Here is a 54,584-nt window from a genome sequence, read left to right on the forward strand (position 1 = left end):
CTCCTCTAAAGCTGGCGCGAGAATATCCTTGCAATTTTGCGGCGCAAAGCGGCAACATTTCAAAACGTATTGCAATTCTGCAAGGGGTGGGCATGGATCTCGACTGGGACGATCTTCGCATCTTTCTGGCGGTGGCGCGCGGGGAAAGTCTGTCAGCGGCGGGCAGGGTGCTGAAACGCGACCCGGCCACCGTCGGACGGCGCGTTTCGCGGCTGGAGGAGGTGGTGGGCGCACCGCTTTTCGCCCGGTCGCCGCAGGGCTACGGCCTGACCGACGCCGGGCAGCGCCTGCTCGCCCATGCCGAAGAGGCCGAACAGGCCGTCACGCGCGGGGCCGAGGCGCTGGCGGGCACCACCGGGGGGCTGTCGGGGCAGGTGCGGATCGGCGCGCCGGATGGGTGCGCGAACTTCCTTCTGCCGCAGGTCTGCGCCCAGATCGCCGCCGAGCATCCCGAGATCGAATTGCAGATCGTCGCGCTGCCCCGCGTCATCAACCTGTCGAAACGGGAGGCCGATCTGGCCATCGCGGTTTCGCCCCCCGCCACGGGCCGACTGACGGTGCAGAAGATCACCGACTATCACCTGCACCTCGTTGCCGCGCGGCTGTATCTCAAGGAACACGGGCCGGTCGAAACGCTGGCCGACCTCGAAGGGCGGCCCATTGTCGGCTATATCCCCGACATGATCTTCGACAAGGAACTCGACTACCTGTCCGAGATCGGGGCCGACCGGGTGACGCTCGGTTCCAATTCGGTCTCGGTTCAGCTTGGAATGCTGCGCGAAGGCGGCGGGCTGGGCATCGCGCACGATTTCGCACTGCCGTTCGCCCGTAACCTGCGCAAGGTTCTGACCGACGAGGTGTCGTTGACCCGCAGCTTCTATCTCGTGCGTCACGCCGGGGACGCGCGGATCGAACGGATGAGCCGCGTGGCCGACATGCTCATGAGCGGTCTCAAGGCGGAAGTGGCGCGGCTCGAAGGTCTGACTTGACAAGCTGACGTGGCGGTAGGACCCTGAAATCAGGGAGTTAGCGCCAACACCGCAGCACGGAGGAAATCATGCTCGTCAGCCAGATTCTCAAGGACAAGGCCAATCAGGGTGTTCTGACGGTGACCAAGGATACGTCCGTTGCGGATGCGTCCGCGATCCTGTCGCGGGAAAAGGTGGGTGCGGTGATCGTGTCCGAGGATGGCGTGCATCCGCAGGGCATCGTCTCGGAACGTGACATCGTGCGGGAACTCGGTGCGCGGGGCACCGGCTGCCTGACCGATCCCGTGTCGGCGATCATGACCGAGAAACTCATCGGTTGCGTGCCGGGCGACCGGGCCATCGCGGTGCTTCAGAAGATGACCGAGGGGCGCTTTCGCCACATGCCGGTGATGGATGGCGACGAAATGGTCGGCCTCGTGTCAATCGGTGACGTGGTCAAGGCCCGACTCGAGGAATTGGGCCAGCAGGCCGAAAGCCTCAAATCGATGATTATGGGCTACTGACCGGGCGATTTCCGGGGCAGGACCGGCGTTTCGGCGGCGCGTTTGAAAAGGATCGGGTCGCTTCGCGGCGACCCGCGCCGGATTGTCCCGCTTCCGGCTTGCATTCCCCAGCGCAATATTGTTGCGTGCCACCGGGACAGGGAGGCCGATCATGCGTGTTGCACTTTACCCCGGGACGTTCGACCCGATCACCATCGGGCATATCGACATCATCAAGCGGGCCTGCGCGCTCGTCGACCGTCTGGTGATCGGCGTCGCGATCAACCGCGACAAGGGGCCTATGTTCACGCTGGAAGAGCGGGTCGAGATGGTCGAGGCCGAATGCGCGGCCCTGTCCGAGCAGACCGGGACCGAGATCGTGGCCCACCCGTTCGAGAACCTGCTCATCAACTGCGCCTATGACGTCGGCGCTTCGATCATCGTGCGCGGCCTGCGCGCCGTGACCGATTTCGAATACGAATACCAGATGGTCGGCATGAACCGCGCGCTCGACGCCAGCATCGAGACCGTGTTCCTGATGGCCGACCTCAAGCATCAGGCGATCGCCTCGAAGCTGGTCAAGGAAATCGCCCGGCTCGACGGCGACGTGTCGAAATTCGTCACGCCGGACGTGAAGCAGCGGCTTTACCAGAAGCTCGGCCGGAGCTGATCAGCCGTAAACCGCACGCCGTGCGATGCTTTTGGCGTCGTAGGGGTTCAGCCCGAGATCTTCGATGGCGAGTTCCGGCGGCAGCGCGGCGATGGCGCGGCGCGTGCGGCGGTAGTTGGCGTGCTGGCTGAGGGCGGTCTTGAGTTTGGTATAGGCGGTCATCGGTGCCTCCTGTTCGCGTGTTTCGTTCACCCGAAAGATAGGCATGCCGCGCTGCGGCACAAATGACGGTTAGCGATAACCGCCATGATCCACGTGCAACCCGGATCAGATCGCGCGATCGACCGCCCGGATCGTCTCGACCGTCCTGTCCACCTGCGTGAGCGGCAGCATATGGCCCGCGCCCTCAATCAGGTCGAGGTGGAAATGCGGATAGCGGTCCGCCATTTCCACACCCTGCTTGCGATAGTCGAGGATGCGGTCCTCGGTGCCATAAAGCACGCGCACGGGGCAGGTGATCTCGTCATACCGTTTCCACTGTTTGACGATGACCTCGCCCACGGCGCAATAGTCGCGCGACGTGTTGATGAAGCTCTTGGGTCTCAGCGACAGCAGGCCGCCCCCCTTGACGGTGTAGCCGTCGGGAACCGGGTCGGGGCCGAAAATCTCGGTCCGGGTCAGGTCGGCGTTCTTGGCGCTCGTCGGCACCGCGACCGTATGCGCCACGAAGCGCCGCATCCTTGGATTGGTGATCCCCAAGGCCGCGAAGCTTTTCGCCTGCATTTCGGACGGGCGCAGCAGCGGCGCGATCAGGGCCAGCCCGCCGATCTTGTCGGGCGCGCGAAGCGCCGTGGCGCAGGAAATCGCGCCGCCCAGCGAATGACCCATGAGGATCGGCTTCTCCAGCCCCAGCGCGTCGATCAGTTCCTCGACATAGCCCGCCTGATCGTCGATCCGGGCCGAGGCGCTTTCGGGCCTGTCGGAATAGCCCATGCCGGGGCGATCCAGCGCGATCACCCGGAAGTCGTGTGAAAGCGGTTCGGCAAGCGTCATGGTCAGCGAGCGCAACTGCCCGCCCAGACCATGTATCAGGATCACGGGGCGCCCGTCTCCTCCGGTGTCGGTATAGTGCAGCCGCCCGGTCGAGATAGTCAGGAATTTCCCCACGGGCGGAACCGCCGCCTCGGCCTGTGCCGCAAGCACGCGGGTGCGTTTCATCTGGCCCAGAAGCCACAGGCCGATGGCGGCCCCGATGATCGCGAGGATGATGACGACGACTTGAACCATGGCGGGCCTCCCTCAGGCCAGCCTAGCGGGCGGTGCCGTTCTGCGGAACGCCGTTTCGCGGGTGTGACGCCACGTCGCCTAGAACGCATCGATGACGCCGATCCCGACCAGACCGTTCAGCACCGCGTCCACGGCAACGGCCGCAAGGATCATGCCCATGACACGGCTGATGACGGCGGCGCCGGTCTGGCCGATCACGCGCATGATCGGACCGGCGGCCAGAAGGATCACCAGCGTCACCGCGAGCACCAGCGCCATGAGCGCGGAGGTCATGACCTGATGGGCGACCGAAAAGCGGTCGTTGTCGGTCAGGATCACCACCGCCAGCATCGCGCCCGGCGACGCGATGGAGGGCATGGCGACCGGAAACACGGCCACGTTGCGCGCCAGATCGGCCTCTTCCATTTCCGCTTCCGGCTTGCCGGGGCCGAAAATCATGGTCAGCGCGAACAGGAACAGCACGATGCCGCCCGCGATCTGGAACGATTGCAGGTCCAGCCCCAGCCCTTCGAGCACCAGTTGTCCGACGATGATGAAGGCGAGCAGGACGACGAACGCCACTAGCACCGCGCGCAGCGCCACGCCGCGCCGTTTTGCCGCCGGAATGGCGGCGGTCGCCGCAATGAACACGGGCAGGGTGCCGATGGGGTCGATGACGACCCACAACGTGATGAATTCCTGAAGGATGACGGAAAAGTCGGGCAAGGTCGGTCCTGATGTTCGCGGGTTTCCGACCGGATAGCAGGTTCGGCCCGGACGTCCAGCACCCGAGCCGAAACTTCGTGTGAATTACAGCCGTTTGCCGATTTCCGCGGCGGTGTCGAGCATCCGGTTCGAGAACCCCCACTCGTTGTCGTACCAGGTCAGGATGCGGATGAAGTTGCCGTCCATCACCTTGGTCTGATCCAGCGCGTAGGTGGAGCTGTTGGGGTTGTGGTTGAAATCGACCGACACCAGCGGCTTGTCGGTGTAACCCAGCACGCCCTTCAGCGGGCCGTCCGCCGCCGCCATGATCGCGGCGTTGATGTCGTCCACGCTCACGTCGCGGTCCAGTTCCGCCGTCAGATCGACGCAGGAGACGTTCGGGGTCGGAACCCGGATCGCCACGCCGTCGAGCTTGCCGTTGAGTTCGGGCAGGACGAGCCCCACCGCCTTGGCCGCACCCGTGGAGGTCGGGATCATGCTCATCGCGGCGGCGCGGGCGCGGTAGAGATCCTTGTGCATCGTGTCCAGCGTCGGCTGGTCGCCGGTGTAGCTGTGGATCGTGGTCATGAACGCGCGCTTGATGCCGAAACTGTCGTTCAGCACCTTGGCCACCGGGGCGAGGCAGTTCGTCGTGCAGGACGCGTTCGAGACATGCAGGTCGTCCTTGGTCAGCGTGTCATGGTTCACGCCATAGACGATGGTCTTGTCGGCACCCGACGAGGGGGCCGAGACCAGCACACGCGAAGCGCCGTTTTCCAGATGCACCTTGGCCTTGTCCCCGGTGAAGATGCCCGTGCATTCCAGCACCACGTCCACGTCGCCCCACGGAAGCTCCTTCGGGTCGCGGATCGCGGTCACCTCGATCGGGCCGGCGCCTGCGTCGATGGTGTTGCCCGCGACCTTGACCTCGTTCGGGAACTTGCCGTGCACGCTGTCGAACTGAAGCAGGTGTGCGTTGGTTTCGACCGGGCCGAGGTCGTTGATCGCGACGCATTCGATATCGGTGCGGCCCTGTTCGTAGAGCGCGCGCAGGACATTGCGGCCGATGCGGCCGAAACCGTTGATGGCGACTTTGACGGTCATGGAATTCTCCCGATTTTGGCGGTCCGAAACGAGGGACTCAGGGGTCAGGCACAGTGACGCGAACGCTATCGCGCCGTTACCGCTAACATCAACATCTGAATCCAAAGGTCAAGGGTGGGGCAGGCGACCTGCCTGAAAATTCACCGCCAGAAGGCGATCCAGTCGAGAAATTCGAACATTTCCTTGCCGAGGAACAGGGTCGCGTCACCGTCGTTCAGCGTGAAATCCGCGACGATGCAGCCGACGATCAGCAGGAACAGGATCAGGGCAAGGCGGTTCGTCATCGCTGTGGTTGTTGCCGAAAGGGCGTTGCGCGGCAAGAAAAAACCGACGTCGGTCAGCCGAGCGGCGATAGGTACAGCACCGCGAGGGCGACGAGCGCGACCGGGAGCACGGGGAACCAGATCCGGTTGCGCCACGGTGTCGGGGAAAAGCAGTACGAACAGGTCGACGTGCCATAGCGCAATGCGTGGTTGCACTTGCACCGGAACAATCGCAGCTTTTTCTTCGCCATCTCGGCCCCCGATCCCTCTGGGTTCCCGCCCCCCGGAATGCGCGGTCTATCGCAGCATTATCGACGAGACCATCGGATTTTCCAAGAGCAGGCGAGATGAGAGGTGGGCGAGCGTCCCACTTGAGGTCGGACAACGAAAAAGCCCCGGCGCAGGACCGGGGCTTCTTCGTCAGGCGTAGAGGCGTCGGATCAGAGCTGGCCCATCGTCGCGGCCACGTCGGCCATACGCGCCGAGAAGCCCCATTCGTTGTCGTACCATGCCAGAACGCGGACCGTGCGGCCCACCACGCGGGTCTGGTCGGGTGCGAAGATCGAGCTGAACTCGGTGTGGTTGAAATCGACCGACACCTTCGGCTCGGGATCGTAGGCCAGAACCTTTTTCATGTTGCCTTCGGCTGCGGCGCGCACGACCTCGTTCACGTCTTCGACGGTCACGTCCTTTCCGGCCTCGAAGGTCAGGTCGATGCAGGAGACGTTGGGCGTCGGAACCCGCAGCGCGGTCCCGTCCAGTTTGCCGGCGAGTTCGGGGAGGACTTCGCCAAGCGCCTTGGCGGCACCCGTGGTGGTCGGGATCATCGCCATCGCCGCCGCGCGGGCGCGATAGAGGTCGGAATGGCGGCGGTCCAGCGTCGGCTGGTCGCCGGTATAGCTGTGGATCGTGGTCATCACGCCGCGTTCGATACCGATCGCGTCGTTCAGCACCTTGGCGAGCGGGGCGAGACCGTTGGTGGTGCACGACCCGTTCGAAATCATGTAGTCGCTCGATGCCAGCGTTTCGTCGTTCACGCCGAAGACGATGGTTTTCTGCACGTTCTTGGCTGGGGCGGAGATCAGGACCTTCTTCGCGCCGCGTTCGATGTGCTTCTTGGCCTTCTCGCCGTCGTTGAAGTTGCCGGTGCACTCCAGCACGACGTCGCAGCCGGACCAGTCGAGTTCGTCCATGTCGTAGGTCGACATCATTTCCATCGGGCCACGGCCGATGTCCATCGTCGTGCCGTTCATGCGGATCTCGTCCGGGTAACGTCCATGGACGCTGTCGTATTTCAGAAGATGCGCGGCGGTCTCGAGCGGGCCGGTCGCGTTGACCTTCACCACCTGAATGTCGTTGCGGCCCGACTGGGCGATGTGAGAGAGCGTGCAGCGCCCGATGCGCCCGAAGCCGTTGATGCCGACGGTGACGGTCATGTCTGATCCCCTTTGCACTCGATCCTGATCCTTCGCGCCCGAAGGGGCCCGTTGCCTGCGGTTGATATAGGCGAGGGGGGCGGTTCCGGCCACCTAAATTCGTGTTATCCGCCAGCGTGTTAGCGAAAACATATGTCTCAGATAGGGCGTTAGCGGAACCGTTAACGCAAACGCGGCATGCAATTGTATGCGGATCGGTCGGGAACCCGGAGGGGGATTCGCGACTTGCGGTTTCGGGTCCGGGCGCTACGTTTTCCGGGCAATGACAACGGGCGAGGCGGTATGAGCGGACTTCTGGCACTCTTGGACGACGTCGCGGGGATCGCGAAGATCGCGGCCTCGTCGGTGGACGATGTGGCATCGCAGGCCTTCAAGGCGGGGTCCAAGGCCGCGGGCGCGGTGATCGACGATGCCGCGGTGACGCCCAAGTATCTGACCGGCTTCGACGCGAGCCGCGAATTGCCCATCGTCGGGAAGATCGCGTTGGGGTCGATCCGCAACAAGCTCCTGATCCTTCTGCCCGTGGGGCTACTGCTCGCGAACTTCGCTCCGTGGGCGATCCCGCCGCTTCTGATGCTGGGCGGGGCCTATCTGTGTTTCGAGGGGGCCGAGAAGATCTGGCACGCGCTTTTTCCCGGCGAACACATCGTCCACGACCCGAAACAGCACGAAAACCCGGACCCGGCGCATCTGGAACAGCAAAAGGTGCAAGGCGCGATCAAGACCGACTTCATCCTGTCGGCCGAGATCATGACCATCGCACTCTCTGCGCTGCCCGAGTCGAACGTGTGGATGGAGGCCGCCGCGCTTGCCGTGGTCGCCATCGGGATCACCGTGGCGGTCTATGGCTCGGTCGCGCTGATCGTGAAGGCCGACGACCTTGGCCTGACCATGGCGTCCAACGGCCGTCTGGGGCTGACCCGTGCGCTGGGGCGCGGGCTGGTCAAGGGGATGCCCAAGTTCATGAAGGCACTGACCATTGTCGGCACCGCCGCGATGCTTTGGGTCGGGGGCAACATCATCGTCCACGGGCTGCACGAGATGGGCTGGCACGTGCCCTACGACTTCGTTCATCACAATGCGGTGGCGGTGGGCGCGATGGTGTCGGAGGGCTGGCGCGGCGCGGTCGAATGGATCGCCACGGCAGCGCAGGACGGGGTGATCGGGTTCCTTCTCGGTCTGATCCTGATCCCGGTCGCCACGCGCATCGTCGGCCCGCTGATCGGGGCCGTGACGGGCAACAAGGCCGAAGCGCACTAAAGCATCACGTCACTAGTAGTGCCGCTTCAGCTCTTCGGCGAAGAATTCGTCGAACGCGGTCGGTGTGATCCATCCGACGGGCGCATCGTCGAGGTCCTGGCCCAGAAACAGCTTCACCGCCGCCACTGCGTGCCAGTTCTGGCCGCCCGCCGCGTGGTAGGGGCGCATCGGAACGCGGGTGCCGTCCTTGAGGATCAGGTTGGGCCGCGCGGTGCCCGTGTCGGTCCCCTGCGCGCCGACGGTGCTGATCTGCGCCGTCTCGACGTCGCTGAGGGGCCAATGCCAGTTTTTCGTCCCGGTGCGGTCCGTGACCACCAGATCGACGCAGTCGGCCTCCCGGTCCAGCGTGAAGGTCGAGGTCATACGCGTACGCCGCCAGTAGAGGTAGGCCGCGACGATAAGCGCGGCGACGACCCCCAGCGGCTCCCAGAACCCCTCCCACGCCATGACCAGCGCGCCGCCAGCAAGCACGACACTCGCCGCGATCAGCCCGACCTTCTTGTCGCGCTGATCGTCATAGAGGACGAGCTTCGTCTCGGTCTTGTCGGCAATGCGCATTGTGGTCCCCGCTGCGGTGTCTCTCGCCGAGCATAGCACAGGATGGGGCCTTGCGCGGGGGCAGGGCAAAAAGCCGTGAACAGAGCGAAAAACGCGCGCGGACGGGTGGACAGGCACGGACTCAGGCGAAAGGAAGGGGCATGTCGTTCGCCCGCCATATCGCATTGATGCTCATGGTCGTGCTCGTCCTTCCATGGGGGGCGGCGCTGCGGCTGGCCGAGGCGCGTGGGGCGGGCGAGGTCGCGACCGTTCAAGCGGTCGCGGTCAGTCACCAGCAAAGCACCGTCGCCCGCGCGAGCGGGGTGACCCACAAATGCCGGACGGCGACCCTGCCGGGTGCGCCCTGTTTTCACGCTACGCTGCCTGACGAGACCGACATTTCCACGCCCGAAGGCCAGCGGGGCCTGATCCGTCCCGACTCAGCGCGCATCGCCGCCCGGCCCACGGATGCCCCCGACACCGGCCCCCCACGCTTCGTCTGATTGCCGAGCCGACGTGCGCCTGCACGTCTTCTGACCCAATCTTACGGAGTTATTTTCATGCTGACCCGACGCATGTTCCTTACGGGGAGCGCGGCGCTTGGCCTTGCCGCCTGCGCGCGACCCGAAACCGTCCTCGAGGCACCCGAGCCCACCATCCCGCCCTTGCCGGACTTCTACGGTCCGATCACCGACGAACCCTATCCGATCCCAGCCGTCGAGGAGGGCGTCGTTCACCCGTCGCTCTGGCGGCAGGAGGTCGCGAATCCGTGGCCCAACCGCCCGCGCGGGACCATCGTGGTCGACCCGAACGAGGCGCGGCTCTACTTCGTCGACACGCCGGAGACCGCCACGCGCTATGGCGTCAGTGTCGGCGCGGCGGGCTTCGCGTGGGCGGGCATCGCACGGCTTCAGTTCTGGCGCGACTGGCCGCGCTGGAAGGTGCCGGACGCAATGATCGAGCGGAAACCGGAGCTTGCCCAATATTCATGGCGAAAGGGCGGTATGGAGCCGGGGCCGGGCAACCCGATGGGCGCACGGGCGCTTTACCTGTTCGATGACGGGGTCGATACGCTCTACCGCATCCACGGCGACGCCTCGGCGCGCGAGTTGGGGCAGGCGGTGTCGTCCGGCTGCATCCGAATGCTCGATCAGGACGTGATCCATTTGCAGGAAAAGGCCGTTCACGGCGCGGATGTCGAGGTTCTGCCATCGCGTGAGCCTGCGGGCGTGCGCGTGCTGTGAACGAAAACGCCCCCGCAGCGGACTGCGGGGGCGTTGGATCGTCTCGGAAACGGGGCCGGATCAGGCGATGAGCGCCTTGACCTTCTCGACCACGTTCTCGGCGGTGATGCCCATTTCCGAGTAGATCGTGGGGGCGGGGGCGGAAGCGCCGAAGCCCTCCATCCCGACGAAGGCCTGACGGTTTTCACGCCCGCGCTCGCCCAGGAGCCAGCGGTCCCAACCACAGTCGCGCAGCGCAGCTTCGATGCCCACGCGAACGGGACCGGCAGGCAGCACCTTGCGACGATAGCTTTCGTCCTGCGCTGCGAAGAGTTCCATGCAAGGCACTGAAACCACACGGGTTCCGATCCCGGCCTCTTGCAGCAGATCCCGCGCTTTCATCGCGATCTCGACTTCCGAACCCGTGGCCATCAGGATCGCCTGACGCTTGCCCTCGGCCTCGGCCAGCACATAGGCGCCCTTGGCGGTGAGGTTGGAGTTCTTGTGCTCGGTGCGCAGCGTCGGCAGGCCCTGACGCGAAAGCGCCATGCAGGACGGCGTGTTCTGCGAGGTCAGCGCCAGTTCCCAGGCCTCGGCGGTCTCGACCGTGTCGCAGGGCCGGAAGGTCCAGGTGTTCGGCGTCGCACGCCAGATCGCCAGATGTTCGACCGGCTGGTGGGTCGGACCGTCTTCGCCCAGACCGATCGAGTCGTGGGTCATGACGTAGGTCACCGGAATGCCCATCAGCGACGACAGGCGGATCGCACCGCGCGCGTAATCGGTGAAGGCCATGAAGGTGCCGCCATAGGGGCGGATGCCGCCGTGCAGGACCAGACCGTTCATCGCGGCGGCCATGCCGTGTTCACGGATGCCGTAATGCACGTAGCGGCCCTTGCGGTTCTTCTCGTCGAAGATGCCGAGGTCGGCGGTGAGCGTGTTGTTCGAGCCCGTCAGGTCCGCCGAGCCGCCGATGTTCTCCGGCATGATCGGGTTCACGACCTCGAGCACCATTTCAGACGACTTGCGGGTCGCGACCTTCGGCGCTTCCTCGGAAATCTGCTTTTTCAGCGCCTTGATGCGGGCCGAAAGCTTCTTCGGGGCTTCGAGCGCGAAGACGCGGGCGATTTCCTTTTGCCGCTGCTCGGACAGTTCGGCCACCCGGCCTTCCCAGTCGCGCCGATCCGCTGCGCCGCGCTCGCCGATGGCTTTCCACTGGTCGGCCACGTCGTTCGGGATGACGAAGGCGGCATGCGGCCAGCCGTAGGTGTCGCGCAGCTTCGCGATTTCTTCATCCCCCAGCGGCGAGCCATGCGCCTTGGCGCTGTCCTGCTTGGACGAGCCGAAACCGATGTGGGTCTTGCAGTCGATCAGCGTGGGCTTCTTCGACTTCTTCGCTTCGGTCAGCGCGCGGTCGATGTCTTCGGGATCGTGGCCGTCGCAGGCGAGAACCTGCCAGCCCGACGCCTTGAAGCGGCCCTTCTGGTCGGTGATGTCCGACATCGAAATCTCGCCGTCGATCGAGATGTTGTTGTTGTCCCAAAGAACGATCAGCTTCGACAGCTTCTGACGGCCCGCAAGCCCGATGGCTTCCTGGCTGATGCCTTCCATGAGGCAGCCGTCACCGGCGATGACGTAGGTGTAGTGATCCTGCACCTTGCGGCCGAAGCGCGCGCGCAGCATTTCTTCGGCCATCGCCATGCCCACGGCGGTCGAAAGACCCTGACCCAGCGGGCCGGTCGTCGTCTCGATGCCCTTGGCGTGACCGTATTCCGGGTGGCCGGCGGTCTTGGCGCCCCACTGGCGGAAATTCTTGATCTCGTCGATCGTCATGTCGGCGTAGCCGGTCAGGTGCAAAAGACCGTAGATCAGCATCGAGCCGTGGCCTGCCGAGAGGACGAACCGGTCACGGTCGGGCCAGTCGGGGCGCGAGGGATCGAATTTCAGGTGCTTTTCGAACAGCACGGTCGCCACGTCGGCCATGCCCATCGGCATGCCGGGGTGACCGGAGTTCGCCGCCTGGACGGCATCCACGGCAAGCATCCGCAGGGCGGCGGCTTTCATCCAGTGGTCAGGGTGTTTTTCGCGAAGGGCGGGAATGTCCACGTCGGCCATCCTTTGCTGGTCGTTAGCGCTGTCCGGCTCTCTTAGCAGCCCTCGGGGCAAGATCAAGCGCGCATCCCAAGTGGTTGACGCCAAAGGGGGCGCAATCGGCCAATCGTTGCGATAGGATCGAGGCGAGGCTGGGCCATACGCGATTCGCGGCACGGTTGCGTGACAGGACGCGGGCAGGCAAAGTCTCCAACAGGACAAACAAGGACAGGCGGAGCATGAGCGATATTTCCGAGCTTCAATCCCGCATCGCCAATGCGCTCGACCGGATCGGGTCGGGGCTCGACTATCTCGGGCAGGCGGCGCCGGAAAGCGAAGGGGACACGGCCGAGGTGTTGGCCCTGCGCGCGCAGCTGGACGAGGAACGCACGGCGAATGCGCAACTCGAAGACCGCGTGCGGTCGATCCGGGAGAAACAGGATTCGACGGTCGAGACGCTGGCGGGCGAGGTGGAGCGCCTGACGCGCCTTCTCGCCACGCAGGAAGAGACGGTCGCGCGGCTGGCGCGGGTCAATGCCGAACTCAGGTCGAACAACGCGGCCCTGCGCGAGGCGATTTCAGCGGGCGTGGCGGAGCCGCATCTGGTGAACAAGTCGATGATGGCGGAACTCGACGCGCTGCGGGCCGCGCAGTCGGCGGATCGGGCAGAACTCGACTCGGTTCTGGGCGAGCTGGACGCGATGATCGACGCAGCCGAGACGGGAGGGGCCTGAGATGCCTGACGTGAACATCACCGTGGGCGGTCGCGAATTCGAAGTGGCCTGTGCCGAGGGCGAAGAGCACTTCCTGAAGTCCGCCGCCGCCATGCTGGACAACGAAGCGCAGGTCATGGTGAGCCAGATCCGCCACCTGACCGAAAGCCGGATGCTTCTGATGGCCGGGCTTCTGCTCGCCGACAAGACCGCCGGGTTCGAGGACAATCTGCGGCTGGCGGAAAAGAAGATCGCGGCGCTCGAGGCGGAACTCATCGAAGCGCGGGCGGCCGCGGGCGAGGGCCCGGCCTCGGTGCGCGACACGCTGGCCGAACTCGCCGCGCGGGCCGAGGCCATCGCGGCGCAGGTCGACGAAAAGATCGGCTGAACACGGTTACCCGATCGGATGAAGCAAGCTGTGCGCGGGCTGGCCCGCGCGCAGGTCTTGCGCGTCTCCGCCTGCGGCAGAAACACGCGGCGGGCGCTCTTGCCCCCCGCGTTCTGCGTGCGGATGTGTCGTGGATTTTGCTGGGGAAGCGCTTGAGGAGCAGATCTGCCCCTCAAGGCGCGATGTCGAGTGTGGTGCGAGTCGCCGCCGCGTCAAGGACAAGCCGCGCCGGGGCGCGGTGCCTGCGGCATCCTTGACCCGTCATCGACTCACGGGTCTCGCGTTCGGTCAGCCGTTCGCTTCGCGGATCTTTTCGGCGGCTTTTTTCGAGTAGGTGATGCCTTCGTCGTCGAAAAGCTTGTCCAACTCGCCCGACAGCGTCATCTCGGTGATGATGTCGCAGCCGCCGACGAATTCGCCCTTCACGTAGAGCTGCGGGATCGTCGGCCAGTCCGAGTAATCCTTGATGCCCTGACGGATCTGGTCGTCGGCCAGCACGTTGACGTCGGTGAATTCGACGCCCATGAAGTTAAGCACCCCGGCCACGCGGGACGAGAACCCGCATTGCGGCATTTCCTTGGTGCCCTTCATGTAGAGCACCACGTCGTTCGAGGTGACGGTGGATTTGATGGTGTCTTCTGCGGTCATGTTGTCTGTCCTTGTCGCGCGTCTCAGGCGGGAGCCTTGGTGGTGAGCGCAAGCGCGTGGAGGTCGCCGTTCGGCCCGTCCATCTTGCCCTTGAGCGAGGCATAGACGGCCCGCTGCTGTTGCACCCGGTTCATGCCCTTGAAGCTTTCGTCGATCACTTCCGCCGCCCAGTGATTGCCGTCGCCGGCAAGGTCGGTGATCGTGATCTTTGCGTTCGGAAAGGTCTCACGGATGAGCGCCTCGATTTCCGATCCTTCCATGGCCATGAAGTTCTGTCTCCCAGCGGTGTTTCTCATCCATGATGTAGATTGCGTGCGCGGGCGCTGCAAGGGTGGAGGTCCGGCGGGGGCTGTGCGCTGGCGCTCAGACGAAGTCGCGAAGCCTTGGCAGGAAGGCCTTGAGCCGGGCGGGCGCCTCCGAGGCCGCGAAGGCCGAGAGCTGTTCTTCGGTCCAGCCCTCGTCCGGGGCGTAGAGGTCGAGCAAGGCCTCGCGCTCGGCCTCGTAGCTGTCGGGCAGGTCGAGCCGTTCCGCGACCAGCAAAAGCTCGATCCCGTCATGGATCTGGCGCATCGTGGCGAAGGCCGCGAGCATCGGTTGCGTGATGTCCGGCGTTCTGGCCCACGTGTCGCCCTTGAACACCTCCTGAGTCACCCGTTGGCCGGCACCACGGCATTCATAGGCGACGCAGCCGGGAAAGCCCGCGTCTTCGAGGTGGTTGTAGAGCGAACAGCCCAGTTTCCCGTTGAGGTTGGGGCAGGGCAGACCCGCCGGTTTGTCGATCGCGAAATCCTCGCCCGCGTCGAAGGCAAGGGCGATGCAGCACAGCGCCGAACAATTGGCGCAGTCGGAGGTCATATCGGGGATCAGGGCCATGGGCGATATGTGACGCGGGCCGCACGCCCGTGCAAGGGGTGTTGACCCTCACGCAGGGTGAGGCCCCATGAAAGCGCCATGACTGAGCGAATCGACGAGATGACGGTGGGCGAACTGGCTAGGGTCGCGGGTGTGACGGTGCGGCTTCTGCACCATTACGACCAGATCGGCCTGCTGCGTCCGGCCCATGTGGCCGCCAACGGATACCGCTACTACGGGCGGGCCGAGGCCGAGCGGTTGCAGGAAATCCTCGCCCTGAAGGCGGGCGGCGTGCCGCTGGACGAGATCGGCGCGATGCTGGACGGTCAAGACCGGCTGGCGCGGCTGATCGCGCACCGGGCGCGATTGGAGGCCGAGGCGGCGCGGGTCACCGGCATGATCGAGACGCTCGATGCGACGATCGAAACCGAGAGGAAAGGACGCAGAATGGCGCTCGAAAACTTATACTGGCCGCCCGCGCCGGAAGAGCAGGCCGACCACGAGGCATGGCTGGTCGAAACTTACGGCGACTGGGTGGCCGAGGCGATCGCGGCGTCGAAGGCGCATCTGGCCCACGCGCCGATGGGGATGGACGGCAAGATGGACGCCTTGCGCGCGATCGAGGGGGCGCTGGTCGCGGATTATGAGGGCGGGGTGCCCCCCGGCCGCGCCGATGTGGCCGCGCACCGCGACTGGGTCGCTGGCATGTGGGGTAGGCCCTGTTCCCCCGAGGCCCATGCCGGGCTGGCCGAGATGTATCTGTCGCACCCGGACTTCATCGCCCGATACGAGGCGCTGTCGCCCGGGTTCAGCCAGTGGTTGCCTGCCGCGATCAAGGCCGCAGCAGCGCGGTGATCCCGGTCAGGGACGGCGTGCCCTCCAATGCCTCGGGGTCCGGGTCATAGGCGAGGATCTGCACCTCGGTCAGATCCTGTTCGAGGGGGCGGGCGTAGATCCAGATCAGCCCGGCATCCGGACCGTCCACCGTGAAATAGCTCGCCCGCCACGGGCTGTGGGTCTGAACCCGCTGGGCATCCGGGCCGGGCAGGCCCTGCACCTCGCGGCGCGGGTCGTGCCTGTGGGCGTCGTTCAGGTCTTGGGCGAGGCGGGTATAGGCCGCGTCGGGCAGGACCATCATGACGCGGACAAGGGGCCTGTCCTCGCGGATGAGGATCACGCGGGTTTGGGTCGGATCGCCGGCCAGCGTCACGCCGAGGAACGCTTCGGTCGCGGCGATGGCGGCCTCGGGCGCCGAAGTCTCGGGATTTTCCGGCGTGAGCGCGACATATCCAGCGCCACAGAGCACGAGCAATGCGACCGTGGCCGCCACGGCGCGGGGTCCGAGACGCCGGATCAGGTGGCTTTCTCGGCGAAGCTGGAGCGGTAGAGTGCGGCGAGGTCCGCAAGCGGGGCTTCCGAGCCGCCGAACTTGACCGTGTCGCCCACGAATTTGCCGACGGACGAGATCGTGACGCCCGCTTTGCCCGCTTCGGTCATCAGTGCCTCGGCCTGATCGAAGTTGCAGGCGACGAGGTAGCGCGCCTGATCCTCACCGAAAAGTGCCGGGGTCTCGTCTGTATCGATCTGCACGCCCACGCCGGCCGCCTCCGCCATTTCGAAGGCCGCAAGCGCGAGGCCGCCGTCGGAGATGTCGGTGCAGGCGCGGATATAGGCGCGGTTGGCACGGATGAAGTCGCCGTTCTTCTTCTCGGCGGTGAGGTCCACATGCGGCGCGTCGCCGTCTTCGCGGTTGAACACTTCGTAAAGCAGCGCGGACTGACCCAGATGCGTGCCGGTCTCGCCCACGAGCAGCAGCACGTGACCCTCGCGGGCTTCGCCGCCGATCAGGTCTTCGTCGAGGTTTTTCAGAAGACCCACGGCGCCGATGGTCGGGGTGGGCAGGATGCCGGTGCCGTCGGTTTCGTTATAAAGCGACACGTTGCCCGACACGATGGGCATGTCCAGCGCCTTGACCGCTTCGCCGATGCCTTGGATGGCACCCACGAATTGCCCCATGATCTCGGGCTTTTCCGGGTTGCCGAAATTCATGTTGTCGGTGGTGGCCAGCGGCGTGGCACCCACGGCGGTCAGGTTGCGGTAGGCTTCGGCCACCGCCTGCTTGCCGCCCTCGACCGGGTTCGCCTTCACGTAGCGCGGCGTGACGTCCGAGGTGAAAGCCACGGCCTTTTCAGTGCCGTGGACACGCACGATGCCCGCGCCCAGACCGGGGCGGCGCACGGTGTCGGCCATGACCATGTGGTCATATTGCTCATAGACCCATTGCTTTGCGCCATAGTTGGGGGATGAGATCAGGCCCTTCAGCCCGTCGATCGGGTCGATCTGCGGCACGTCTGCCAGCGGCGCGGCCTCCGGCGTTTCCACCCACGGGCGGTCGTATTCCGGCGCGTTGCCGGAGAGAGCGCGCAGCGGCAGGTCGGCACGGCATTCGCCCTGATGCATGATGAGGAAGCGGTCTTCGGGGATCGTCTCGCCCACGATGGCGAAGTCGAGATCCCATTTCTCGAACACCGCGCGCGCCTCGGCCTCTTTGTCCGGGTTCAGGACCATAAGCATCCGTTCCTGAGATTCGGACAGCATCATCTCATAGGCGGTCATGTTCTCTTCGCGCTGCGGCACGTCGTCGAGGTTGAGCTTGATGCCGAGCTCGCCCTTGTCGCCCATCTCGACGGCGGAGCAGGTGAGGCCCGCGGCCCCCATGTCCTGAATCGAGATCACGGCGCCCGTGGCCATGAGTTCCAGCGTGGCCTCCATCAGGCGCTTTTCGGTGAACGGGTCGCCCACCTGCACCGTGGGGCGCTTTTCTTCGATGGTGTCGTCGAATTCGGCGGACGCCATGGTGGCCCCGCCTACGCCGTCACGGCCCGTTTTGGCACCCAAATAGACGACAGGCATCCCGACGCCGGATGCGGCCGAGTAGAAAATCTTGTCGGTGTCGGCGAGGCCAGCGGCGAACGCGTTCACAAGGCAGTTGCCGTTATAGGCCGGGTGGAAGCGCACCTCGCCGCCCACGGTCGGCACACCGAAACAGTTGCCGTAGCCCCCGATGCCCTCGACCACGCCATGCACGAGGCGCTTGGTCTTGGGATGCGTGACTTCGCCGAAGGACAGCGAGTTCATCGCCGCGATGGGCCGCGCGCCCATGGTGAAGACGTCGCGCAGAATGCCGCCCACGCCGGTCGCGGCACCCTGATAGGGTTCGATGTAGGACGGGTGGTTGTGGCTTTCCATCTTGAAGACGATGCACTGACCGTCGCCGATATCGACGATGCCTGCGTTCTCGCCGGGGCCGCAGATGACCTGCGGGCCTTCGGTGGGCAGGGTGCGCAGCCATTTCTTCGACGACTTGTAGGAGCAATGCTCGTTCCACATGGCCGAGAAGATGCCGAGTTCGGTAAAATTCGGATCGCGATTCAGAATGCGCAGAATGTTCGCGTATTCGTCCGGTTTGATCCCGTGCGCTGCAATGATCTCTTCGGTGATCTCAGGCTCGGTGGTCATGCGCGGGTCCCCTTCAAGGCAATTGCCTGCCTCATAAGGGAAGGCGCGGGCGGGGGGAAGGGAGGGAGCGGGCTACGGCGGACAAAAAAAGACCGGGCACGAGGCCCGGCCTAAGTCCAACAGGGAGGTGAAACTGGCCAGAGAAGTCTCGATGACCAGCTTCGAGGGGGGATTTATGGGCGCAGCGCCCATTGAGCAAGCAGAGTGTGAACAATGCTGCTATGCGTTTTGTGCATAGCTTGTTCAGGCTTCCCGCATCTGGCGTTTGACATGGGCATGGCGCAGGCGTGCGGGCCAGAGGCTGTGGCGCGATTGCGCCTCGGCGAACATCTGCGCCATCGCCTCCAGCATCGCGATCTCATCCGGGTTCAGCCAGTCCTCAGGTTCGACCGACATCGGCGCAGCTATGGCGGTCTCGCGTTCGCGCTCCAGCGCCTCGGCCAGATAGGGCGTGCCGCCGAACCATGTCGCGTCGAAACGGGCGGCGTCTTTCGCATAGACCTCGGCCATGCGGTCGGCGAGGGCGCGGTGCATCCGCAGCTTCGGTCCCCCATCGGCGCCACCGCGTGCCACGACATCGGCCAGCGGCCAGGCGATCTGGTTCGAGCCGTCGAACCCGATGGCCTTGAATTTCCGGTGCCAGACCTTGAGCCGCATGAGGTCGCGAACGCCCAAGGGCGCGTTCTTGCGGTCCGACGCGCCGCCGTCGACCTGTGCATCCTGACCCGGAAACACCGTCGCGGCGAAATCCGTGACGGTCGAGCCGCCGATCAGGGCGGACGGGACGAACGGGCGCAGCGTGACCTTCACCGACGGCGACAGGTTCTTTTTCCAGCCCGTGTATTTGCGCATGTAGATGAACTGCCGATGCGCGTCGGCGGCGAAGGCATCGAAGGTCGATTGCGTGCTGCCCTGTTTGATCAACTCCACGAACAGCGACGTCAGCGCGCCGAGATGCGGGCGGATATAGACCACGATCTCGCAGGTTCCGAACGTGCGGCGCGCGCGATCCACCGCCTTGGCCAGCACGTCGGGGGGCAGGTTCGCGAAGTGCTCGGCCGACAGGATGACCGTCTCGGCGCGGGTGAGTGAGAGCAGGTTGGACAGGGCGTCGATGACCCAGCGGTCCCGCCGTTTCCCCTCGCGGTAGGCGCGGCGCAGGATCGGGTCGAGCGAGACGTGATCCAGAAATCCGGGCAGGCGGGGATAGGCCCATGTATGGCCGGGCACGACGAGGTCGCCCCGCGCCAGCGCCGTCTGGATCGAGGTGCTGCCGGTCTTGATCTGGCCGGCATGGATGACGAGGCGCCGGGATTGTCTGGTCGTTCGGGTCGGGGGCATTGCGGGGATATGGTCGCGGCAGGCTATGCCGTCAAACGTTCCCGCTTTCGAGGGCCTGCTTGCGGTGTTCGAAAATCTCTTCCGTCACGAAATCGCGGAAGGCCGCGATGCGCTTAGAATGCCGCAGCTCTTCGGGATAGGCGAGGAACACCGGAATCTCGCGGCTTTCCTCTTCGGGAAGCACACGCTCGATCTCGGGAAAGTCCTGAAGGATGTAATCGGGCAGAATGCCGATGCCCAGCCCGTTCAGGACCGCCTGAAGCACGCCGAAATAATTGTTCACGGTGAGCAGCGAATCCACGTTATGCGTCAGGATTTCCTGCGTGAACGTGGCCCCCGCGCTGACCTGCGCCGAGTTGGTGTTCTGACAGATGATCCGGTGCTTCGACAGATCCTCCATCCGCTCCGGTCGCCCATGGGCATCGAGATAGGCATGGGTGGCATAGAGCCGCATGTTCACGCCCATCAGCTTCTTGCGGATGAGATCGGCTTGCGACGGCTCCTTGAGCCGGATCGCCACGTCCGCCTCGCGCATGGGAAGGTCGAGAACACGCTCTTCGAGCATAAGGTCGATCTTGAGGTCGGGGTATTGCTCGTAGAGTTTCGCAAGACGTGGGGCGAGCCAAAGCGACCCGAAGCCCGTGGTCGTCGTCACCCGCAGTTCTCCGAACACCTCTTCCTTGGAATCGCGGATGCGCGCCACGGCGGCGTCGAGCCGCTGGACCATCGCGCGGGTCGCGTCGAACAGAAGCTCGCCCTGTTCGGTGAGAATCAGGCCGCGGGCATGACGGTGGAAAAGCGTCGCGTTCAGGCTCTCTTCGAGCCCGCGAATCTGGCGCGATACCGCCGATTGCGACAGGTTGAGCGCATCGCCCGCATGGGTGAGGCTTCCGGCGTCGGCAACCGCGTGAAATATTCTTAGCTTGTCCCAGTCCATCGGTGTCGCTTGTTGCTCTACAAACCTGAATTTTGTGGGCTTCTTATCATCATCAAACCGTGAAATGCCAAGGCCCTGATAAACAACATAAGACTTTTACAGGTCAAAACAATTGACCTAGCCTGACCTTGCCCAAGAGCTAGCCGGAGGAGCGCGCCAATGCGGCAAGATGTATCACTTCACGACCGTTTCGACCTGGAAAAAAGCCCGGTCCTGTTGAACGGCACGCAGGCCATGGTGCGCCTGATGCTGATTCAGGCCGCGCGCGACAAGGCGGCGGGTCTGAACACCGCCGGTCTCGTCACCGGCTACCGCGGCTCGCCTCTGGGCGGCGTCGATAGCTGGATGATGAAGGCGGGGCGCGATCTGGCCGATGCGGGCGTGGTGTTCCAGCCGGGGCTGAACGAGGATCTCGCGGCCACCGCGCTGTGGGGTTCGCAACAGGCCGAACTGCGCGGCGAGGGCACCCACGACGGCGTGTTCGGCCTTTGGTACGGCAAAGGGCCCGGCGTCGATCGCACCGGCGACGTGATGCGCCATGCCAATATGGCCGGATCGTCGCGCCACGGCGGCGTTCTGATGGCGATGGGCGACGACCACACCGGCGAAAGCTCGACGGTTCTGCACCAGTCCGACTGGGCGATGGTCGATGCCTATATGCCCGTGCTGTCGCCTGCCGGTGTTCAGGAAATTCTGGATCTCGGCGTCTATGGCTATGCACTCAGCCGGTTTTCGGGGCTGTGGGCCGGGCTGAAGCTGATGAAGGACACGGTTGAGGCGACGTCGGTCGTGGACGGTCGCCCGGACCGGATGAACCTTGTCACCCCCGAGAACTTCGTGATGCCTGACGGCGGTCTGAACATCCGGCTCGTCGATGACCGGATCGTGCAGGAAGCGCGGATGATCGACTACAAGCGTTTCGCCGCCGAGGCGTTCGCCCGCGCGAACCGCATCGACAGCCGCGTCTGGGGCCATCCCGGCGCCAAGATCGGTTTCGTCGCCGCCGGCAAGAACTGGCTCGACCTCGTGCACGCGCTGTCGCTTCTGGGGATCGGCGAGGCCGAGGCGGAGCGGCTGGGCATCACCACCTACAAGGTCGCGCAGACCTGGCCGCTCGATATGGACAGCTTCCACGAATTCGCCGAAGGGCTCGATCTGATCGTCGTCGTCGAGGAAAAGCGCAAGCTGATCGAAGTGCAGATCAAGGAAGCGATCTTCGACGACCGGCGCGGGCGCCGCGTCTATGGCTGGCACAAGGGCGACACGTGGGAGCATGGGCGTCGGCTGGAGCTGTTCCCCACCCGCTACGCGCTCGACCCGGTGATGATCGCGGAAAAGCTGGGCGACATCCTGATCGAAGAGGGGCGCGAGACCGAATACATCAAGGCGGGCCTCGCGAAGATCGCCGAGGCGCGCAAGGCGGACAATGCCGAGCAGATCGCGGCGCGCCTGCCGTATTATTGCGCGGGCTGCCCGCACAACACCTCGACCAAGGTGCCCGAAGGCTCGCGCGCCTATGCGGGGATCGGCTGTCACTACATGGTGCAGTGGATGGACCGTTCGACGCTGGGTTTCACGCATATGGGCGGCGAAGGCGCGAACTGGATCGGGGAAGCGCCGTTCTCGACCCGCGAGCATGTGTTTCAGAACCTTGGCGACGGCACCTATAACCATTCAGGCATCCAAGCGGTGCGCGCGGCCATCGCGGCGGGCACGAACATCACCTACAAGATCCTCTACAACGACGCGGTCGCCATGACCGGCGGGCAGGCGAACGAGGGCGGGCTGGACCCCTACCGGATCGCCGCCGAAATGACCGCAGCGGGTGTGAAACGGCTGGTCGTCGTGCATGACCCGAAGGAAGAGGTCGATCCGGCGCGCTTCCCCAAGGGTGTCGAGGTGCGCGAGCGCGATCAGCTTGAGAACACGGAAAAGGAACTGCGCGAAATCAAAGGCGTAACCGTCCTTCTTTATGTGCAGACCTGCGCGGCGGAAAAACGGCGGCGGCGCAAGAAGGGCAAGTTTCCCGACCCGGACAAGCGCATCCTCATCAACACCGACATTTGCGAGGGCTGCGGCGATTGCGGGGTGCAGTCGAACTGCGTCGCCATCGTGCCGGAGGAAACCGAACTGGGGCGCAAACGCGCCATCGACCAGTCGGCCTGCAACAAGGATTTCTCCTGCCTCAAAGGGTTCTGCCCCAGCTTCATCGAGGTCGAAGGCGGCACGCCGCGCAAAAAGGCTGCGCCGAACATCACCATGCCCGACATGCCCGATCCGGTCTTGCCGACCATTGACGGGACGTGGAACATGGTGGTCACCGGCGTCGGCGGCACGGGTGTCGTCACCATCGGGGCCGTTCTGGCGCAGGCCGCGCATATCGACGGCAAGGGCGCGGGCATGATGGAGATGGCGGGCCTTGCGCAAAAGGGTGGCGCGGTTGCCGTGCACCTGCGTGTCGGCGAAACGCCCGAGGCCATTTCGGCCATCCGCATCGCGACGGGTGAACTGGACGCGCTCATCGGGGGCGAACTCGTGGTGTCCGCGGATGCCAAGACGCTGGGGCTGATGTCCACGGGGCGCACCGGGGGTGTGGTCGACAGCCACGAAACCGTCACGGGTGATTTCACCCGCGACACCGATTTCCGTATTCCGGGCGACCGTTTGGCGCTGTCTCTTGAAGCGCGACTGAAGGACCGGGTGACCCTGTTCGACGCCACCGAACTGGCCGAAGGGCTGATGGGCGACACGATCTATTCCAACATGATGGTCATGGGCGCCTCGTGGCAGGCGGGCCTTATCCCGATCGGGTATGAGGCGATCATGACCGCGATCGAGCTGAACGGTCAGGCGGTCGAGCGCAACAAACGCGCCTTCGAGGCCGGGCGCTGGGTCATCGTGGACCGCGAGGCCGCCGAGCGCGCGGCGGGTTCAAGAGTGGTTCAGAAGCCATTGACCTTGGATGAGAAAATCGCGTTCCGAGAGCGTCACCTGACCGCCTATCAGAACGCGCGTCTTGCCAAGAAATACCGCAAACTGGTGGATCGTGCGCCGGATGATGCGATGCGCGAGGCGCTGGCTTTGGGCTATCACAAACTCCTGTCCTACAAGGACGAGTATGAGGTCGCGCGGCTCTTGCGTGACACCCGCGCCAAAGCCGAGGCGGCGTTCGAGGGGGATCTGTCCCTGAAGGTGCACCTCGCTCCGCCCGTGATGAACGGCACGGCGCCGGACGGGCGACCCAAGAAGCGCGCCTTCGGCGAAGGCTTCGTGAACGCGCTCGGCCTGCTCCCCCGGTTCAAGGTGCTGCGCGGCACCCCGCTCGACCCGTTCGGGCGGTCCGAGGAGCGGCGCATGGAGCGTGCCTTGATCGCGGAGTACGAGCGCGACATGGACATGGTGCTGAACGGCTACGAGGGCGGCGAAAAGGCCGCGGCGCAGGCCCTGGCGCGCCTGCCGCTCGACATCCGTGGGTTCGGCCCGGTGAAGGAGTCGAACGCCGAAAAGGCCGCCAAACGGCGCGAGGAATTGCTGGCGGCGTTCCGGGACGGTCCTCAGGCGCAGGCGAAGGCGGCGGAGTAGCGTTTCCACACGGAGCGGGCTTGCGCCCGCACAGGTCTTGCGCCGCCCCGCCTGAGGCGGGGCGTCGCGGTCTGGGGGTGCTGCCCCCGGCTGCATTTGCAGGCAAATGCATCCTCCCCCGAGGTATTTTGCGACCGGAGAAGTCGCGGATGGGCGCGCCTTCATCAAATCTTCATGCTGTTGTGGCATCGAGGCGGGAACGGCAGAGCAGGCAAGGTGATGCAGGGCGCGGCGCGCGATATTTCCTATGCGGCCACCATCGAAGGGCGGCTGGCGCGGTTTGCCGTGCGTGTGATCGAGGATGCGACCGGGCGGCGGCGGCTCATGCGCCGCGCGATGGGATATGAGGCCGAGCTTGCGGGCGGGGCCGAGTTCTGGTCGCTGATGGCGGCCCGCTACGGGCTGGATCCGGTGCTGGGCGGCGCTGGCCTGTCCGCGATCCCTGTCACGGGGCCGGTCGTTCTGGTGGCGAACCATCCGTTCGGGGTTCTGGATGGGCTTTTGATGGGCGTGATCCTGCAACGGGCGCGGGGTGCGGGGTTCCGCATTCTGGCGCATGAGGTGTTCTCGCGGGCGGCCGAACTGCGCGACGTGATCCTTCCCGTCGATTTCGCGGGCACGCCGGAGGCTGCGCGGCGCACGATCCAGATGCGACGGGATGCGCAGGATTTCCTGTCGGCGGGCGGGGCGATCGGGGTGTTTCCCGGCGGCACCGCGTCGACTGCCGCCACGCCCTTTGGCCGCGCGATGGACCCGGAGTGGCGGCGTTTCACCGCCAAGTTGGTGGCGCGATCCGGGGCGACGGTGGTGCCGATCTATTTCGACGGCCAGAACTCCCGCCTGTTTCAACTGGCGAGCCATCTGTCGGTGCCCTTGCGCATGGGGCTGCTCATGCATGAGTTCCGCGCGCGGGTGGATCGCCCGGTGCAGGCGATCATCGGCGATCCCATCGCCCCGGACACGCTTGCGCAATTTCGCGCGGACCCGAAATCCATGATGGATTTCCTCAGGGAACGGACCTATGCCTTGTCGCCAACGCCGGTGGATTGGCGCGCCACCGGGTATGAATTCGAGGAACGGCGCCGGGCATAAGGCGTGGGGCGATGGCAGTAGGGATTTTCGATTCGGGGCTTGGCGGGCTGACGGTGCTGGATGCCGTGACCAAACGCCTGCCGGAAGTGCCCTTCGTCTACTTCGGCGACAACGCCCACACGCCCTATGGCGTGCGCGACGCCGACGATATCTACAACCTCACGACCAAGGCCGTGTCGCGGCTGTGGGACGAGGGCTGCGATCTTGTGATCCTGGCCTGTAACACAGCTTCGGCCGCCGCGCTGCGCCGGATGCAGGAAAGCTGGATTCCCCCTGACAAGCGCGTGCTGGGCGTTTTCGTCCCGTTGATCGAGGCGTTGACCGAGCGCAAATGGGGCGACAACAGCCCGCCGCGCGAGGTGGCCGTGAAACACGTGGCACTGTTCGCGACGCCCGCGACCGTGGCGAGCCGCGCCTTTCAACGCGAGCTGGCGTTCCGCGCCATCGGTGTGGACGTCGAGGCACAGGCCTGCGGCGGTGTGGTCGATGCGATCGAAGAGGGCGACATGATCCTTGCCGATGCGCTGGTGCGCTCTCACGTCGATGCGCTCAAGCGCAAGATGCCCAATCCCGAGGCCGCGATCCTCGGCTGCACGCATTATCCGATCATGGAGGACGTCTTTCAGGAGGCGCTGGGGCCGGAGGTGACCGTCTATTCTCAGGCGAGCCTCGTGGCGGCTTCATTGGCCGACTACCTCGAACGGCACCCGAAGATGATCGGGTCGGGCACGGAATCGAAATTCCTGACCACCGGCAAACCCGAAAAGGTGTCGGCGGGCGCGACCCGGTTCCTGCGACGCAAGATCGCGTTCGAACAGGCCTGAATTGCACGGGGGCGCGAAAAGCCCTAAATCCCATACGACTATTCGGAGGGGACCATGACCCACAAGATCGCCATCCTCGGTGCGTCCGGCTACACCGGCGCGGAACTCGTTCGGCTGATCGCGACCCATCCGTCGATGGAGATCGTCGCGCTGTCGGCGGACCGAAAGGCCGGGATGGAGATGGCCGAGGTCTATCCGCAACTGCGCCACCTCAAGCTGCCCAAGCTGGTGACGATGGACGAGATCGACTTTGCTCAGGTCGATCTGTGTTTCGCGGCGCTGCCCCACGGGCTGTCTCAGGCGCTGGTCCGCGATCTGCCGGACAGCGTGAAGGTGGTCGATCTTGGGGCGGATTTCCGGCTGCGCAACCCGGAGGACTACACCAAGTGGTACGGCAACGACCATGTGGCGAAGGACTTGCAGCCGTCCGCCGTCTATGGCCTGACCGAGTTCTATCGCGACGACATCAAATCGGCGCGTCTGGTTGCGGGCACGGGGTGCAATGCCGCCACGGTGCAATTCGCACTGCGCCCTCTGATCGAGGAACGCCTGATCGACCTCGACCGGATCATCTGCGACCTCAAGAACGGGATTTCGGGGGCGGGCCGGTCGCTTAAGGAAAACATGCTGTTCGCCGAGCGGTCGACCGATGTGACGGGCTATTCCCAAGGCGGCAAGCACCGGCATCTGGGCGAATTCGATCAGGAATTCAGCGCCATCGCGGGCCGCAAGGTCGAGATCATGTTCACGCCCCATCTGGTGCCGGTGAATCGGGGTATCCTTGCCGACTGTTATGTCGAGGGCGACCCCAAGGCGATCCACAACGCGCTGGTCGCGCGGTATGAGGCCGAGCCGTTCATCGAAGTGCTCCCCTTCGGGCAAGCACCGGGGATGGGGCATGTCATGGGCTCGAACTTCTGCCACATCGGCGTGATCGGGGACCGGGTGCCGGGCCGGGCGCTTGTCGTCGCAACGCTGGACAACCTGTGCAAAGGGTCGAGCGGGCAGGCGATGCAGAACGCGAACCTGATGCTGGGCGAGGATGAGACAACCGGGCTGATGCTGGCCCCCGTGTTCCCTTGATCGTGATCAACGAAATCCCGGCGTGTCGCGCTATAACGAGGCGCCTTGAAGTGGAGGACACCCTATGGCGGGCATGAAAGGCCTGAAAAAGAAAAGGCGGGTGCAGATCATCGTCGTTGCCTTCGTGGCGCTCGCGCTGGCCACGGGTCTGATCGGCTATGCGTTTCGCGACGGGATCAATTATTTCCGTTCGCCCACGCAGGTGGCCGAAGAACCGCCCGCGCCGAACGAGATTTTCCGCATCGGCGGGCTGGTCGAAGAAGGCTCCATCGTGCGTGGTCAGGGCGAAACCGTGCGCTTTTCCGTGACCGACGGGGCCAACACGGTGCCGGTGGAATACACCGGGGTATTGCCGGACCTGTTTGGCGAGAATCAGGGCATGGTGGGCACCGGAAGCTACATCGACGGCGTCTTTCAAGCCTCTGAAATTCTTGCGAAACACGACGAGGAATACATGCCGAAAGAGGTGCTGGACGCGCTGAAGGAACAGGGCACCTACGTCGATCCGAACTCCTGATTTCGGGCGCATTAACCATTTGAGACCAGCCTTGGTCCCGCAATTCATGTGCGGAGGCCAAGGCAGATGCAGAGCGTTCAGGACATCGCAGCCGCGATCGTCGCCCGCGAGGGCGGCTATGTGAACGACCCGGACGATCCGGGCGGTGCGACGAATTTCGGCGTCACGATCGGGACCATGCGGCGGCTGGGGCTCGACCTCGACGGCGACGGGCGCGTGACGGCCGAAGACGTGAAGCGGTTGAGCCGGGGGCAGGCGACCGAGATTTTCATCAAGCACTATTTCGAGGGGCCGGGCATCGCATCGCTGCCCGAGGCGCTGCAACCGTCGGTCTTCGATATGTACGTGAACGCGGGCGGGAATGCCGTGCGTATCCTGCAACGGATGCTGACCCGGATGGGCTTTCCCTGTGCCGTGGACGGGGCCATCGGGCCGCAGACGGCAGGCGCGGCCAAGGCGGCGGCGGCCAAGGCGCCTGATCACATCGCCGACGCCTATGGCATCGAGCGGCGCAACTATTACTACCGGCTTGCCGACCGCAGACCCGCGAGCCGCAAATATGCGCGGCGGCGTGACGGCGGCAAGGGCGGCTGGATCGTGCGCGCGGAAGAGTTCATTTCGCCCAAATATCACCTGTCGGAGGCCGAGCATCGCGCTCGGGTCGCGCAATGGGGTTGATCGACGGGGCCATGAACCTCGTCTTCGGCGGCGGGCGCAACATCGTGCGCGAAACGGCGGGCGTCTTCATGGAGAACGCTGAACAGCGCGCGGTACGCGAAGCGATGCTGCAATCCTCGGCGCTGGAGCAGTTTTCCAGCGAATTCGCGCTGCCGAAAAAGGGCTTCTTCGACCGCTTCATCGACGGCATCAACCGCGTGCCGCGCCCGGCGCTTGCCCTCGGGACCATCGGACTGTTCGTTTCGGCGATGGTCGACCCGACCTGGTTCGCGGCCCGGATGAACGGGCTTGCGCTGGTGCCGGAGCCGCTCTGGTGGCTCATGGGCGCGATCGTCAGCTTCTATTTCGGCGCGCGCCATCAGGTGAAATCGCAGGAATTCCAGCGGTCGGTCGCGACCACCATCGCCTCGACGGGCGCGGTGGTTCAAAACCTTGAAACCCTCGACAGCCTCGAGGCGGGAAGCCGGTCGCAGGGCGACCCGAACCCGGCGCTCGACGCGTGGAGGCGGGATGGCCAGTGAGGTTTTGCTTCAGATCCTCACGGATCACGGGCCTTGGGTTCTGCTCGTTTTTTACCTGCTCTGGCGCGACGTGCAGAAGGATCAGGCGACGCGCGCCGTGCTCGACAAGAACTCGGCGATCCTGATCGAGATCACCACCATCATCCGAGAGCGGCTTCCAAGCCGGGGCAGGGATCTGTGACCCGACATTGGCGCAGAATCGGACACACGCTCAGAGCCTTTCTGGCGGGGCGAGAATTCAACCGTGCGTTGGAGCGGCACCAACGGGCGGCACGAGAACTGGACCATGCCGTGCGAGAGGTCCTTGGGCATGAAACAGGCGATTTTCCTCATCTTTCTGACCGTCCTCGCGCTTGAGGCGGGGTTTCTGCTGCTGGGCTACGTGCCGGTCGCGAACATCGTTTATGGGGCCATCGCGCTCATGGCCGTGATGATCGCGGCCACGTTCCTGTGGCTTTGGTTCGAACGGACGACGCCGCTCGCCATCGGGATGGTGGTCAGCTGGTTCGGCATGGCGTGCCTTGCGGGATGGTGGTGGGTCTACAACCTCACGGGGTCACCCGACTGGGCGCACCAGAACCCGGGCATGTTCGGCGTGCTTGCGCTGCCGATCGTCGGATCGGTTCTGCACTTCGCCGTCATCCAGAGGAGTTTCGGGTATCACGGGATGCACTTCCTATGGCCGCTCGCGGGAGCGGTCGGGCTGTCCATCGCCGTATACGTCGTGGTGGTGTGAGGCCCCCGAGGGGGCCTCATCACAAAGCTCAGAAGCTGTAGCCGACGCCGAGTTTGAAGTCGGTGCGCGGACGGGCAAGACCAGCACCCATCACGCGGACGACTTCGCCGCGCACAAGGTACTTGCCGCCGAGCGCGTATTCCGCACCGGCACCGAAGTCGTAGATGAAGCCCGCGCCGGACATGAAGCCGGCACCGCCCTTGGCGTAGATCATGAAGTCGCTCGCGGTGGCATAGCCCGCACGCGCGTTCACGAGGCCGGTGAAGGCCGAACCCGCCGGAACCTGGCTCGTGGCCCAGTCGTACTGCACTTCAGCTTCCGCACCGAGGATGAACCCGTTTCCGAAACCGTAGTTGTAACCGGCCCAAGCGCCGACGGCACCGTCAAGACCCGCCGCCTTGGCGAAATCGTTCTGAATGAATGCACCCAGGTAGAACCCGTCGAATGCGGATTGTGCCTGAGCGGCGCCGCCCGCAAGCGACGCAACGGCAACCGAAGCTGCCATGGCAAATTTCTTGATCGTACTGCCCATTTTTATCTCCTGTGATTCAAGCGCAGTTGTCCCACGCATGTCACCGCCAGTATGCTGCGTTACGGCGAAACCCGCAAAGGGAATAGGTCTATTTCTTGTCAAATACGTGTCGAAGGGTGGTTAAAAGGCTACAATTTCATCACGACGCCTGCCCAAACGTATCCCTCGATACCGAATTCGAGGTCACCGTCAGGAGTCTCTTTCACGTATGGGTTGTGCGGTGCGCGATTGGGTTTCGCCTCGCGCGAGCGCGGATTCGTGAGCGATTCCTCGCGTGCCGTGACGGACGGCCTGTCGGGCCATGAAAAAATCGGCTCGCTCGAACCGCGCGCCTGTCCGTCCTGCGCAATGCCCGACGCGGGAATAAGCGTCGTGCAGAGGGCGAGAAGGGCGGCGATCCGTTTCATACTGGTAATCTGACATGCAAAGAGCGGCAGGGCCAGCCTGCCGCTCTCACATTCTGTCGATAGGCGGATATCAGAACGTGTAGTTGATACCGGCCTTGGCGACATAGTCGGCCGCGCCGCCGGCGAAGTCCTGATACCGGTCCATGCCGAGACGCAGCGAGGCACCGTTGCCGATGTCGTACTGGCCGCCGCCGCCGATGGTCCACAGGCGCGTGCCGGTCTGGTCCGCACCGGCACCGATCTTGGCATAGGCCATGAAGGGCGAACCGAAGTCGTAACCAAGACGCGCGGCGCCGGTGTAGATGTTCGCGCTGCCGCTCGGGAAATAGGCGTCGGCTTCGAAACCGGCATAGCCGCCCGGCGTGAACTCATAGAGGTAACCGGCCTGCGCGCCGAAACCGTAGGTGTTGGGGTTGGTGAAGAAATCGCCCGAGGCGTAGCCGCCCAGGTAGAAGCCGTCGAAGTCGCCGGCGGTGGCGGCGGTTGCGGTGGCGCCGATGGCGAGACCCAGTCCAAGGGCCGTGGTTTTGACAAAGCGGTGCATGTGACCTCCTTCAGGTTTGTCGTTTTGCGGGTGCTCGTGCCCGCGTGCTGGTCAACTGTCCCGTCGCTCGTGTGGGCCCAATGCTGCGGGATGTCCCGTGTTCCATTTCGGGATCAGGAAATTTGGCATCGTGCCGCCCATGCCGCAGGGACAGCCCGGCAGAACTCTGCCGGTGACAAATGCGCGACATGCGCGCGCAGGCGATTGGCGGGGCAGGCAAAACACATTAGAAACATCGCATGATTGCAGAGCTTGGACATTTGGCACTGGTGCTCGCCTTCGGCGTGGCGATCGTGCAGACAGTCGTGCCCCTCGTCGGGGCGCAAAAAGGGTGGTCGGGTTGGATGGCGATGGCGGTTCCGGCGGCCTCGCTCCAATTCCTGTTGATCGCGGCGAGCTTCGCGGCGCTCACCTATTCATTCGTGAACTCGGATTTCTCGGTCCGGCTCGTGGCGCTCAATTCGCACAGCGCGAAACCGATGCTCTACAAGATTTCGGGCGTGTGGGGGAATCACGAGGGGTCCATGCTTCTGTGGGTGCTGATCGTGGCCCTGTTCGGCGCTATGGCGAGCTGGTTCGGCGGCGGTTTGCCCCCGAAGCTCAAGGCGCGCGCCCTTGCGGTGCAGGCGTCGATCGGCGTCGCGTTTCTGGCCTTCATCCTGCTCACGTCCAACCCGTTCCTGCGCCTCGCGCAGCCGCCGTTCGACGGGCAGGACCTGAACCCGCTTCTGCAAGATCCCGGTTTGGCCTTCCATCCGCCGTTCCTCTATCTGGGCTACGTCGGTCTTTCGATGGCGTTCTCCTTCGCGGTCGCCGCCCTGATCGAAGGGCGGGTTGACGCGGCATGGGCCCGTTGGGTCCGCCCGTGGACGCTGGCCGCGTGGATCTTTCTGACCATCGGCATCGCGCTGGGGTCGTGGTGGGCCTATTACGAGCTGGGCTGGGGTGGCTTCTGGTTCTGGGATCCGGTCGAGAACGCGTCGTTCATGCCGTGGCTCTTCGCCGCCGCGCTGCTCCATTCGGCCATCGTGGTCGAAAAGCGCGAGGCGCTCAAAAGCTGGACCATTCTGCTCGCCATTCTGGCCTTCGGCTTCTCGCTGATCGGCACGTTCCTCGTGCGCTCCGGTGTCATCACCTCGGTCCATGCCTTCGCCAACGATCCCGAACGCGGGGTGTTCATCCTGATGATCCTCGGCGTCTTCACCGGCGGTGCGCTGACGCTGTTCGCCGTTCGGGCCAGCGCGATGGAGGCCAAGGGCATCTTCGGGATGGTGAGCCGGGAATCGGCGCTGGTGTTCAACAATATCCTGCTTGCGGTGTCGGCCATCGTCGTCTTCATCGGGACGATCTGGCCGCTGGTGGCCGAGATGTTCTTCGACCGTCAACTGTCGGTCGGCGCGCCGTTCTTCGAGGCCGCGTTCACGCCCTTCATGGTCGTGCTTGCGATCATCCTGCCGTTCGGGGCGCTGATGCCCTGGAAACGCGCGAAGCTGGGTAAACTGGTGCGTCCGCTGGTGCCGGCGATGGTGCTTGCCGTCGCGGTCGCGCTTCTGGCCTGGTCGATCCAGACCGAGCGCACGATCCTTGGCCCGGTGGGCTTTTTGCTTGGCGTCTGGCTGGTGGGCGGGGCGGCCACGGACCTGTGGTCCCGGCTTGGCCGCGGCCCGGTGTCGGGGCGCTTCGGACGGATGCTGCGCCTGCCGCGCGCCGATTGGGGCCGCGTGACCGCCCATGCCGGGCTCGGCGTCATCTTCATGGGCATTTCGGGGCTGATGGCGTGGCAGGTCGAGGACATCCGCGTCGCCAATTCCGCCGAACCCTTCGAGGTCGCGGACCTGACGCTGATGATCCGCGAGATCCGGCAGGTCGAGGGGCCGAACTACCTGTCGACCACCGCCGATATCGTCGTCTCGAAAAACGGGGAAGAGGTCGCCCTGCTGCAACCCGAGAAACGGGTTTATCCGGTGCAGGCGATGCCGACGACCGAAGCGGCGATCGACAACGGGTTCTGGCGCGACATCTACGTGGTCATCGGCGACCCGCAGGACAGCGGTGGGTATGCCGTGCGCACCTTCATCAAGCCCTTCGCCAACTGGATCTGGGCCGGATCGCTCATCATGGCGTTGGGCGGACTTCTGAGCCTGTCGGACCGCCGCTACCGCGTCGCCGCCGGGGCCGCGAAACAGAAACCCGTTCAGGGGGTGCCTGCGGAATGAAGCGACTGATCCTCGCCCTGATCCTTGCCGCCGCGCCGGCCCTCGCCGTGAACCCGGACGAGGTGCTCGACGATCCGGCGATGGAGGCCCGCGCCCGCGCGATTTCGGCGGAACTGCGGTGCGTGGTCTGCCGGGGCGAGAATATCGACGAATCCAATGCCGCGATCGCGCGCGACCTGCGGCTGTTGGTGCGCGAACGTCTGGTGGCGGGCGATACGAACGACGAGGTGATCGATTTCGTGGTCGACCGCTACGGCGAATACGTCCTGATGAAACCCACGACCGGCGGGGCCAACATTCTGCTCTGGGGGGCGGGCCCCGCGCTGTTCCTCATCGCGGCGGCTGGCGCGATCATCTATCTGCGCGGGCGTTCGACGGCGAAGGCGCCGGGGGCGGATGGTCTGTCGGATGCAGAGCAGGCACGGCTCGACGAACTCCTGAACCGCTGACAGCGGCGAAACCCGCTGCGGGTTTCGCATCCGAATTCGGGTGCCTGTCGTTGCGTTCCCCTTTCCAACCGGACCTCAGGCTCTAGTCTTCCCGCAACCGAGGAGGCCCGGAATGCAGTACGATACGATTCTCTATGACCTTGCCGGCGGCATCGCGACGATCACGCTCAACCGCCCCGACAAGATGAACGCTCTCACGCCGCAGATGCGCGCCGAACTGGCCGAGGCGCTGAAAAAGGCCGGGACCACGGCGCGCGTCATCGTGCTGACAGGGGCCGGTGCGGCCTTTTGCTCGGGTCAGGATCTGGGCGAGGGGTCGACGGCGGCGGCGGTCGATCTGGAACGCGTGCTGCGCGACGAATACGAGCCGGTGATCCGGGCCATCGCCACGGTGCCGGTGCCGGTGATCGCCGCCGTCAACGGCCCGGCGGCGGGGGCGGGGGCGAGCCTCGCGCTGGCTGCCGATGTGGTGATCGCGACCCGCTCGGCCTATTTCCTTCAGGCCTTCACCCGGATCGGGCTGATCCCCGACGCGGGCGGCACATGGGCGCTGCCGCGTCAGGTCGGCCTGCCGCGCGCGTTGGGGGCCGCGCTTTTCGCCGAAAAGATCGAGGCCGAGCAGGCCGCCGACTGGGGCATGATCTGGGAAGTGTTCGACGACGACACGTTCGAGGCGGGGTGGCGCGCGCGCGCCGAACAGCTCGCCGCCGGTCCGACGCAAGCCTACCGCGCGGTGAAGACCGCGATGCGGGCCTCGCTTGAGAACGATCTGGATACGCAATTGTCGCTGGAGGCGAAGTTGCAGGGCAAATGCGGGCAGACGCGCGACTTCAAGGAAGGTGTGTTGGCGTTCCGCGAGAAACGGAAAGCCTTGTTCGAGGGGCGGTAAGCGGGGAAAGGGGGCCAGCCCCCTTGGACGCATTCGGGGAATGCGTCCCACCCCCGAGGTTTTTTGAAACAGAGAAAGAGCGGGCGTCAGGCCAGTCCGAGAAGTGCCAACATGACGGGGATCGTGACGACCGCCGCCATGGTCTGCGCGGTGATGAGGCCGGCCATATAGGTGCCGTCGCCGCCCAGTTGGCGGGTCAGCACATAGGCGGTCGGCGCCGTGGGAATTGCCGCGAACACGGTGAGCACCAGCGTCTCGGTGGTGCCGAGGCCGATCAACCCCGCAATCAGCCAGGCGAGTGCGGGCATCGCCAACAGGCGTAGGGCGAGGGTGCCGGTCAGGGCGAGCCCGTCCTGACCGAGCGCCGAGGGCCGGAGTGCCGCGCCGACGCACAGAAGACCCAGAGGCAGGCTGGCCTGTGCGATCAGGGTCAGGAAGCTTTCGATCCCGAAAGGAAGGCCGGTGCCCAGAAGGGCCAGCGCGATACCCACGATGCAGGCGAGGATCAGGGGGTTGGCGAACACCGTGCGCAACATCAGGCGCGGGTTGCGAAACGCGCTGCCCTCGGTCAGCGCCATGATCGACAGCACGTTCACCAAAGGCACGCCGATGGCAAGGCAGACCGCCGCGCGTTCCAGCCCCGCAGGCCCGGTGAGCGCCGAGGTCACGGCGAGACCAAGATAGGTATTGAACCGGATGACACCCTGAACCGTCGGGCCGAAGCGGGCGGCGGGCATGGGGCGGACGAGGCGGATCAGGCTCAGGGCGGCGAAGGCCATGAGGATCACCGCAACCATCGCACCGCCCAGCCGCAGAATGGCCGGGTCGTCCAGCGGCGCGCCCGCGAGGTTGCGCACGAGCAGCGCGGGGAACAGGACGAAGTAGTTTATGCGCTCCGCCGCCGGCCAGAAGCCGGCATCGGGAAACCCGCGCCGCGACAGGACGAAGCCCAAGCAGATCAGCGCGAAGAGGGGCCAGATGGTGAGGAGGAGCACGTTTCGGGTCCGTGAACTGTTCCCCGTCCGACTACCACCTCGCCCGCCGAGGGGCCAGACGGACAAAAGAAAACGGCGCGGCCCGGGTGGGTCGCGCCGTTTCCGATCTGGTCGAAACGATCAGTCCTTGGGGCCGATCATATCCTCGGGCCGCACCACGCGGTCGAAGGTCTCTTCGTCCACGAAGCCAAGGCCGATGGCCTCTTCCTTCAGCGTGGTGCCGTTCTTGTGTGCGGTCTTGGCCACCTTCGTCGCGTTGTCGTAGCCGATGGTGGGGGCCAGCGCCGTGACCAGCATCAGGCTTTCCTTCATCAGCTTGTCGATGCGCGCCTCGTTGGCCTGAATGCCCATCAGCATCCGCTCGGTGAAGCTGTCCGCCGCGTCGCCCAGAAGCTGGATCGACTGGAGCAGGTTGTAGCTCATCATCGGGTTGTAGACGTTGAGCTCGAAGTGGCCCTGCGAACCTGCGAACTTGATCGCCGCGTCGTTGCCCATGATATGCGCCGCCACCTGAGTGAGCGCCTCGGCCTGCGTCGGGTTCACCTTGCCGGGCATGATTGACGAGCCGGGCTCGTTCTCCGGCAGGATCAGCTCGCCCAGACCCGAACGCGGGCCGGAGCCCAAGAAGCGGATATCGTTGGCGATCTTGTAGGCCGCGCCCGCCGTGGTCGCGATCGCACCCGACAGGAACACCATGGCGTCGTGGGCCGACAGCGCCTCGAACTTGTTGGGCGCGGTGACGAAGGGCAGGCCGGTGATCTCGGCCATGTTCGCCGCGACCTCTTCGCCCCAGCCGGGGCGGGTGTTGAGCCCGGTGCCGACGGCGGTGCCGCCCTGCGCCAGCTCGTAAATCCCGGGCATCGCCAGCTTGATGCGTTCGATCCCGTTGCGGATCATCTGGGCGTAGCCCGAGAATTCCTGACCCAGCGTCAGCGGCGTCGCGTCCTGCGTGTGGGTGCGGCCGATCTTGATGATGTCCTTGAACTCGTCACGCTTGGCTTCCAGCCCGGCGGCGAGTTTTTCCAGACCCGGCAGGAGCACGTCGCGCACCGACATGGCGGTGGCGATGTGCATGGCCGTGGGAAAAGTGTCGTTGGACGACTGGCCCATGTTGCAGTGATCGTTCGGGTGAACCGGGTCTTTCGATCCGATCACGCCGCCCATGATCTCGATGGCGCGGTTCGCGATCACCTCGTTCGCGTTCATGTTCGACTGGGTGCCGGACCCGGTCTGCCACACCACGAGCGGGAAGTTGTCGTCGAACTTGCCCTCGATCACTTCGCCGGCGGCCTGAATGACGGCCTCGCCGATCCCCGCGTCCATCGCGCCCGCTTTGGTGTTGGCCTGCGCGCAGGCCTTTTTGATGACGCCGAGCGCGCGCACGATGGCGACGGGCTGCTTTTCCCAGCCGATGGGGAAGTTCATGAGCGAGCGTTGGGTCTGTGCACCCCAATACTTGTCGCTGGGCACTTCGAGCGGGCCGAAGCTGTCGGTTTCTGTGCGGGTCTCGGTCATGTCAAAAGCGCCTCCGAATGGAATCTGGCGCCTTCATACCAAGTGTTTCGCAAGGATCAACGTCAATGCTGTATACGATGGAATGCAAAGACATGGGCGGGGGGAAGGTTGGCCCAGACCATGCCGCGATAGGTAGCGGTAACACCCAGTTCCGCCTGCATCGCCGTCCCGATGGGGGCGCGCGGCGAATAGGTGATCTGGCTGAACCAGCCGGTCGGTGCCATGACGTCCAGCGCGCGGCCCACCACCTCGCGCTGGATCTGGGGTCGCGCCAGCACGGGCACGCCCGAGACGACAGCGCCGATGCCCGTCAGGCCGATCTTCTGGATGTCCTGCGCCGGGCGGTTGAGCACGCGCACGCCGGGGAAGCGGTCGCGCAGGATGGCGCAGAAGTTCTCGTTCGTCTCGAGCAGCGTCAGGCGAGACGGATGCACCCCGCGCATGAGGATTTCGCGGGTGAAGCTGCCGGTGCCCGGCCCGATTTCGACGATGGGGCCGCGCACGTTTTCCAGACCGCGGGTCATCTTGCGGCCCACCGCCTGTGACGAGGGCGCGATGGCGACCACTTCGCCGGGTTTGCGCAGGGTCTCTTTCAGGAAAAGCGTGACGTTCGACATGGGATCCCCCTGTTGGCTGGGGGAGAGAGACGACAGTTGCGTAACGCGCCCGTGTCGACAGTCTGAAGGTTTTGTGACGGCTTACTTGCGGAAGCTGTCGAGGCTCACGACCTCGGCATCCTTGGGCGCGGATTTGCCCTTGTCGGCCTCGCGCGCTTCGCGGACCGGACGCGCGGGCGCGTCCTCGATATCGGCTACACCGTCCTCTTCGTCGTCGTCATCGTCCTGCGTTTCGAACCGCAAGCCGAATTCGACCGACGGGTCGACGAAGGTGCGGATCGCGTCGAAGGGGATGTACATGCGTTCGGGGTTGTCGCCGAAGTTCAGCGTCACCGCGAACCCGTCTTCGGTGACGTCCAGATCCTCGAACCAATGCTGCATGACGACCGTCATGTCCTCGGGAAACCGGTCCGAAAGCCAGTCGGCCAGTTCCACCTCGGGGTGCATCGTGTCGAAGGTGATGAAGAAATGATGCGCACCGGGCAGCCCGTTTTCGGCCACGTCGGACAGTACCTGACGGATCAGGCTGCGCATGGCGTCGTGCATCAGGTTTCCGTAGTCGATGGACCGCGACATATTGGTTCCCATGGTCTCCTGCCCTCACCATACGGGATTCGGAAGGGATGAAAAGGCGGCGTGTTCACATTTCACGGGACCATGCCGGTGAGCCATCCGGCCCCCGCCAGAAGCACGAGGGCGAGGGGAAGCGGCAGGCGGAAGAGCGTGAGAAAGACAGCCGCCAGCACCGTCAACCCGACCGCGCCCCATGACAGTTCGCCGGACGATAACCGACCGTTTTGAAACAGGAAATGGCGTGCGAAATACAGCGCGAGGGCGGCGATGACGCCGACGACCGCCGCGCTGACGGCGCTCAGCCCTGCGGCCAGCCGGGGATGCGCCGTGAGCCGGTCCAGATGCGGGGCGAGCGTGAAGACGAGGCCGAAGCAGGGCGCGAACACCGCCCAGAGCGTCAGCACGCCTGCGCCAAGGGCCGCTCCGGTGCCCATCGGGGCGGCGGCGACCATGCCCGCGAACTGGGTGACGAGGATCAGGGGGCCGGGCGTCGTTTCGGCCAGCCCCAGCCCGTCGACCATCTGGTCGGGGGTGAGCCAGCCCTGCGTTTCGACCAGCGCCTGCGCCATCCACGCGAGCGCGGCATAGGCGCCGCCGAAGCTGAAGATCGCGAGGCGCGAGAAGAAGGCGGTGATCTGCGCAAGATGCTCTGCGCCGATCAGCCAAAGGATCGCGAGCGGTGCGAGCCAGAGGATAGTCCAGAGTGCTGCCGTCCTGACGCTGCGCCCGACGGGGGCCGGGGCCGCCACATGCTCGACCGTTCCGCTGCCGAAGGCCGCGCCCGTAAGCGCGGCGACGAGGACGACGACGGGAAACGGAAGCGAGAACAGGGCGAGGGCGATGAAGGCGGCGAGGGCGAGGGCGCGGGCCCTCCATGTGGTCAGAACCTTGCGCGCCAGCCGGGCAAGCGCCGTGGCCACCACCACGATCACGGCGGCCTTGATGCCCATGAACGCCGGTTCGACCCCCGGCAGATCGCCCCAGCGCAGGTAGGCCAGCGTGATGAGCGCCATGGCGACCGCGCCGGGCAGCACGAAAAGCGCCCCGGCGATCAGCCCGCCCAGCGTTCCCCGCAGACGCCATCCGGCATAGGTGCAGAGCTGCATCGCCTCGGGGCCGGGCAGGAGCATTGCGAAGGACAGGGCGCGGGTGAACTGCGCCTCGCTCAGCCAGCCCAGCCGGTCGACGAGTTCGCGGTGCATGACGCCCATCTGCGCCACCGGCCCCCCGAAGGACAGAAGGCCGATCTTGGCGAAGGTGCGGATCAGGTGGCTCAGGCTGGGTGGCTGCATGGCGCGATAGGGCCAGCAACCCGTGAGCGGCGCAAGAGCGTTCGTGATAGGGGATTAGTGCAGGTTTCTGTTGCCAGGTACCTGCGAACCCCGCCTTACGCTGCTAGGCGCAAGGGCTTAAATTTCGATCTTTCGGACTGCTTAGGCAGCCAGAGCGATCGGAGCACGATTGTCGTTGGCAATTATGCATTGTGAACCGATAACGGTGGTATCTCACCGGGACAAAGCAACACCTTTACACGTTCGTCGATCCTGTTTCGGCCCCATGTCCCCCCAACGACGGGTGTTTGGTGGAGCCGCCGGGTACCGCCCCCGGGTCCGATCCGCTTATTACGAGCGCGTTTATGCCCATAGTCCCCAAAGGGACAGGACAGATATAGGCCGGACCTTGGGGTTTGAGAAGGGGGTGCGGGCGAAATCCGGTGCGGATTCCGGTTCGAATTCGCGCGATCAAGGTGGGGGCGACAAGACGACGTTCTTGGGCGTCGCGGACGAGTTCACATGAATGGCGGCCTTGGCGGGCCGAATGTGGTGCAGGTCTGGATCGGGCAGTGTGGCGTGTGGCAGGCCGCCACGCCGCCGGGAATCGACCCCTCGATTCGGCACTCGCCGCCGCGCCCGACATCCGGCCCGTGCCGTTTCAGCCTGCGCCAACGTCGCTTGATCGCCTGTTTGCGACGCTGATGTCGCAAATGGGGAAACTCGTTTGCGAAATCCATATCCTACGTTAACCTTCACTTACGGGCGGACGCGTTGCGGAGACGCCGCATCGCCCCCCGAAACGTCAAGAAGATGCGGGCGGCGCCCTAGGGTCCCGACCTGCACGGAGAAGGGGGACCATGTTCAAACACATCATGGCGCCGGTCGATCTGGGTCATCTGGAGGGGCTGGAACATGCGCTCAAGGTGACGGCCGATCTCGCCAAACTTTACGACTGCGACGTCACATATGTCGCCGTCGGCGCATCGACCCCGGGCAGCCTCGGGCACAACCCCGAGGAATTCGCGCAGAAACTGGGGGAATTCGCGGCCTCGCAAGGTGAATTGCACGGGGTCCGGACCAAACACCACGCGATGACGTCGCATGATCCGACGACCGAAATGGACGATGCGCTGCTGAAAGCGGTGGACGAAACCGGGGCCGACCTCGTGGTCATGCAAAGCCACGTGCCGGGGCTGATGGACTACATCTGGCCGTCGAACGGCGGCAAGATCGCGGGCCATGCCAAGGTCTCGGTCATGGTCGTGCGCGGCGCCTAAGCGAACAGGAAGGATAACACATGACGGAAACAACCGACGATCAGGGCATACCCCAACCCACGGGTCATGCCGACGTGATCGAAACCGAATACGAGATCGGGCAGGACAATATCGAGTCCTCGATCGGGCCCTTCGGGTTCGACATTCACAACCCGGTCTTCCTGATCTCCGGCCTTGCGATCGTGGCGTTCGTGCTGTTCGCCTTCATCGCGCCGACGACGACCGCGAACTTCTTCTCGGGCGTCGATGCCTCGGCGGTCGAGGGATGCGAAGCGGGCGCGTTCTGCGATGTGGGGCTGAGGGCCTATCTCACCTCGGGCTTCGACTGGTTCTTCCTGTCGGCGGCCAATATCTTCGTGATCTTCTGCCTTCTGCTCATCGTGACGCCCCTTGGCAATGTGCGCCTCGGCGGCGTCGACGCCAAGCCGGACTACGGCTACGCTGGCTGGTTCGCCATGCTGTTCGCTGCCGGCATGGGCATCGGCCTGATGTTCTTCGGGGTGCTGGAACCGGCCTATTACTTCGGCACGCCTTGGGGTGACGAGCCGCTCGGCGCCGTGCGTCCCTTCACCGAAGACGGCGCCCTCATCCCCGAGAACGTGGCCGAGGCGAAACGGATGGCGCTGGCCGCCACATCCTATCACTGGGCTTTGCATCCCTGGGCGATCTACGCGGTCGTGGCGCTGTCGCTGGCATTGTTCAGCTACAACAAGGGCCTGCCGCTTTCGATCCGCTCGGCCTTTTACCCGATCCTCGGCGACCGTGTCTGGGGCTGGTGGGGCCACATCATCGACGTGCTCGCGGTGTTTGCCACGCTCTTCGGTCTGGCGACCTCGCTTGGCATCGGCGCACAGCAGGCCAATGCGGGGCTCGGCTTCGTCTACGGCGTGCCGGTCAACACCACGGTTCAGGTCATCCTGATCTGCGGGATCACCGCCATCGCGCTCGTCTCGGTGCTTCGGGGTCTCGACGGGGGCGTCAAGATCCTGTCCGAGATCAACATGGTGGTCGCGGTCGCGCTCCTGCTCTTCGTGGTCATCACGGCGGGCGTCGTGCAGGTGTTCAGCAACTTCTTCACCGGGCTTCTCGGGTATTTTCAGGAGATCATTCCCCTGTCGAACCCGATCGGACGGACGGATGACGGCTACCGCGAAGGCTGGACCGCGTTCTACTGGGCCTGGTGGATCTCCTGGTCACCGTTCGTGGGCATGTTCATCGCCCGCGTGAGCCGTGGTCGTTCGGTGCGCGAGTTCGTCACCTGCGTCCTCATCATCCCGTCGCTCGTCTGCGTGTTCTGGATGGCGACCTTCGGCGGCTCCGCTATCGCCGATATGGTGGCGAGCCCGGAAGCCTCGGCGGTGAAGGCGAACGTGATCGACAGCTACAAGCCGGAACTGTCGCTCTTCGCGATGCTTCAGGGCCTGCCGCTTACCGCGATCACCTCGACCATCGGGATCGTGCTCGTCATCGTGTTCTTCGTGACCTCGTCGGACTCCGGTTCGCTGGTCATCGACACGATCACGGCGGGCGGCAAGGTCGATGCGCCTGTCCCGCAGCGCGTGTTCTGGTGCACCTTCGAGGGGGCCGTCGCCATCGCGCTCCTTGTCGGGGGTGGGTTGTCATCGCTACAGGCGATGGTGATCTCGACCGGCCTGCCGTTCACGATCATCCTGCTGCTCATGTGCTACGCGATCTGGAAGGGTCTGGCATCCGAGCGCACGACGGTGAAAGAGGCTCTGGCCGCAGAGTGACCCAAGCCCCCGGCGGCCCGTGTCGCCGGGGGTTCACACCGCTTGACAGTCCACATCATGCGCGCACTCTGGCGCAAACGGAGGCTGCCATGCGTTATGTCGAACAAACCACCATCGACCGGTCCCGCGACCGCGTGATCGCGAAATTCGACAATCCCGAGAACCTCGCGAAATGGCAGGAAGGGCTGGTGTCGATGACGCATCTGTCCGGCACGCCGGGGCAGGCGGGCGCGAAGTCGAAACTCGTCTACCAGATGGGCAGCCGGACCATCGAGATGGTGGAAATCATCGAAGAGAACGCGCTGCCCGACCGCTTCGTCGCGATCTACGAGGCCGACGGCATGTGGAACCGTAACGAAAACCACTTCGAGGAAACCGACGAGGGCAACACCGAGTGGTCGATGCTGTGCGAATTCCGGCCCAGCAGCCTTATGCTCAGGGTGATGGCGACGCTGATGCCGGGGATGTTCCGAAAGCAGACCCGGCAGAACATGGACGCGTTCCGGGATTTCGTCGAAAACGGTTGAACCGGGCGGGGTTACGGGGCGTAGACTCTGCATGAGTGCTTCAACCGTCATCCTGTGGTTTCGCCGCGATCTGCGGCTGTCCGACCATCCCGCCCTGTGGGCTGCCGCCAATGCCGGCCTTGTCATTCCCCTGTTCATCCGTGACCAGTCCGTCGATGGCCTGGGCGCCGCCGCGAAATGGCGGTTGGGCGAGGGGCTGCGGGTGTTTGGCGAGGCTCTGGAAGACCGTGGCCTGAAGCTGATCCTGCGGCGCGGCAACGCGCGCGACGTGTTGCGCGAGGTGATCGAAGAGACCGGGGCGACCGAAGTGCATTGGTCCCGGCTATACGACCCGGAAGCGATCGAACGGGATACGGACGTGAAATCCGCGCTCAAGGAGGCGGGTATCGTGGCCGAAAGCCACCCCGGCCACCTGATATTCGAGCCGTGGACGGTCGAGACGCAGACGGGCGGGCCCTATAAGGTCTATTCGCCGTTCTGGCGCGCCGTGAAGGACCGCGACGTCGATGAGCCGCTGCCGACGCCCGACCTGACCGGGCCTGAGAGCTGGCCTGACAGCGACGATCTGGCGGACTGGGCGCTTGGCGCGGATATGAACCGTGGGGCCGGGGTGCTCGCGAAATACTGCAATCCGGGCGAACGCGCGGCGACATCGCGCCTCGGGTCGTTCGTGGCGCAGAAGATCGACGCCTACAAGGCCGACCGCGACCTGCCGGCCGAGGATGCGACCAGCCGGATGTCGGAATATCTGACCTATGGCGAGATTTCCCCGCGCCAGCTTTGGGCCGCCGGGGCGCGGGCGATGGACGCGGGCAAGGCGGGGGCCGAGCATTACCTGAAAGAGGTTGTCTGGCGCGAGTTCGCCTATCATCTGCTTTACCACTTCCCCCAGATGCTGACCGAGAACTGGCGCGAGGGGTGGGATGACTTTCCATGGCGCGAGGATGAACGACTGGCCGAGGTCAAGGCGTGGAAGCAGGGGCGGACGGGCGTGCCCTTCGTCGATGCGGCGCTGCGTGAGATGTATGTCACCGGCTATATGCACAACCGCGCCCGCATGATCGTGGCGAGTTACCTGACCAAGCACTGCATGATCCACTGGCGCGTTGGGCAGGCGTGGTTCGACGATTGCCTGACGGACTGGGATCCGGCCTCGAACGCGATGGGATGGCAGTGGGTGGCGGGCTGCGGCCCGGACGCGGCCCCCTATTTCCGCGTCTTCAACCCCGAGACGCAGGGCGAAAAGTTCGACCCCAAGGGCACCTATCAGAAACGCTGGATCGCAGAGGGTCAGACCAGCCCGCCCGAGACCGCCACCGACTATTTCGAGGCGATCCCGCGAAGCTGGAAAATGGAGCCGGGCGGAAACTATCCGCGCGAACCTGTCGTGGGTTTGAAGGAGGGACGCGAAGCCGCGCTCGCCGCATACGAGGCGCGTCCGAAAGCCTCAGACAGTTAAGAAACCCTTGCGAGAGCGGGAAAAATCCGCTCACCTATCCAAAAAGACAGGGACGACCGAATGATCCACACCTCGACCAAGGGGCAATCCGACTTGCCCCGCTATTTTCCGCAGGTCTTCTTCATCGCTCAGAAAATCGGCAAAGGCCGTGTCGATTTCGTGATGCCCGATGGCCGGACGTTCCGCGCCGAGGGGAAGGAACCCGGGCATGTGGCCGAGGTGCATATCCATTCCGACGACGTCTTCGCCCGTCTGGTGCGCGAGGGCGATCTGGGCTTTTGCGACAGTTACATCGAAGGCGGCTGGTCGACGCCCGACCTGCAATCCTTCCTCGACTTCATTCAGGACGGGAACGATGTGCTTTACGCGGGCTTCAACGGCGGCGGCATCATTCGCGCCTATGAACGGTTCCGCCACTGGCTGCAACGCAACACCAAGAAACAGGCGAAAAAGAACATCTCGGCCCATTACGATCTGGGCAACGATTTCTACACGCTCTGGCTTGACGACACGATGACCTACAGTTCCGCCTACTTCAAGACCGGGCAGGAAAGCCTTGAAAAGGCTCAGGAACAGAAATACGCCAGCATGATCGACGAGATGGGCGCGCAACCCGGCGACCATGTGCTCGAGATCGGGTGCGGCTGGGGCGGTTTCGCCGAATATGCCGCGAAGGAGCGCGGGCTACAGGTGACCTGCCTGACCATCAGTCAGGAACAGTTCAATTATGCCGTGGAGCGTATTGAAAAGGCCGGGCTTTCCGACCGGGTGACGATCAAGCTTCAAGACTATCGCGACGAAACCGGCCAATACGACGGCATCGCCTCGATCGAGATGTTCGAGGCGGTGGGCGAGAAATACTGGCCGGTCTATTTCGAGACGCTGAAGAAGTGCCTGAAGCCCGGCAAACAGGCGACGCTCCAGATCATCACGCTGACCGAACGGCGCTATGAACGCTATCGCAAGGGCGTCGATTTCATCCAGAAATACATCTTTCCGGGTGGGATGCTGCCCTCGAAGACGGTGCTTCGGGCCGAGATCGACAAGGCGGGACTCGCGTTTCGCAACCAGATCGCGTTCGGGGAAAGCTACAGCGTGACGCTCAGGCGCTGGTTCGATACGTTCAACGCGAAATGGGACCAGATTCAGACCATGGGGTTCGACGACAGGTTCCGGCGGATGTGGAACTTCTACCTTGCAGGCTGCGCCGCGGCGTTCCACACCGGCAACTGCGACGTGGTGCAGGTCACCGTGGGAAAACCCGCCTGAGGAGCCAGACATGGCCCGGATGAATGCCAGACGACTGCCGACTTTCGCGGGTCTCGTGGCCGCGATCCTGCTTGCCGTGCTTGGCGTCGGCGTTTCGGAACTGACGCGGCCCTATTTCGACGAAGGCACGCCGCTTACGTGGCTGCACCCGGTCGCGGCTGCGATGGGGCTGCTCGTCGGCTGGTTCTTCACCGGACCGAAGCTGCAAAAGCGCAAGGGCAAACCGGTTGCGATCGGGCTGACTTCTTCGATCGTGCAGGCCTTCCTGACCATGTTCATCTTCGCCTCGGACCTGATGCTGACGCGGGCCTTGCGCAATTCCTACCGCACGGTGATGGAGGCGGTCGCCGGCGTGTTCGAAGCGATGATGGATTACGGCATACGGGTTGCGCAGCCCGACGTGATCGTCGCCACGCTTCTGGGCGGGGTGCTGGTCGGCTTCATCACCAACTGGGTCGCACGGCGGACACGGTGAGCGACCTTCCGATCTTCGTTTTCGGCACCCTGTGCCATGATGCCCTGCGCGATGTGGTGCTGGGTGACGCATCCGCTGTTGTGGCCGTGCCCGCCTGTCTGAGTGACTACCGGACCCATTGGGTCGAGGGGCAGGACTATCCCATGCTGGTGCCCACGCCGGGCGCGCAGGCCGATGGTCTGATCCTCGACGGTCTGACCGACACCCATCGTGCGAGACTGGACTTTTTCGAGGGCGGGTTCGGCTATGACCTGAACGAGGTCGACGTCACCTCGGGGGGCGAGACCCGGAAAGCGTTGCGGTTTCAGCCCGATCACGATGCGCGGCCCGGTGTGGCTTGGCGCTTGTCAGACTGGGCCGATCTGCACGCGCCGCTCTGGGTCGCGGCGGCGCGCGAGGCCATGGGATATTTCGGCCGGGTCACCGGGGCCGAGCTTGCCGCGCGGATGCCGCTCATCCGGCTTCGGGCCGCGGCGCGGGTGCGGGCCGAGGCGTCGCTTCCCGCCACGCTGCGCTCCGACATGGACAGGTCCGCCGACATCGATGTGCTCGCCACCCGCCAGCCCTATATCGACTATTTCGCCGTGGGCGAGGTCGATCTGACGTTCCGCCGTTTCAACGGCACGATGAGCGCGCCTGTGACCCGCGCGGCCTTTCGCATGGGCGATGCGGTGACGGTGCTGCCCTACGACCCGGTGGCCGATACCGTCCTGCTGGTCGAGCAGTTCCGCATGGGGCCCTATATGCGCGGCGATCCGAAGCCTTGGCTGCTGGAACCCATCGCGGGCCGCGTCGACCCCGGAGAGGCGGTCGAAACCACGGCCCGGCGCGAGGCGCTGGAAGAGGCCGATCTGAATGTCACGAACCTGCATTACGTCAGCGGGCATTATCCCAGCCCGGGCGCGGTGACCGAGTTCATCTATGCCTACGTGGCCGAGGCCGATCTGTCGGCCAAGGATGGCACCGTCGCGGGGCTGGCGAGCGAGGCGGAGGACATCCGCTCGCACGTCATATCCTTCGATCACTTCATGCAACTGGTCGAGACGGGCGAAGTGGCGGCGGGGCCGCTCGTCACCTCGGCCTATTGGCTGGCACTCAACCGCGCACGATTGCGCGGGGATGCTTGATACCCGCCCCCCGGTCACATACCAAGAAGAGGGAATGTGACGACATAAAAAGGCAGGCTCATGGACACGCGCAAGGATCTGGTGGATCTGATCGGGAACACCCCGCTGGTGAAGCTGAAAAAAGTGTCCGAAGAGACGGGCTGCGACATCTACGGCAAATGCGAGTTCATGAACCCCGGGCAGTCGGTCAAGGACCGCGCCGCGCTGTTCATCATCCGCGACGCCATCGCGCGCGGTGAGCTGGCCCCCGGCGGCACCATCGTCGAGGGGACGGCGGGCAACACCGGGATCGGCATCGGGCTGGTCGGGGCAGCCATGGGCTTTCGCACCATCATCGTGATCCCCGAAACGCAGAGCCAGGAAAAGAAGGACATGATCCGCATCGCCGGTGCGGAACTCGTCGAAGTGCCGGCGGTGCCTTACAAGAACCCGAACAACTACGTGAAATATTCGGGGCGTCTGGCCGCCGAGATCGCCAAGACCGACCCCAAGGGCGCGATCTGGGCCAACCAGTTCGACAACGTGGCGAACCGTCAGGCGCATATCGAAACCACCGGGCCGGAGATCTGGGACCAGACCGACGGCCGCGTCGATGGCGTGGTTTGTGCGGTCGGCTCCGGCGGCACGCTTGCGGGCCTTGGCATGGCGCTTCAGCCCAAGGGCGTGAAGGCCGCCATCGTCGACCCCGAGGGCGCGGCACTTTACAGCTACTACACCACGGGCGAATTCGCCTCGGAAGGCTCCTCGATCACCGAGGGGATCGGGCAGGGGCGCATCACCGCGAACCTCGAAGGCTTCACCCCCGACATGGCATACCGCGCCACCGATGCCGAGGCGCTGCCCTATGCGTTCGACCTGCTCGAACACGAAGGTCTGTGCGTCGGCGGATCGTCGGCGATCAACATGGCGGGCGCGGTGCAGATGGCGCGTGAAATGGGGCCGGGCAAGACCATCGTCACGATCCTGTGTGACTATGGCACGCGCTATCAGGCGAAGCTGTATAACGCCGAGTTCCTGCGCGACAAAGGCCTGCCGGTGCCCGCGTTCCTCGCCCGCGAGCCTCGCGACCTGCCGACGGTGTTCGAGGACGCATGATCCAGCGGACCGCACAAACACTCTGGCTGGCGCTCGCCGCGCTGTGTGTGAGCGTGGTCCTCGCCACCGCGCAGGACACCGCCGGGCAGGAGAACCCGGCCCCCGAACCCGAAATCGACGCGCCGATCGTCGACGATCCCACCGTGTCCGCCGCCGAGCAGATGATGCAGGGGATCGAGCCCCCCGATGGCGCGCCGGATTATGACGCGTGGTCGCAGGTGGCCGCGCGGGCCGAACGGGCGCTGGAAGCGGGCCGGGCCTCGGACCAGGTGCTCGAAGGGCTGCGCGACGAGATCGACGGCTGGCGGGCGCAATTCGCGGCGGCGAGCGACGAGAACAAGGTGCGCATCACCACGCTGCGCAATCAGATCGCGGCGCTTCCCGAGCCGCCCGCCGATGGCGAAACCGAAAGCCCGGCGCTGGCGCGGGAACGCGAGCAACTGACCAGCCAACTGGCCCAGATCGAAACCCCGGTGCGGGCCGCCGAAGTGGCCTTTGCCCGCGCCGATACGATCATTTCCGAAATCGACGACCTGCTGCGCACCCGCCAGACGGAAGAGCTTTTGTCGGCCGGACCGAACCCGCTCAACCCCGCCAACTGGTCGCAGGCCCTGTCCGACCTTGGCGCGACGATGCGCGATGCGTGGAACGGCACGCGGTCGTCGCTCGACACCGAAACGCAGCGCGCGGAATTCCGGCAGGCGCTGGTCCCGGCGATCATCCTGCTCGTCATCGCCTTCGTGCTGCTGTTTCGCGGGCGAAAATGGGTTATCAACGCGGGCAACCGCGTCCGGTCGAGCGGTGACGGGCCTGCGCGCGGCGTCTGGAGCTTCCTGATCTCGCTCGGTCAGGTGATCGTCCCGCTTCTTGGTCTCTTCGCCGCGATCCTCGCACTCAGCCTGTCGGGCCTGATGGCCCAACGCGCCCAGCTTATCGCGCAACTCATGCTGAGTATCGGGATCAACCTCATCCTCGCCCGCTGGCTCGGGGTGCGCGTCTTCGGGATGCCGGGGGCGGAAAGTCAGGTGCTGAACCTCGGCAACCTCGCCCGCGCCGAAGGGCGGTTCGAGGCGACGATGCTTGGCCTGTCCTTCGGTCTTTACGTCTTCGTCTTCCAACTCGCGGAATTCGAGGGCTACCCGGACGCGACGCGCGCCGTTCTCGAACTCCCCGTGCTGGTGCTGGCGGGCGTTCTGATGGTGCGCATGGGCAGGCTCCTGCGCAATCACCGCGAGTCGATCGAAACGGGCGAGGACGAAGAGGGGCCGAACTTCATCGACCGGACCCTGTCGCTGGCCGGGCGGCTTCTGATGATCGTCGGCATCGTCGGCCCGATCCTCGCCGTGCTCGGCTATTCCCAACTTGCCGGGACGGCGGTGTTCAACACGGCCTCGTCCTTCGCGCTGATCGGCTTCCTCCTGGTGCTGCACGGGTTCTTCGTCGACCTCTACGGCATGGTGCGCAAGACCACGACGGCGGACGCACAGAACGCGCTTGTCCCGGTGCTGGGCAGTTTCGTCGCCATCATCCTGTCGCTGCCGTTCTTCGCCTTGATCTGGGGCGCGCGGGAGAACGACCTGCGCGAGATCTGGGGCACGATGATGCGCGGCATCACATTCGGGGATACGGTGATCTCTCCCTCGGACGTGCTGCTTCTGATCGTCGTTTTCCTGCTGGGCATCGGGCTGACCCGTCTGATCCAGGGGATGCTCAAGCAGACGGTTCTGCCCAAGACCCGGATCGACATCGGCGGGCGCAACGCGATCACGTCGGGCATCGGCTACATCGGCATCTTTCTTGCTGCCGTCATCGCGATCACCTCGGTCGGGATCAACCTGTCCTCGCTCGCCGTCGTCGCCGGTGCGTTGTCGGTCGGCATCGGTTTCGGCCTTCAGAACATCGTGTCGAACTTCGTGTCGGGCATCATCCTTCTGATCGAACGTCCGATTTCCGAGGGCGACTGGATCGACGTTGGCGGGCGCATGGGGATCGTCAAGGACATCTCGGTGCGCTCCACCCGGATCGAAACCTTCGACCGGACCGACGTGGTCATCCCGAACTCGGACCTGATTTCCGGGGTGGTGACGAACTACACCCGTGGCAACCGGGTCGGGCGGCTGGTGATGGACATCGGCGTCGGCTACGGCTCGGATACTCACCGTGTGTCCGAGATCCTCATGGAGATCGTGATGGATCACCCGATGGTCACGGTGAACCCCGAGCCGCAGGTCGGGTTCATGAACTTCGGCGCCGATGCGCTCGAGTTTCAGATCCGCGCGATCCTGTCGGACGTGTTCTTCATCCTCAAGGTGCGCGACGAGCTGAACCACGAGATCGCGCGCCGCTTTGCAGAGGAGGGGATCGAGATCCCGTTCGCACAGCGCGACATCTGGCTGCGCAACCCCGAGGCGCTGCGCCCCGTAGCGGCATCGAGCGACGCGACCGGCGTCACGATCCGCCGCCCGGACGACCCCCGGCTCGACCCCGACAGCGACGTCACGCCCGAAGACGGGCTCGACGGCGACTGACCCCCGAAAAACATGCGAAATCGCCCCTTGCAAGCCGGGGCCGGGTCCGGGTAGATACCCCGGCACGGAGAGGTGGCCGAGTGGTCGAAGGCGCACGCCTGGAAAGTGTGTAGGCGGGAAACCGTCTCCAGGGTTCGAATCCCTGTCTCTCCGCCACCCACCCCCGTCTCATTCCCCCAGTGACGCCTTGCACCGATTTCCCGCGCTATTTCGGGCGTTTGCCTGCGCGCTGCCCTATCTGAGACGCACCTGTCCGACCATTCCCGTCCCAATTCCCGCCGGTGTCTCTGTTCGTCCTTTTCGCGGGTTCGGTTTTGGCTGGATTTGGCTGTTAACAGGGAATTAACAGGGAATTCTCCGTTTCTGGCCCTGATTTCGGGCGATTCCGCGGATTCTCGGCTTGGATTGGCGCGTGTTTTCAGGGTCTTGCGGGGCAGTTCCCTGTTTTTCGAGGAACAGGGAATTCCAATCCGGCGATCAGGGAATGCGCTTGGTGGAAACAGGGAACGATGCTGGGTAAACAGGGAACCCGGTGCTCGTCCACCGGTTCAGCGGAAGCCGGGCGCACCCAGCTCGGGCAAACCGCCATCGTCCTCTTCGTCGGCATCGGGGGGGAGGTCCGCCCAAAGCAGGGTCACCGCATGACCGTCCCGACCGACGCGGGTCTGTTCGAACATCTCGATCTCCGGGCGACGCGTCCAGGCTGCCGCGTGGGTCTCCCGGAACGTCGTAATGCCCCGGTCCCCTTTCGAGACCACTTTGAACGCCTGGCTGATCTTTGGCAGAGGATCGTTCTTATTGAGCGCGAGGTACGGGAACGCGTCTCCTCGAATGGAATAGCGCACCCGGCCCTCTTGCGACCAGATCGCGGCCAGGGGCTCGTCCCGGCGCTCGACCATGCGCCGGATACAGGCCTCGCGGCTGAGGTCGAGGGCGCGGCGCAAGTGCTGAGCGTCTTGCAGGTCCGGGTCGCGAGAGAGGTGCCGGTCGAACATGGCGGGCGGGGCCAGGAGCTCGATCGCGAACCGGTTGGCCTCGGCCTCCTGACGCAGCTCCCTGCGACCTTCGCGGGTCTCGCGCATGTCACGGGGCGTGCAGCGAAAGCCGGTCTCGCTTGAGACCTCGTGGCGCTCGAGCAAGAAATGCCCGAGTTCATGAGCGATCGTGAAACGGGCGCGTTGGTGTCCATAGCGGCAGTTTGCAAGGATCACGCCGTCGCTGCGGACCCGGTCCGTCAGGAGCATGCCCTCGAACCCGTCGAACCTGTCGATACGGACCTCCGAGATGTCGAGACCCCGGGCGATCTCGACGACCGGAACCGCCGTGGTCACCGGGCCCAGCTGGGCGTGCAGGCGTGCCGCCAATCGCTCAGGCGCGTGGATGTCCGCGAGGTCGATCCGGTCGAGCGCCAAGGCTCAGGAGCCTTCCGAGGACCTGGCCTTCATCGACGCGATCAGTTCTTCGACGATCGCCCGGTCCCGCTTGGAGAGGCTCTCCAGGTCGCGGTGCATCCGGCCGACCTTGATGTCTTCGGGCGCGGGCTCGGGCGCCGTGCCGGTCAGGACGTCGATGCTCACGCCATAATGGCTAGCCAGTTTGCGCACGAGCTCGAAGGACGGGTTGCGGCTACGGCCTTTCTCCAGCTCCCAGACATGGGCCTTGGAGACGCCGACGGCGTCCGCGACCTGCTGCAATGACTGGTTCGAGGACTGACGCAGTCTCATGAGACGTTCCCCGATCTCCATGGCTCCCTCCGTTCACCGTGTCTGACGGTGGTATACGCCCAGATTGACCGGAGTGCAAATGTAAGATATATCGAACGACATGGGCAGGCAGAGCCGATTCTGTCGAATGAGCAGTAAACGGAGGTCAAGAATGACCCGAGACAAGATCGAATACGTCGCCCTGGGCGATCTCACGCCATGGGCGCGCAATGCGCGCACCCATTCAAGGAAGCAGGTGCGCCAGATCGCGGCCTCCATCGAGACCTTCGGGTTCACCAACCCGGTTCTGATCGACGAGCGACGCACGATCCTTGCAGGCCATGGCCGGGTCGCGGCCGCACAGCTTCTCGGGCTGGGCGAGGTGCCGTGCCTACGGCTGGATCACATGAGTGAGGCGGAAAAGCGCGCCTATGTACTGGCGGATAACAAGCTGGCGCTGAATGCGGGCTGGGACGAGGATCTTCTGGCGGCGGAGCTGGGGGCCCTGATGGAGGTGGAGCTCGACTTCGACATGGATGTGACGGGGTTCTCGATCCCGGAGATCGATGGGATCCTGGAGGCCGTGGCACCACAGGAGCCGGACGATCCGGTGGACGAGGTGATCCCGGAGGAAGCGTCGCGGCGGGTGCATCCCGGCGATGTCTGGCAGCTTGGGCGCCATCGCCTGATGTGCGGCGATGCGCTGGACCCGGTGGTGGTCGGGGACCTGATGGCGGGTGAGGTCGCGCGGATGGTGTTCTCGGACCCGCCCTACAACGTGCCGATCGACGGGCACGTGGGCAACTCCGGCAAGGTGCAGCATCGGGAGTTCGCGATGGCGTCAGGCGAGATGAGTTCAGAGGCCTTCACCGGATTCCTGACGACCGCGCTTGGCAACATGGCGGACCACGCGGTGGAGGGGTCGATCCACTTCCTGTGCATGGACTGGCGCCACATGGGCGAGATGCTGGCCGCGGGAGAGGCGATCTATGACGAGCTGAAGAACCTTATCGTCTGGGCCAAGGACAACGGGGGCATGGGGACGTTCTACCGCTCGCGTCACGAGCTGATCTTCGCGTTCAAGAACGGCACGGCGCCCCACGTGAACACGTTCGAGCTGGGACAGCACGGGCGGTACCGTACAAATGTCTGGCAATACCGCGGCGTGAACACGTTGCGCGCCGGCCGGATGGAAGAGCTGGCCCTGCATCCGACCGTGAAGCCCGTCCAGATGATCGCGGACGCGATCCGCGATGTCTCCGGGCGGGGCGAGATCGTGCTCGACCTGTTCGGCGGATCGGGCTCCACCCTGATCGCGGCGCAAAAGACCGGGAGGCGGGGCTACCTGTGCGAGCTCGACCCGATCTATTGCGACCGGATCGTGGCCCGTTGGGAAGCCTATGCCAAGGATGAAGCAGAGCAGGTGGTCTGCGGTTGGTCTGCGCCTGCGGCACGGCTGGAGGCCGCGGAATGATCAGGGGCAAGCAGACACTTCCGGCGGTGCGGCCGGGCGCGTCATACGAGGTGGGTTATGGCAAGCCGCCGGTGGCCTCGCGTTTTGCGAAGGGACAGTCCGGCAACCCGAAGGGCCGACCCCGCGGGGCGAAGTCGAAGCGGCCGGCCCTGAACGAGGAGCGTCTCAAGGACATCATTCTGGATGAGGCTTACCGCGACATCACCGTCCGCGACGGGGGCCGCAGCGTAACAGTTCCGATGGCGCAGGCGATCGTGCGTGCGATGGCGGTCAACGCGGCAAAGGGGCAGCACCGGGCCCAACGCCTGTTCGCCGAGATGCTTGCGGCAACAGAACGGCAGAACAAAGCCCTGGCGGATGAATGGCTCGAGACGGCCATCACCTACAAGGTCGAATGGGACCGGGAACTGGCCCGCCGTGAGCGGCTCGGGATCACGGATTTGCCCGCGCCCTTGCCGCATCCGGATCAGGTGAAGATCGACATGGAGACGGGG

General features: G+C 64.8%; 58 protein-coding genes, 1 tRNA gene and 1 other RNA gene (1 of these 60 cut by a window edge). 33 read left to right on the top strand and 27 right to left on the bottom strand.

Annotated elements, in window-relative coordinates:
• Nucleotides 1-92 precede the first annotated feature (92 nt).
• From RB2654_RS02675 to coaD, 3 genes are all read left to right on the top strand, one after another.
• Nucleotides 93-989: a LysR family transcriptional regulator gene (locus RB2654_RS02675; protein ID WP_008328373.1), complete on the top strand. Its 897-nt coding sequence runs from the start codon at nt 93-95 to the stop codon at nt 987-989.
• 68 nt (nt 990-1,057) lie between these two features.
• Nucleotides 1,058-1,492, top strand: a complete 435-nt coding sequence (locus tag RB2654_RS02680; protein WP_008328374.1) for a CBS domain-containing protein — start codon at nt 1,058-1,060, stop codon at nt 1,490-1,492.
• Nucleotides 1,493-1,643: 151 nt separating this feature from the next.
• Complete coding sequence (coaD, locus tag RB2654_RS02685; protein ID WP_008328376.1) at nt 1,644-2,141, top strand: pantetheine-phosphate adenylyltransferase; 498 nt, start codon at nt 1,644-1,646, stop codon at nt 2,139-2,141.
• On the opposite strand, the gene RB2654_RS23660 is transcribed toward coaD, so the two are convergent.
• The 7 genes from RB2654_RS23660 to gap (RB2654_RS02710) all read right to left on the bottom strand — a co-directional run bounded on the left by RB2654_RS23660 (nt 2,142) and on the right by gap (RB2654_RS02710) (nt 6,855).
• Complete coding sequence (locus RB2654_RS23660; protein ID WP_187432394.1) at nt 2,142-2,303, bottom strand: DUF1127 domain-containing protein; 162 nt, start codon at nt 2,301-2,303, stop codon at nt 2,142-2,144. It lies immediately after the preceding gene.
• A gap of 105 nt (nt 2,304-2,408) precedes the next feature.
• Nucleotides 2,409-3,368, bottom strand: coding sequence for an alpha/beta fold hydrolase (locus RB2654_RS02690; RefSeq protein WP_008328379.1), 960 nt, complete (start codon nt 3,366-3,368; stop codon nt 2,409-2,411).
• Between the two features lie 78 nt (nt 3,369-3,446).
• On the bottom strand, nt 3,447-4,073 hold the full coding sequence (locus RB2654_RS02695; RefSeq protein WP_008328380.1) for a MarC family protein: 627 nt from the start codon (nt 4,071-4,073) through the stop codon (nt 3,447-3,449).
• Between the two features lie 84 nt (nt 4,074-4,157).
• A complete protein-coding gene (gene gap / locus RB2654_RS02700) occupies nt 4,158-5,156 on the bottom strand; it encodes a type I glyceraldehyde-3-phosphate dehydrogenase (RefSeq protein ID WP_008328381.1) in 999 nt (332 codons plus the stop codon).
• A 140-nt stretch (nt 5,157-5,296) separates the two neighbouring features.
• Complete coding sequence (locus RB2654_RS02705; protein ID WP_008328382.1) at nt 5,297-5,440, bottom strand: hypothetical protein; 144 nt, start codon at nt 5,438-5,440, stop codon at nt 5,297-5,299.
• A 53-nt stretch (nt 5,441-5,493) separates the two neighbouring features.
• Nucleotides 5,494-5,670 carry a hypothetical protein gene (locus RB2654_RS23275; RefSeq protein WP_154653302.1) on the bottom strand — a complete coding sequence of 59 codons (177 nt, stop codon included), beginning with the start codon at nt 5,668-5,670 and terminating at the stop codon, nt 5,494-5,496.
• 189 nt (nt 5,671-5,859) lie between these two features.
• Nucleotides 5,860-6,855 carry a type I glyceraldehyde-3-phosphate dehydrogenase gene (gap, locus tag RB2654_RS02710; RefSeq protein WP_008328383.1) on the bottom strand — a complete coding sequence of 332 codons (996 nt, stop codon included), beginning with the start codon at nt 6,853-6,855 and terminating at the stop codon, nt 5,860-5,862.
• Nucleotides 6,856-7,137: 282 nt separating this feature from the next.
• Here gap (RB2654_RS02710) and RB2654_RS02715 point away from each other — a divergent pair, with 282 nt between their 5' ends.
• Nucleotides 7,138-8,115: a DUF808 domain-containing protein gene (locus RB2654_RS02715; RefSeq protein ID WP_008328384.1), complete on the top strand. Its 978-nt coding sequence runs from the start codon at nt 7,138-7,140 to the stop codon at nt 8,113-8,115.
• A 12-nt stretch (nt 8,116-8,127) separates the two neighbouring features.
• On the opposite strand, the gene RB2654_RS02720 is transcribed toward RB2654_RS02715, so the two are convergent.
• A complete protein-coding gene (locus RB2654_RS02720; RefSeq protein ID WP_008328386.1) occupies nt 8,128-8,673 on the bottom strand; it encodes a hypothetical protein in 546 nt (181 codons plus the stop codon).
• Between the two features lie 140 nt (nt 8,674-8,813).
• Here RB2654_RS02720 and RB2654_RS02725 point away from each other — a divergent pair, with 140 nt between their 5' ends.
• Together RB2654_RS02725 and RB2654_RS02730 are read left to right on the top strand one after the other, a co-directional pair.
• A complete protein-coding gene (locus tag RB2654_RS02725; RefSeq protein WP_008328387.1) occupies nt 8,814-9,155 on the top strand; it encodes a hypothetical protein in 342 nt (113 codons plus the stop codon).
• Between the two features lie 57 nt (nt 9,156-9,212).
• Nucleotides 9,213-9,896 (top strand): L,D-transpeptidase, encoded by a 684-nt coding sequence (locus tag RB2654_RS02730; RefSeq protein ID WP_040884317.1) that lies wholly within the window; start codon nt 9,213-9,215, stop codon nt 9,894-9,896.
• A 60-nt stretch (nt 9,897-9,956) separates the two neighbouring features.
• On the opposite strand, the gene tkt is transcribed toward RB2654_RS02730, so the two are convergent.
• Nucleotides 9,957-11,978 carry a transketolase gene (gene tkt, locus RB2654_RS02735; protein ID WP_040885394.1) on the bottom strand — a complete coding sequence of 674 codons (2,022 nt, stop codon included), beginning with the start codon at nt 11,976-11,978 and terminating at the stop codon, nt 9,957-9,959.
• Between the two features lie 224 nt (nt 11,979-12,202).
• On the opposite strand from tkt, the gene RB2654_RS02740 reads away from it, so the two are divergent.
• Together RB2654_RS02740 and RB2654_RS02745 are read left to right on the top strand one after the other, a co-directional pair.
• Entirely contained in the window at nt 12,203-12,697 is a 495-nt protein-coding gene (locus RB2654_RS02740) for a hypothetical protein (protein WP_008328394.1), read from the top strand.
• A 1-nt stretch (nt 12,698) separates the two neighbouring features.
• Complete coding sequence (locus RB2654_RS02745; protein ID WP_008328396.1) at nt 12,699-13,064, top strand: cell division protein ZapA; 366 nt, start codon at nt 12,699-12,701, stop codon at nt 13,062-13,064.
• Nucleotides 13,065-13,352: 288 nt separating this feature from the next.
• Here the strand turns inward: RB2654_RS02745 and grxD are convergent, their stop codons facing one another.
• From grxD to RB2654_RS02760, 3 genes are all read right to left on the bottom strand, one after another.
• Entirely contained in the window at nt 13,353-13,712 is a 360-nt protein-coding gene (grxD, locus tag RB2654_RS02750) for a Grx4 family monothiol glutaredoxin (protein WP_008328398.1), read from the bottom strand.
• A gap of 23 nt (nt 13,713-13,735) precedes the next feature.
• The gene (locus RB2654_RS02755) at nt 13,736-13,978 is read right to left on the bottom strand and encodes a BolA/IbaG family iron-sulfur metabolism protein (RefSeq protein ID WP_008328399.1); all 243 of its coding nucleotides are present in this window, start codon (nt 13,976-13,978) and stop codon (nt 13,736-13,738) included.
• Between the two features lie 97 nt (nt 13,979-14,075).
• Nucleotides 14,076-14,585, bottom strand: coding sequence for a hypothetical protein (locus RB2654_RS02760; protein ID WP_008328400.1), 510 nt, complete (start codon nt 14,583-14,585; stop codon nt 14,076-14,078).
• 78 nt (nt 14,586-14,663) lie between these two features.
• On the opposite strand from RB2654_RS02760, the gene RB2654_RS02765 reads away from it, so the two are divergent.
• Nucleotides 14,664-15,419, top strand: coding sequence for a MerR family transcriptional regulator (locus RB2654_RS02765; RefSeq protein WP_008328401.1), 756 nt, complete (start codon nt 14,664-14,666; stop codon nt 15,417-15,419).
• Here the strand turns inward: RB2654_RS02765 and RB2654_RS02770 are convergent.
• The 4 genes from RB2654_RS02770 to RB2654_RS02785 all read right to left on the bottom strand — a co-directional run bounded on the left by RB2654_RS02770 (nt 15,397) and on the right by RB2654_RS02785 (nt 20,361).
• On the bottom strand, nt 15,397-15,894 hold the full coding sequence (locus tag RB2654_RS02770; protein WP_008328402.1) for a hypothetical protein: 498 nt from the start codon (nt 15,892-15,894) through the stop codon (nt 15,397-15,399). The two genes, RB2654_RS02765 and RB2654_RS02770, sit on opposite strands and share 23 nt — an antisense overlap.
• Before the next feature lie 23 nt (nt 15,895-15,917).
• On the bottom strand, nt 15,918-18,083 hold the full coding sequence (gene purL, locus RB2654_RS02775) for a phosphoribosylformylglycinamidine synthase subunit PurL (RefSeq protein WP_008328403.1): 2,166 nt from the start codon (nt 18,081-18,083) through the stop codon (nt 15,918-15,920).
• Nucleotides 18,084-18,326: 243 nt separating this feature from the next.
• On the bottom strand, nt 18,327-19,424 hold the full coding sequence (locus RB2654_RS02780) for a hypothetical protein (RefSeq protein WP_008328404.1): 1,098 nt from the start codon (nt 19,422-19,424) through the stop codon (nt 18,327-18,329).
• Between the two features lie 31 nt (nt 19,425-19,455).
• The gene (locus tag RB2654_RS02785) at nt 19,456-20,361 is read right to left on the bottom strand and encodes a LysR family transcriptional regulator (protein WP_008328406.1); all 906 of its coding nucleotides are present in this window, start codon (nt 20,359-20,361) and stop codon (nt 19,456-19,458) included.
• Between the two features lie 159 nt (nt 20,362-20,520).
• Between RB2654_RS02785 and RB2654_RS02790 the strand changes: the two genes are divergently transcribed.
• The 9 genes from RB2654_RS02790 to RB2654_RS02830 all read left to right on the top strand — a co-directional run bounded on the left by RB2654_RS02790 (nt 20,521) and on the right by RB2654_RS02830 (nt 29,394).
• A complete protein-coding gene (locus RB2654_RS02790; RefSeq protein WP_008328408.1) occupies nt 20,521-23,943 on the top strand; it encodes an indolepyruvate ferredoxin oxidoreductase family protein in 3,423 nt (1,140 codons plus the stop codon).
• A 174-nt stretch (nt 23,944-24,117) separates the two neighbouring features.
• Nucleotides 24,118-25,035: a lysophospholipid acyltransferase family protein gene (locus tag RB2654_RS02795; protein ID WP_246146564.1), complete on the top strand. Its 918-nt coding sequence runs from the start codon at nt 24,118-24,120 to the stop codon at nt 25,033-25,035.
• An 11-nt stretch (nt 25,036-25,046) separates the two neighbouring features.
• A complete protein-coding gene (gene murI / locus RB2654_RS02800) occupies nt 25,047-25,859 on the top strand; it encodes a glutamate racemase (protein ID WP_008328411.1) in 813 nt (270 codons plus the stop codon).
• A gap of 54 nt (nt 25,860-25,913) precedes the next feature.
• Complete coding sequence (argC, locus tag RB2654_RS02805) at nt 25,914-26,942, top strand: N-acetyl-gamma-glutamyl-phosphate reductase (protein WP_008328412.1); 1,029 nt, start codon at nt 25,914-25,916, stop codon at nt 26,940-26,942.
• A 73-nt stretch (nt 26,943-27,015) separates the two neighbouring features.
• Nucleotides 27,016-27,459 (top strand): cytochrome c maturation protein CcmE, encoded by a 444-nt coding sequence (gene ccmE / locus RB2654_RS02810; RefSeq protein ID WP_040885396.1) that lies wholly within the window; start codon nt 27,016-27,018, stop codon nt 27,457-27,459.
• 66 nt (nt 27,460-27,525) lie between these two features.
• A complete protein-coding gene (locus tag RB2654_RS02815) occupies nt 27,526-28,137 on the top strand; it encodes a holin-associated N-acetylmuramidase (RefSeq protein WP_008328417.1) in 612 nt (203 codons plus the stop codon).
• Nucleotides 28,128-28,658, top strand: a complete 531-nt coding sequence (locus RB2654_RS02820) for a holin family protein (RefSeq protein ID WP_008328418.1) — start codon at nt 28,128-28,130, stop codon at nt 28,656-28,658. Before RB2654_RS02815 ends, RB2654_RS02820 begins: the two co-directional genes overlap by 10 nt.
• A complete protein-coding gene (locus tag RB2654_RS02825; protein ID WP_008328420.1) occupies nt 28,648-28,839 on the top strand; it encodes a hypothetical protein in 192 nt (63 codons plus the stop codon). The genes RB2654_RS02820 and RB2654_RS02825 overlap by 11 nt, the downstream gene beginning before the upstream one ends.
• 129 nt (nt 28,840-28,968) lie before the next feature.
• Nucleotides 28,969-29,394, top strand: coding sequence for a hypothetical protein (locus tag RB2654_RS02830; RefSeq protein ID WP_008328422.1), 426 nt, complete (start codon nt 28,969-28,971; stop codon nt 29,392-29,394).
• A 28-nt stretch (nt 29,395-29,422) separates the two neighbouring features.
• Here RB2654_RS02830 and RB2654_RS22215 read toward each other — a convergent pair whose 3' ends face one another.
• The 3 genes from RB2654_RS22215 to RB2654_RS02845 all read right to left on the bottom strand — a co-directional run bounded on the left by RB2654_RS22215 (nt 29,423) and on the right by RB2654_RS02845 (nt 30,877).
• Complete coding sequence (locus tag RB2654_RS22215; RefSeq protein WP_008328424.1) at nt 29,423-29,926, bottom strand: outer membrane protein; 504 nt, start codon at nt 29,924-29,926, stop codon at nt 29,423-29,425.
• A 128-nt stretch (nt 29,927-30,054) separates the two neighbouring features.
• Complete coding sequence (locus RB2654_RS02840; RefSeq protein WP_008328426.1) at nt 30,055-30,333, bottom strand: hypothetical protein; 279 nt, start codon at nt 30,331-30,333, stop codon at nt 30,055-30,057.
• A gap of 70 nt (nt 30,334-30,403) precedes the next feature.
• On the bottom strand, nt 30,404-30,877 hold the full coding sequence (locus RB2654_RS02845; RefSeq protein WP_008328428.1) for an outer membrane protein: 474 nt from the start codon (nt 30,875-30,877) through the stop codon (nt 30,404-30,406).
• 239 nt (nt 30,878-31,116) lie between these two features.
• On the opposite strand from RB2654_RS02845, the gene RB2654_RS02850 reads away from it, so the two are divergent.
• The 3 genes from RB2654_RS02850 (at nt 31,117) to RB2654_RS02860 (ending at nt 34,431) form a co-directional block, all read left to right on the top strand.
• A complete protein-coding gene (locus RB2654_RS02850) occupies nt 31,117-33,093 on the top strand; it encodes a heme lyase CcmF/NrfE family subunit (RefSeq protein ID WP_008328430.1) in 1,977 nt (658 codons plus the stop codon).
• Nucleotides 33,090-33,542 (top strand): cytochrome c-type biogenesis protein, encoded by a 453-nt coding sequence (locus RB2654_RS02855; protein ID WP_008328432.1) that lies wholly within the window; start codon nt 33,090-33,092, stop codon nt 33,540-33,542. Before RB2654_RS02850 ends, RB2654_RS02855 begins: the two co-directional genes overlap by 4 nt.
• 112 nt (nt 33,543-33,654) lie before the next feature.
• Complete coding sequence (locus tag RB2654_RS02860; protein WP_008328434.1) at nt 33,655-34,431, top strand: enoyl-CoA hydratase-related protein; 777 nt, start codon at nt 33,655-33,657, stop codon at nt 34,429-34,431.
• 86 nt (nt 34,432-34,517) lie between these two features.
• Here RB2654_RS02860 and RB2654_RS02865 read toward each other — a convergent pair whose 3' ends face one another.
• From RB2654_RS02865 to ssrA, 6 genes are all read right to left on the bottom strand, one after another.
• Nucleotides 34,518-35,426, bottom strand: a complete 909-nt coding sequence (locus RB2654_RS02865) for an AEC family transporter (protein ID WP_008328436.1) — start codon at nt 35,424-35,426, stop codon at nt 34,518-34,520.
• A gap of 120 nt (nt 35,427-35,546) precedes the next feature.
• Entirely contained in the window at nt 35,547-36,941 is a 1,395-nt protein-coding gene (gene fumC / locus RB2654_RS02870; RefSeq protein WP_008328438.1) for a class II fumarate hydratase, read from the bottom strand.
• Between the two features lie 62 nt (nt 36,942-37,003).
• Nucleotides 37,004-37,558, bottom strand: coding sequence for a class I SAM-dependent methyltransferase (locus RB2654_RS02875; RefSeq protein WP_008328439.1), 555 nt, complete (start codon nt 37,556-37,558; stop codon nt 37,004-37,006).
• Between the two features lie 81 nt (nt 37,559-37,639).
• The gene (locus RB2654_RS02880) at nt 37,640-38,134 is read right to left on the bottom strand and encodes an SspB family protein (RefSeq protein ID WP_040885399.1); all 495 of its coding nucleotides are present in this window, start codon (nt 38,132-38,134) and stop codon (nt 37,640-37,642) included.
• Between the two features lie 71 nt (nt 38,135-38,205).
• Nucleotides 38,206-39,423: a chromate efflux transporter gene (chrA, locus tag RB2654_RS02885; protein ID WP_008328443.1), complete on the bottom strand. Its 1,218-nt coding sequence runs from the start codon at nt 39,421-39,423 to the stop codon at nt 38,206-38,208.
• 56 nt (nt 39,424-39,479) lie between these two features.
• Nucleotides 39,480-39,829, bottom strand: a transfer-messenger RNA (tmRNA) gene (gene ssrA, locus RB2654_RS22750).
• A 433-nt stretch (nt 39,830-40,262) separates the two neighbouring features.
• On the opposite strand from ssrA, the gene RB2654_RS02890 reads away from it, so the two are divergent.
• The 10 genes from RB2654_RS02890 to RB2654_RS02935 all read left to right on the top strand — a co-directional run bounded on the left by RB2654_RS02890 (nt 40,263) and on the right by RB2654_RS02935 (nt 51,069).
• The gene (locus RB2654_RS02890; protein ID WP_008328444.1) at nt 40,263-40,682 is read left to right on the top strand and encodes a universal stress protein; all 420 of its coding nucleotides are present in this window, start codon (nt 40,263-40,265) and stop codon (nt 40,680-40,682) included.
• Between the two features lie 20 nt (nt 40,683-40,702).
• Nucleotides 40,703-42,433, top strand: a complete 1,731-nt coding sequence (locus RB2654_RS02895) for a BCCT family transporter (RefSeq protein ID WP_008328445.1) — start codon at nt 40,703-40,705, stop codon at nt 42,431-42,433.
• 89 nt (nt 42,434-42,522) lie between these two features.
• A complete protein-coding gene (locus RB2654_RS02900) occupies nt 42,523-42,960 on the top strand; it encodes an SRPBCC family protein (RefSeq protein ID WP_008328446.1) in 438 nt (145 codons plus the stop codon).
• Between the two features lie 31 nt (nt 42,961-42,991).
• A complete protein-coding gene (locus tag RB2654_RS02905; RefSeq protein ID WP_008328447.1) occupies nt 42,992-44,419 on the top strand; it encodes a cryptochrome/photolyase family protein in 1,428 nt (475 codons plus the stop codon).
• A 60-nt stretch (nt 44,420-44,479) separates the two neighbouring features.
• Nucleotides 44,480-45,688: an SAM-dependent methyltransferase gene (locus RB2654_RS02910; RefSeq protein ID WP_008328448.1), complete on the top strand. Its 1,209-nt coding sequence runs from the start codon at nt 44,480-44,482 to the stop codon at nt 45,686-45,688.
• A gap of 10 nt (nt 45,689-45,698) precedes the next feature.
• The gene (locus RB2654_RS23280) at nt 45,699-46,163 is read left to right on the top strand and encodes a TrgA family protein (RefSeq protein WP_008328449.1); all 465 of its coding nucleotides are present in this window, start codon (nt 45,699-45,701) and stop codon (nt 46,161-46,163) included.
• Entirely contained in the window at nt 46,160-47,290 is a 1,131-nt protein-coding gene (locus tag RB2654_RS02920) for an NUDIX domain-containing protein (protein ID WP_008328450.1), read from the top strand. The genes RB2654_RS23280 and RB2654_RS02920 overlap by 4 nt, the downstream gene beginning before the upstream one ends.
• Nucleotides 47,291-47,350: 60 nt before the next feature.
• Nucleotides 47,351-48,385 (top strand): cysteine synthase A, encoded by a 1,035-nt coding sequence (locus RB2654_RS02925; RefSeq protein ID WP_008328451.1) that lies wholly within the window; start codon nt 47,351-47,353, stop codon nt 48,383-48,385.
• Nucleotides 48,382-50,913, top strand: coding sequence for a DUF3772 domain-containing protein (locus RB2654_RS02930; RefSeq protein WP_008328452.1), 2,532 nt, complete (start codon nt 48,382-48,384; stop codon nt 50,911-50,913). The genes RB2654_RS02925 and RB2654_RS02930 overlap by 4 nt, the downstream gene beginning before the upstream one ends.
• A gap of 66 nt (nt 50,914-50,979) precedes the next feature.
• A tRNA-Ser gene (locus tag RB2654_RS02935) sits at nt 50,980-51,069 on the top strand.
• A 392-nt stretch (nt 51,070-51,461) separates the two neighbouring features.
• On the opposite strand, the gene RB2654_RS22220 is transcribed toward RB2654_RS02935, so the two are convergent.
• Nucleotides 51,462-52,325, bottom strand: coding sequence for an ImmA/IrrE family metallo-endopeptidase (locus RB2654_RS22220; RefSeq protein ID WP_008328453.1), 864 nt, complete (start codon nt 52,323-52,325; stop codon nt 51,462-51,464).
• A gap of 3 nt (nt 52,326-52,328) precedes the next feature.
• On the bottom strand, nt 52,329-52,658 hold the full coding sequence (locus RB2654_RS02945; protein WP_008328454.1) for a helix-turn-helix domain-containing protein: 330 nt from the start codon (nt 52,656-52,658) through the stop codon (nt 52,329-52,331).
• 130 nt (nt 52,659-52,788) lie between these two features.
• Here RB2654_RS02945 and RB2654_RS02950 point away from each other — a divergent pair, with 130 nt between their 5' ends.
• Nucleotides 52,789-54,090: a site-specific DNA-methyltransferase gene (locus RB2654_RS02950; RefSeq protein WP_008328455.1), complete on the top strand. Its 1,302-nt coding sequence runs from the start codon at nt 52,789-52,791 to the stop codon at nt 54,088-54,090.
• Nucleotides 54,087-54,584, top strand: partial view of a DUF5681 domain-containing protein gene (locus RB2654_RS22225; RefSeq protein ID WP_008328456.1) — the 5' portion only. It continues 207 nt past the right edge of the window; 498 of the gene's 705 nt are visible here — the first part of the coding sequence; it begins with the start codon at nt 54,087-54,089; the stop codon falls past the right edge of the window. The genes RB2654_RS02950 and RB2654_RS22225 overlap by 4 nt, the downstream gene beginning before the upstream one ends.

It is taken from the genome of Maritimibacter alkaliphilus HTCC2654 (assembly GCF_000152805.1).
In the GTDB taxonomy this organism is placed as follows: domain Bacteria; phylum Pseudomonadota; class Alphaproteobacteria; order Rhodobacterales; family Rhodobacteraceae; genus Maritimibacter; species Maritimibacter alkaliphilus.

Bases quoted from the DNA above. Each gene is read 5' to 3' on its own strand.
- RB2654_RS02785 (WP_008328406.1), bottom strand. From the start codon at position 20,361: ATGGACTGGGACAAGCTAAGAATATTTCACGCGGTTGCCGACGCCGGA.
- RB2654_RS02725 (WP_008328387.1), top strand. From the start codon at position 8,814: ATGTCGTTCGCCCGCCATATCGCATTGATGCTCATGGTCGTGCTCGTC.
- RB2654_RS02855 (WP_008328432.1), top strand. From the start codon at position 33,090: ATGAAGCGACTGATCCTCGCCCTGATCCTTGCCGCCGCGCCGGCCCTC.
- RB2654_RS02705 (WP_008328382.1), bottom strand. From the start codon at position 5,440: ATGACGAACCGCCTTGCCCTGATCCTGTTCCTGCTGATCGTCGGCTGC.
- RB2654_RS02675 (WP_008328373.1), top strand. From the start codon at position 93: ATGGATCTCGACTGGGACGATCTTCGCATCTTTCTGGCGGTGGCGCGC.
- RB2654_RS02745 (WP_008328396.1), top strand. From the start codon at position 12,699: ATGCCTGACGTGAACATCACCGTGGGCGGTCGCGAATTCGAAGTGGCC.
- RB2654_RS02850 (WP_008328430.1), top strand. From the start codon at position 31,117: ATGATTGCAGAGCTTGGACATTTGGCACTGGTGCTCGCCTTCGGCGTG.
- RB2654_RS22215 (WP_008328424.1), bottom strand. From the start codon at position 29,926: ATGGGCAGTACGATCAAGAAATTTGCCATGGCAGCTTCGGTTGCCGTT.
- RB2654_RS02875 (WP_008328439.1), bottom strand. From the start codon at position 37,558: ATGTCGAACGTCACGCTTTTCCTGAAAGAGACCCTGCGCAAACCCGGC.
- RB2654_RS02860 (WP_008328434.1), top strand. From the start codon at position 33,655: ATGCAGTACGATACGATTCTCTATGACCTTGCCGGCGGCATCGCGACG.
- RB2654_RS02760 (WP_008328400.1), bottom strand. From the start codon at position 14,585: ATGGCCCTGATCCCCGATATGACCTCCGACTGCGCCAATTGTTCGGCG.
- RB2654_RS02720 (WP_008328386.1), bottom strand. From the start codon at position 8,673: ATGCGCATTGCCGACAAGACCGAGACGAAGCTCGTCCTCTATGACGAT.
- gap (WP_008328381.1), bottom strand. From the start codon at position 5,156: ATGACCGTCAAAGTCGCCATCAACGGTTTCGGCCGCATCGGCCGCAAT.
- RB2654_RS02825 (WP_008328420.1), top strand. From the start codon at position 28,648: ATGGCCAGTGAGGTTTTGCTTCAGATCCTCACGGATCACGGGCCTTGG.
- RB2654_RS02795 (WP_246146564.1), top strand. From the start codon at position 24,118: ATGCTGTTGTGGCATCGAGGCGGGAACGGCAGAGCAGGCAAGGTGATG.
- RB2654_RS02730 (WP_040884317.1), top strand. From the start codon at position 9,213: ATGCTGACCCGACGCATGTTCCTTACGGGGAGCGCGGCGCTTGGCCTT.
- grxD (WP_008328398.1), bottom strand. From the start codon at position 13,712: ATGACCGCAGAAGACACCATCAAATCCACCGTCACCTCGAACGACGTG.
- RB2654_RS02945 (WP_008328454.1), bottom strand. From the start codon at position 52,658: ATGGAGATCGGGGAACGTCTCATGAGACTGCGTCAGTCCTCGAACCAG.
- RB2654_RS02880 (WP_040885399.1), bottom strand. From the start codon at position 38,134: ATGTCGCGGTCCATCGACTACGGAAACCTGATGCACGACGCCATGCGC.
- RB2654_RS02715 (WP_008328384.1), top strand. From the start codon at position 7,138: ATGAGCGGACTTCTGGCACTCTTGGACGACGTCGCGGGGATCGCGAAG.
- RB2654_RS02905 (WP_008328447.1), top strand. From the start codon at position 42,992: ATGAGTGCTTCAACCGTCATCCTGTGGTTTCGCCGCGATCTGCGGCTG.
- fumC (WP_008328438.1), bottom strand. From the start codon at position 36,941: ATGACCGAGACCCGCACAGAAACCGACAGCTTCGGCCCGCTCGAAGTG.
- argC (WP_008328412.1), top strand. From the start codon at position 25,914: ATGACCCACAAGATCGCCATCCTCGGTGCGTCCGGCTACACCGGCGCG.
- coaD (WP_008328376.1), top strand. From the start codon at position 1,644: ATGCGTGTTGCACTTTACCCCGGGACGTTCGACCCGATCACCATCGGG.
- murI (WP_008328411.1), top strand. From the start codon at position 25,047: ATGGCAGTAGGGATTTTCGATTCGGGGCTTGGCGGGCTGACGGTGCTG.
- RB2654_RS02890 (WP_008328444.1), top strand. From the start codon at position 40,263: ATGTTCAAACACATCATGGCGCCGGTCGATCTGGGTCATCTGGAGGGG.
- RB2654_RS23280 (WP_008328449.1), top strand. From the start codon at position 45,699: ATGGCCCGGATGAATGCCAGACGACTGCCGACTTTCGCGGGTCTCGTG.
- RB2654_RS02765 (WP_008328401.1), top strand. From the start codon at position 14,664: ATGACTGAGCGAATCGACGAGATGACGGTGGGCGAACTGGCTAGGGTC.
- RB2654_RS02925 (WP_008328451.1), top strand. From the start codon at position 47,351: ATGGACACGCGCAAGGATCTGGTGGATCTGATCGGGAACACCCCGCTG.
- RB2654_RS02900 (WP_008328446.1), top strand. From the start codon at position 42,523: ATGCGTTATGTCGAACAAACCACCATCGACCGGTCCCGCGACCGCGTG.
- RB2654_RS02820 (WP_008328418.1), top strand. From the start codon at position 28,128: ATGGGGTTGATCGACGGGGCCATGAACCTCGTCTTCGGCGGCGGGCGC.
- RB2654_RS02930 (WP_008328452.1), top strand. From the start codon at position 48,382: ATGATCCAGCGGACCGCACAAACACTCTGGCTGGCGCTCGCCGCGCTG.
- RB2654_RS23275 (WP_154653302.1), bottom strand. From the start codon at position 5,670: ATGGCGAAGAAAAAGCTGCGATTGTTCCGGTGCAAGTGCAACCACGCA.
- RB2654_RS02895 (WP_008328445.1), top strand. From the start codon at position 40,703: ATGACGGAAACAACCGACGATCAGGGCATACCCCAACCCACGGGTCAT.
- chrA (WP_008328443.1), bottom strand. From the start codon at position 39,423: ATGCAGCCACCCAGCCTGAGCCACCTGATCCGCACCTTCGCCAAGATC.
- RB2654_RS02950 (WP_008328455.1), top strand. From the start codon at position 52,789: ATGACCCGAGACAAGATCGAATACGTCGCCCTGGGCGATCTCACGCCA.
- RB2654_RS02840 (WP_008328426.1), bottom strand. From the start codon at position 30,333: ATGAAACGGATCGCCGCCCTTCTCGCCCTCTGCACGACGCTTATTCCC.
- RB2654_RS02690 (WP_008328379.1), bottom strand. From the start codon at position 3,368: ATGGTTCAAGTCGTCGTCATCATCCTCGCGATCATCGGGGCCGCCATC.
- RB2654_RS02910 (WP_008328448.1), top strand. From the start codon at position 44,480: ATGATCCACACCTCGACCAAGGGGCAATCCGACTTGCCCCGCTATTTT.
- RB2654_RS02755 (WP_008328399.1), bottom strand. From the start codon at position 13,978: ATGGCCATGGAAGGATCGGAAATCGAGGCGCTCATCCGTGAGACCTTT.
- RB2654_RS02815 (WP_008328417.1), top strand. From the start codon at position 27,526: ATGCAGAGCGTTCAGGACATCGCAGCCGCGATCGTCGCCCGCGAGGGC.
- ccmE (WP_040885396.1), top strand. From the start codon at position 27,016: ATGAAAGGCCTGAAAAAGAAAAGGCGGGTGCAGATCATCGTCGTTGCC.
- RB2654_RS02830 (WP_008328422.1), top strand. From the start codon at position 28,969: ATGAAACAGGCGATTTTCCTCATCTTTCTGACCGTCCTCGCGCTTGAG.
- RB2654_RS02680 (WP_008328374.1), top strand. From the start codon at position 1,058: ATGCTCGTCAGCCAGATTCTCAAGGACAAGGCCAATCAGGGTGTTCTG.
- RB2654_RS23660 (WP_187432394.1), bottom strand. From the start codon at position 2,303: ATGACCGCCTATACCAAACTCAAGACCGCCCTCAGCCAGCACGCCAAC.
- RB2654_RS02845 (WP_008328428.1), bottom strand. From the start codon at position 30,877: ATGCACCGCTTTGTCAAAACCACGGCCCTTGGACTGGGTCTCGCCATC.
- gap (WP_008328383.1), bottom strand. From the start codon at position 6,855: ATGACCGTCACCGTCGGCATCAACGGCTTCGGGCGCATCGGGCGCTGC.
- RB2654_RS02740 (WP_008328394.1), top strand. From the start codon at position 12,203: ATGAGCGATATTTCCGAGCTTCAATCCCGCATCGCCAATGCGCTCGAC.
- purL (WP_008328403.1), bottom strand. From the start codon at position 18,083: ATGACCACCGAGCCTGAGATCACCGAAGAGATCATTGCAGCGCACGGG.
- RB2654_RS02780 (WP_008328404.1), bottom strand. From the start codon at position 19,424: ATGCCCCCGACCCGAACGACCAGACAATCCCGGCGCCTCGTCATCCAT.
- RB2654_RS02790 (WP_008328408.1), top strand. From the start codon at position 20,521: ATGCGGCAAGATGTATCACTTCACGACCGTTTCGACCTGGAAAAAAGC.